This window comes from Thioalkalivibrio sp. ALE14 (genome assembly GCF_000376845.1).
In the GTDB taxonomy this organism is placed as follows: domain Bacteria; phylum Pseudomonadota; class Gammaproteobacteria; order Ectothiorhodospirales; family Ectothiorhodospiraceae; genus Thioalkalivibrio.
Window position 1 is genome coordinate 1 of sequence record NZ_AQXY01000023.1, and the last position, 55388, is coordinate 55388.

At 67.7% G+C, this 55388-nt stretch carries 53 protein-coding genes (1 of these 53 running past the window's edge); 24 read left to right on the plus strand and 29 right to left on the minus strand.

Features of this window, described 5'->3' with window-relative positions:
• The 5 genes from F572_RS0103820 to F572_RS0103840 form a co-directional block, all read right to left on the minus strand.
• Positions 1-227 (minus strand): transposase (locus F572_RS0103820; RefSeq protein ID WP_018158312.1); only part of this gene is annotated, 227 nt, incomplete at its 3' end.
• A 49-nt stretch (positions 228-276) separates the two neighbouring features.
• Positions 277-915 carry an MFS transporter gene (locus F572_RS0103825; protein ID WP_017940425.1) on the minus strand — a complete coding sequence of 213 codons (639 nt, stop codon included), beginning with the start codon at positions 913-915 and terminating at the stop codon, positions 277-279.
• A gap of 140 nt (positions 916-1055) precedes the next feature.
• Positions 1056-2774: a TrkA family potassium uptake protein gene (locus tag F572_RS0103830; RefSeq protein WP_026142865.1), complete on the minus strand. Its 1719-nt coding sequence runs from the start codon at positions 2772-2774 to the stop codon at positions 1056-1058.
• A gap of 9 nt (positions 2775-2783) precedes the next feature.
• Positions 2784-3167, minus strand: a complete 384-nt coding sequence (locus F572_RS0103835; RefSeq protein ID WP_017940427.1) for a DUF6394 family protein — start codon at positions 3165-3167, stop codon at positions 2784-2786.
• A 229-nt stretch (positions 3168-3396) separates the two neighbouring features.
• Positions 3397-4077, minus strand: a complete 681-nt coding sequence (locus F572_RS0103840) for a hypothetical protein (protein WP_017940428.1) — start codon at positions 4075-4077, stop codon at positions 3397-3399.
• A 147-nt stretch (positions 4078-4224) separates the two neighbouring features.
• Here F572_RS0103840 and F572_RS0103845 point away from each other — a divergent pair, with 147 nt between their 5' ends.
• Positions 4225-4542: a nucleotide pyrophosphohydrolase gene (locus tag F572_RS0103845; protein ID WP_017940429.1), complete on the plus strand. Its 318-nt coding sequence runs from the start codon at positions 4225-4227 to the stop codon at positions 4540-4542.
• Positions 4543-4751: 209 nt separating this feature from the next.
• Positions 4752-5120, plus strand: coding sequence for a rhodanese-like domain-containing protein (locus F572_RS0103850; RefSeq protein ID WP_017940430.1), 369 nt, complete (start codon positions 4752-4754; stop codon positions 5118-5120).
• 77 nt (positions 5121-5197) lie between these two features.
• On the opposite strand, the gene F572_RS0103855 is transcribed toward F572_RS0103850, so the two are convergent.
• The gene (locus tag F572_RS0103855) at positions 5198-5404 is read right to left on the minus strand and encodes a hypothetical protein (protein WP_017940431.1); all 207 of its coding nucleotides are present in this window, start codon (positions 5402-5404) and stop codon (positions 5198-5200) included.
• 199 nt (positions 5405-5603) lie between these two features.
• Between F572_RS0103855 and F572_RS0103860 the strand changes: the two genes are divergently transcribed.
• Together F572_RS0103860 and katG are read left to right on the plus strand one after the other, a co-directional pair.
• Positions 5604-6152 carry a glutathione peroxidase gene (locus F572_RS0103860; protein WP_017940432.1) on the plus strand — a complete coding sequence of 183 codons (549 nt, stop codon included), beginning with the start codon at positions 5604-5606 and terminating at the stop codon, positions 6150-6152.
• 234 nt (positions 6153-6386) lie between these two features.
• Positions 6387-8579, plus strand: coding sequence for a catalase/peroxidase HPI (katG, locus tag F572_RS0103865; RefSeq protein WP_196793991.1), 2193 nt, complete (start codon positions 6387-6389; stop codon positions 8577-8579).
• Positions 8580-8674: 95 nt separating this feature from the next.
• On the opposite strand, the gene F572_RS0103870 is transcribed toward katG, so the two are convergent.
• Entirely contained in the window at positions 8675-9475 is an 801-nt protein-coding gene (locus F572_RS0103870; RefSeq protein WP_017940434.1) for a PhzF family phenazine biosynthesis protein, read from the minus strand.
• Positions 9476-9493: 18 nt separating this feature from the next.
• Complete coding sequence (locus F572_RS0103875; RefSeq protein WP_017940435.1) at positions 9494-9826, minus strand: DUF3634 family protein; 333 nt, start codon at positions 9824-9826, stop codon at positions 9494-9496.
• Between the two features lie 125 nt (positions 9827-9951).
• Here F572_RS0103875 and F572_RS15635 point away from each other — a divergent pair, with 125 nt between their 5' ends.
• Both F572_RS15635 and F572_RS0103880 read left to right on the plus strand, forming a co-directional pair.
• On the plus strand, positions 9952-10410 hold the full coding sequence (locus F572_RS15635) for a hypothetical protein (protein ID WP_155983846.1): 459 nt from the start codon (positions 9952-9954) through the stop codon (positions 10408-10410).
• 35 nt (positions 10411-10445) lie between these two features.
• Positions 10446-10766 carry a hypothetical protein gene (locus F572_RS0103880; RefSeq protein WP_017940436.1) on the plus strand — a complete coding sequence of 107 codons (321 nt, stop codon included), beginning with the start codon at positions 10446-10448 and terminating at the stop codon, positions 10764-10766.
• Positions 10767-11200: 434 nt separating this feature from the next.
• Here F572_RS0103880 and F572_RS0103885 read toward each other — a convergent pair whose 3' ends face one another.
• Together F572_RS0103885 and corA are read right to left on the minus strand one after the other, a co-directional pair.
• Positions 11201-11569 carry a nucleotide pyrophosphohydrolase gene (locus F572_RS0103885; RefSeq protein ID WP_017940437.1) on the minus strand — a complete coding sequence of 123 codons (369 nt, stop codon included), beginning with the start codon at positions 11567-11569 and terminating at the stop codon, positions 11201-11203.
• A gap of 326 nt (positions 11570-11895) precedes the next feature.
• A complete protein-coding gene (gene corA / locus F572_RS0103890; RefSeq protein ID WP_017940438.1) occupies positions 11896-12978 on the minus strand; it encodes a magnesium/cobalt transporter CorA in 1083 nt (360 codons plus the stop codon).
• A gap of 141 nt (positions 12979-13119) precedes the next feature.
• On the opposite strand from corA, the gene F572_RS0103895 reads away from it, so the two are divergent.
• A complete protein-coding gene (locus F572_RS0103895; RefSeq protein WP_017940439.1) occupies positions 13120-13605 on the plus strand; it encodes a universal stress protein in 486 nt (161 codons plus the stop codon).
• A 16-nt stretch (positions 13606-13621) separates the two neighbouring features.
• The gene (locus tag F572_RS0103900; RefSeq protein ID WP_017940440.1) at positions 13622-13876 is read left to right on the plus strand and encodes a Smr/MutS family protein; all 255 of its coding nucleotides are present in this window, start codon (positions 13622-13624) and stop codon (positions 13874-13876) included.
• A 104-nt stretch (positions 13877-13980) separates the two neighbouring features.
• Here the strand turns inward: F572_RS0103900 and F572_RS0103905 are convergent, their stop codons facing one another.
• Both F572_RS0103905 and F572_RS0103910 read right to left on the minus strand, forming a co-directional pair.
• Positions 13981-15033, minus strand: coding sequence for a patatin-like phospholipase family protein (locus F572_RS0103905; RefSeq protein ID WP_018158404.1), 1053 nt, complete (start codon positions 15031-15033; stop codon positions 13981-13983).
• Between the two features lie 283 nt (positions 15034-15316).
• On the minus strand, positions 15317-15754 hold the full coding sequence (locus tag F572_RS0103910) for a hypothetical protein (protein WP_017940361.1): 438 nt from the start codon (positions 15752-15754) through the stop codon (positions 15317-15319).
• A 116-nt stretch (positions 15755-15870) separates the two neighbouring features.
• Here F572_RS0103910 and F572_RS0103915 point away from each other — a divergent pair, with 116 nt between their 5' ends.
• The 3 genes from F572_RS0103915 (at position 15871) to F572_RS0103925 (ending at position 17266) form a co-directional block, all read left to right on the plus strand.
• Entirely contained in the window at positions 15871-16347 is a 477-nt protein-coding gene (locus F572_RS0103915; protein ID WP_017940360.1) for a YbhB/YbcL family Raf kinase inhibitor-like protein, read from the plus strand.
• Positions 16348-16754: 407 nt separating this feature from the next.
• Positions 16755-17015, plus strand: coding sequence for a type II toxin-antitoxin system Phd/YefM family antitoxin (locus F572_RS0103920; protein WP_017940359.1), 261 nt, complete (start codon positions 16755-16757; stop codon positions 17013-17015).
• Entirely contained in the window at positions 17012-17266 is a 255-nt protein-coding gene (locus tag F572_RS0103925) for a type II toxin-antitoxin system mRNA interferase toxin, RelE/StbE family (protein WP_017940358.1), read from the plus strand. The genes F572_RS0103920 and F572_RS0103925 overlap by 4 nt, the downstream gene beginning before the upstream one ends.
• A gap of 199 nt (positions 17267-17465) precedes the next feature.
• On the opposite strand, the gene F572_RS0103930 is transcribed toward F572_RS0103925, so the two are convergent.
• On the minus strand, positions 17466-18398 hold the full coding sequence (locus F572_RS0103930; protein WP_017940357.1) for a carbohydrate kinase family protein: 933 nt from the start codon (positions 18396-18398) through the stop codon (positions 17466-17468).
• 585 nt (positions 18399-18983) lie between these two features.
• Here F572_RS0103930 and F572_RS15760 point away from each other — a divergent pair.
• The 6 genes from F572_RS15760 (at position 18984) to F572_RS0103960 (ending at position 27354) form a co-directional block, all read left to right on the plus strand.
• Positions 18984-19160, plus strand: a complete 177-nt coding sequence (locus tag F572_RS15760) for a hypothetical protein (protein ID WP_017940356.1) — start codon at positions 18984-18986, stop codon at positions 19158-19160.
• Positions 19157-19906 (plus strand): ABC transporter ATP-binding protein, encoded by a 750-nt coding sequence (locus F572_RS0103940; RefSeq protein ID WP_017940355.1) that lies wholly within the window; start codon positions 19157-19159, stop codon positions 19904-19906. The genes F572_RS15760 and F572_RS0103940 overlap by 4 nt, the downstream gene beginning before the upstream one ends.
• An 18-nt stretch (positions 19907-19924) precedes the next feature.
• The gene (locus F572_RS0103945; RefSeq protein WP_017940354.1) at positions 19925-22285 is read left to right on the plus strand and encodes an ABC transporter permease; all 2361 of its coding nucleotides are present in this window, start codon (positions 19925-19927) and stop codon (positions 22283-22285) included.
• A 955-nt stretch (positions 22286-23240) separates the two neighbouring features.
• Positions 23241-24434 carry an efflux RND transporter periplasmic adaptor subunit gene (locus tag F572_RS0103950; protein WP_017941920.1) on the plus strand — a complete coding sequence of 398 codons (1194 nt, stop codon included), beginning with the start codon at positions 23241-23243 and terminating at the stop codon, positions 24432-24434.
• 7 nt (positions 24435-24441) lie between these two features.
• Positions 24442-26949: an ATP-dependent helicase HrpB gene (gene hrpB / locus F572_RS0103955; RefSeq protein WP_017941919.1), complete on the plus strand. Its 2508-nt coding sequence runs from the start codon at positions 24442-24444 to the stop codon at positions 26947-26949.
• A 183-nt stretch (positions 26950-27132) separates the two neighbouring features.
• The gene (locus tag F572_RS0103960; RefSeq protein WP_017941918.1) at positions 27133-27354 is read left to right on the plus strand and encodes a hypothetical protein; all 222 of its coding nucleotides are present in this window, start codon (positions 27133-27135) and stop codon (positions 27352-27354) included.
• Positions 27355-27376: 22 nt separating this feature from the next.
• Here F572_RS0103960 and F572_RS0103965 read toward each other — a convergent pair whose 3' ends face one another.
• The 5 genes from F572_RS0103965 to glgA all read right to left on the minus strand — a co-directional run bounded on the left by F572_RS0103965 (position 27377) and on the right by glgA (position 35105).
• Positions 27377-28783 (minus strand): sigma-54 dependent transcriptional regulator, encoded by a 1407-nt coding sequence (locus tag F572_RS0103965; RefSeq protein ID WP_017941917.1) that lies wholly within the window; start codon positions 28781-28783, stop codon positions 27377-27379.
• Positions 28780-30414, minus strand: coding sequence for a PAS domain-containing sensor histidine kinase (locus F572_RS0103970; protein WP_017941916.1), 1635 nt, complete (start codon positions 30412-30414; stop codon positions 28780-28782). The genes F572_RS0103965 and F572_RS0103970 overlap by 4 nt, the downstream gene beginning before the upstream one ends.
• Complete coding sequence (locus tag F572_RS0103975; RefSeq protein ID WP_017941915.1) at positions 30414-30686, minus strand: PP0621 family protein; 273 nt, start codon at positions 30684-30686, stop codon at positions 30414-30416. The genes F572_RS0103970 and F572_RS0103975 overlap by 1 nt, the downstream gene beginning before the upstream one ends.
• A 9-nt stretch (positions 30687-30695) precedes the next feature.
• A complete protein-coding gene (gene ppc / locus F572_RS0103980; RefSeq protein WP_018158405.1) occupies positions 30696-33536 on the minus strand; it encodes a phosphoenolpyruvate carboxylase in 2841 nt (946 codons plus the stop codon).
• A gap of 81 nt (positions 33537-33617) precedes the next feature.
• Positions 33618-35105 carry a glycogen synthase GlgA gene (gene glgA, locus F572_RS0103985; RefSeq protein ID WP_017941913.1) on the minus strand — a complete coding sequence of 496 codons (1488 nt, stop codon included), beginning with the start codon at positions 35103-35105 and terminating at the stop codon, positions 33618-33620.
• Positions 35106-35233: 128 nt separating this feature from the next.
• Here glgA and pgi point away from each other — a divergent pair, with 128 nt between their 5' ends.
• Positions 35234-36877, plus strand: a complete 1644-nt coding sequence (pgi, locus tag F572_RS0103990; protein ID WP_017941912.1) for a glucose-6-phosphate isomerase — start codon at positions 35234-35236, stop codon at positions 36875-36877.
• Between the two features lie 15 nt (positions 36878-36892).
• Here pgi and F572_RS0103995 read toward each other — a convergent pair whose 3' ends face one another.
• Positions 36893-37738 (minus strand): bifunctional nuclease domain-containing protein, encoded by an 846-nt coding sequence (locus tag F572_RS0103995; protein ID WP_017941911.1) that lies wholly within the window; start codon positions 37736-37738, stop codon positions 36893-36895.
• Between the two features lie 92 nt (positions 37739-37830).
• Between F572_RS0103995 and F572_RS0104000 the strand changes: the two genes are divergently transcribed.
• Complete coding sequence (locus F572_RS0104000) at positions 37831-38430, plus strand: DUF938 domain-containing protein (RefSeq protein ID WP_017941910.1); 600 nt, start codon at positions 37831-37833, stop codon at positions 38428-38430.
• Between the two features lie 171 nt (positions 38431-38601).
• Here the strand turns inward: F572_RS0104000 and F572_RS0104005 are convergent, their stop codons facing one another.
• A complete protein-coding gene (locus F572_RS0104005) occupies positions 38602-39027 on the minus strand; it encodes a DUF3617 domain-containing protein (RefSeq protein ID WP_017941909.1) in 426 nt (141 codons plus the stop codon).
• A 122-nt stretch (positions 39028-39149) separates the two neighbouring features.
• On the opposite strand from F572_RS0104005, the gene F572_RS0104010 reads away from it, so the two are divergent.
• On the plus strand, positions 39150-40106 hold the full coding sequence (locus F572_RS0104010) for a matrixin family metalloprotease (protein ID WP_038034046.1): 957 nt from the start codon (positions 39150-39152) through the stop codon (positions 40104-40106).
• 37 nt (positions 40107-40143) lie between these two features.
• Here F572_RS0104010 and F572_RS0104015 read toward each other — a convergent pair whose 3' ends face one another.
• The 3 genes from F572_RS0104015 to F572_RS0104025 form a co-directional block, all read right to left on the minus strand.
• Complete coding sequence (locus F572_RS0104015; RefSeq protein ID WP_017941907.1) at positions 40144-41421, minus strand: OmpP1/FadL family transporter; 1278 nt, start codon at positions 41419-41421, stop codon at positions 40144-40146.
• 129 nt (positions 41422-41550) lie between these two features.
• Positions 41551-41739, minus strand: coding sequence for a DUF3185 family protein (locus F572_RS0104020; RefSeq protein WP_026143014.1), 189 nt, complete (start codon positions 41737-41739; stop codon positions 41551-41553).
• 22 nt (positions 41740-41761) lie between these two features.
• Positions 41762-42013: a GlsB/YeaQ/YmgE family stress response membrane protein gene (locus tag F572_RS0104025; RefSeq protein ID WP_017941905.1), complete on the minus strand. Its 252-nt coding sequence runs from the start codon at positions 42011-42013 to the stop codon at positions 41762-41764.
• 274 nt (positions 42014-42287) lie between these two features.
• On the opposite strand from F572_RS0104025, the gene mltF reads away from it, so the two are divergent.
• Positions 42288-43757 (plus strand): membrane-bound lytic murein transglycosylase MltF, encoded by a 1470-nt coding sequence (gene mltF, locus F572_RS0104030; RefSeq protein WP_026143013.1) that lies wholly within the window; start codon positions 42288-42290, stop codon positions 43755-43757.
• Here mltF and F572_RS0104035 read toward each other — a convergent pair.
• The 3 genes from F572_RS0104035 to F572_RS0104045 form a co-directional block, all read right to left on the minus strand.
• The gene (locus tag F572_RS0104035; RefSeq protein ID WP_017941903.1) at positions 43744-44835 is read right to left on the minus strand and encodes a DUF3524 domain-containing protein; all 1092 of its coding nucleotides are present in this window, start codon (positions 44833-44835) and stop codon (positions 43744-43746) included. The two genes, mltF and F572_RS0104035, sit on opposite strands and share 14 nt — an antisense overlap.
• 70 nt (positions 44836-44905) lie before the next feature.
• Positions 44906-45466 (minus strand): carboxymuconolactone decarboxylase family protein, encoded by a 561-nt coding sequence (locus tag F572_RS0104040; RefSeq protein ID WP_017941902.1) that lies wholly within the window; start codon positions 45464-45466, stop codon positions 44906-44908.
• On the minus strand, positions 45456-46094 hold the full coding sequence (locus F572_RS0104045; protein ID WP_017941901.1) for a TetR/AcrR family transcriptional regulator: 639 nt from the start codon (positions 46092-46094) through the stop codon (positions 45456-45458). The genes F572_RS0104040 and F572_RS0104045 overlap by 11 nt, the downstream gene beginning before the upstream one ends.
• 66 nt (positions 46095-46160) lie before the next feature.
• Between F572_RS0104045 and F572_RS0104050 the strand changes: the two genes are divergently transcribed.
• Positions 46161-46892 carry a hypothetical protein gene (locus tag F572_RS0104050; protein WP_026143012.1) on the plus strand — a complete coding sequence of 244 codons (732 nt, stop codon included), beginning with the start codon at positions 46161-46163 and terminating at the stop codon, positions 46890-46892.
• Positions 46893-46921: 29 nt separating this feature from the next.
• Here the strand turns inward: F572_RS0104050 and F572_RS0104055 are convergent, their stop codons facing one another.
• A complete protein-coding gene (locus tag F572_RS0104055) occupies positions 46922-50143 on the minus strand; it encodes an EAL domain-containing protein (protein WP_017941899.1) in 3222 nt (1073 codons plus the stop codon).
• Between the two features lie 235 nt (positions 50144-50378).
• Entirely contained in the window at positions 50379-50699 is a 321-nt protein-coding gene (locus tag F572_RS0104060; RefSeq protein ID WP_017941898.1) for a high-potential iron-sulfur protein, read from the minus strand.
• 295 nt (positions 50700-50994) lie between these two features.
• Between F572_RS0104060 and F572_RS0104065 the strand changes: the two genes are divergently transcribed.
• Together F572_RS0104065 and F572_RS0104070 are read left to right on the plus strand one after the other, a co-directional pair.
• Positions 50995-51537, plus strand: a complete 543-nt coding sequence (locus F572_RS0104065) for an outer membrane beta-barrel protein (RefSeq protein ID WP_017941897.1) — start codon at positions 50995-50997, stop codon at positions 51535-51537.
• Between the two features lie 89 nt (positions 51538-51626).
• Complete coding sequence (locus F572_RS0104070; RefSeq protein ID WP_017941896.1) at positions 51627-54386, plus strand: cation-transporting P-type ATPase; 2760 nt, start codon at positions 51627-51629, stop codon at positions 54384-54386.
• Between the two features lie 38 nt (positions 54387-54424).
• Here F572_RS0104070 and F572_RS0104075 read toward each other — a convergent pair whose 3' ends face one another.
• Positions 54425-55388, minus strand: the 3' end of a protein-coding gene (locus tag F572_RS0104075) for a bifunctional diguanylate cyclase/phosphodiesterase (RefSeq protein ID WP_017941895.1). The gene runs 1109 nt beyond the window's last position; 964 of the gene's 2073 nt are visible here — the last part of the coding sequence; the start codon falls outside the window, past its right edge; it ends in the stop codon at positions 54425-54427.

The window sequence follows — 55388 nt, forward strand, 5'->3', positions numbered from 1 at the left end:
TCCTCGCGCAGCCGCCGCAACTCCTGTTCCTGACCGTTCGAGGCCGGCTCAGTAACGGCTTCGCCGGCCGCCTTGCGCCGCGCCTCACGCTGCCAGCGGGACAGCATGCTCCGGTTGATCCCGAGCCGCCGGGCCGCCTCCGTGCAGCCATAGCCCTGGCTCTCGACCATCGCAATCGCGTTGGCCTTGAACTCCCGGCTGTATCGCGCTCGTCTCTGCTTGCTCACATTCACCTCCAGTTACCCATCTAGTGTGGCTTAACTGGGGTGTCCGCTGTCATTGGACCACTTCACGGCGTGACCAGTGGCCCTCGCCTTCGCTCGCGTCCGTGCCCTTTGGGCCCTGCGGGATCGACCGCCCCAGCAGCATCAGCACCAGTACGCTCAGCCCGACCAGGATCACCGCGATTACGCCCCAGGTCGAGCGCCAGCCGATGGCGGCAGCCCCCGCGACGACGAGCATCGGCACGATCGCCTCGGCGACCGGCAACCCGGCCACCACCAGGCTGATGGCCTTGCCCCGGTGGGTCGTAAATGCCCGCGCCACTGCCGTCTGCGCCGTGTGTGTCATCAGGCCCTGGCCGAAGAAGCGCAGCAGGAAGAACCCCAGCACCAGCCCCAGGACCCCGGGACTGTAGGCGAGCACCGCACTGCCTAACGCCGCCCCCAGCAGCACGAAGGTGACCATTACGCGCAGCGGCAGGTGGTCCACCAGTCGCCCGGCGCTGATCAGCAGCAGTGCGCTGGCCAGCGTGGCCACCGAGTACGCGAGCCCCAGCTGCCCGTGCGTCAGGTCGAACAGCTCGCGCCACTCGCCCCCGAACAGCGACAGCACGAACGTCTGCCCGACGGCCGAGAACGCCACCAGCAGAAAGCCGGCGCCGAGAAAGCGCGAATGGCGGAATAGCGGATGCAAGAGCTTACCCGGGACTGTGCGAAACAGCCGCCCATGATAACGGCACCGGTCGCTACTGGTCCGGGCTGGGCGGGGTGGTTCCGGGCCTGTCGGTCAGCGTCCCCGTGGTCTGTGCGGACCGGACGGGCCCGCCGACGTGTTCAGGCTGCCTGGCCGCGGGCGACACGCAGCGCGCGGCAGATCCAGCCTTCGGGGCTGTCCTCGCCGGTCAATAGGTAGCGCAGGGCATGCGTGTCGCGCAGGCTGTGGGAGATCGTCAGCGCGCTGGCGAAGCGGCCGCAGAACAGCATGTGGTCGCCGGGCTGCAGGGGCGTGTCGTCGTCCGGTGCGAGGATCTCCGATGCGTCCCCCTCGCGCCGCAGCAGCAAGACGATGCAGGCATGGCGCTGGCGTTCCGCGTGATCGGCGCGCAGCAGCTGGCCCAGGGTGACCGGCTCGTGCTCCAGATGTTGCAGGAGTGCCGGGGCCGATGCCTCGTCCAGTTGCTCGGTCCAGATGGCCGGCACACGGTCACCCACCACCGCCGTGATGGCGCTGACCCGCTCGTTGGCCCACTCGGTGGACTGCTCGCGACTCAGTTCCAGGAAACGCGGCAACAGCCGCGAAGTCAGGTGCGCCAGAATGGCCTCGGCAATGACCCGGTCGTGGCGCATCACCAGTGGCAGGTCCGCGGCTCCGAACAGCAGCGAATTACGCTCGTGGTTCTGCCGCCCCACCATGAACAGGTCCGGATTTAGTTCGCGCGCGGTCATCACGATGGACAGGTTGTAGTCGTCGCGCCCGGTACCGGCCACGATGCCCGAGGCGCTCTCGATGCCGGCCGCGCACAGGGTATCCGCCTCGGTGCCGCGCCCCTCGATGCAGTCCGGCGGGCAGTCTGCGCCCTCGGGATCGCTCTCGATCAGGGTCACCTCCACGCCTTCCTGTGTGAGCCCGGCGTGGACGGCCTTGCCGAAGCGGCCGAAGCCGCACAGGATCCAGCGGCCGCAGGGCGGATCGATCGGCATCGGCAGCGGGCTCCCGGGGATGCTGCCCAGCCACTCGTGCAGCAGGTGGTGCGCGGGGGAGTGCAGCGCCAGGGCGAGCCGCTGGCCGAAGATGTCGAAGGGGTTGATGATCTGGTCGGTCCCGAACGAGGCCATGTTCTTCTCGGTGTCATGGCTCTCGGCACGGCAGATCACGGGGCGGTCCGGGTTCAGGAGTTTGGCGGCAATGGCGATCCGCAGGTTCACCGAATCGTCGCTGGTGAGTGCCACCACGCCCTGGCAGTGGGGGTTGAGCAGCCCGGCCTCCAGCAGACGGTTGGCTACACTGGCATCCGCGCAAAGGCCGGGGATCTGCAGCGGATAATCCTCCAGCACCAGCTCGTTGATGCGGTCCGGATTCTGGTCGATGACCACCGCGAAGCCGTTGCGCCCGAGCAGTGAACGCACCACCAGGGCGCCGGTGTCGCCATACCCGCAGACGATATGAAACGGCCGCTGCAGCTTGCGGATGGTGCGGTCGAACGCGTGCTGACTGACCGCCAGGCGGAAGGCCGGGTCCTGAATCAGCGCGAGGATCTTGCCGATCGCGTAGAGCCAGGCCACCACCGACAGATAGACGGCGAACACCGTCCACATCCGCTGCGCCTCGGAAAAGGCATGCGGGATCTCGCCGAAGCCGATGGTCGTGGCCATGTAGGTGACGAAGTAGAACGCATGAAAGAAATCCATGCGCCAGGGCTCGCCCTGGTCGTCCACGCCGGGGATCAGCACCAGGCCGAGAACGGAGATCGAATAGGCTGCTGTCAGCGCGAGCAGGGGCGCCCGCATGCGCCGAAGGAACAGGAACAGCACCTTGTTGATCGTGGGAGCCACGGCTCGGTTCTAGCGGCGCAGGGCCACCGTATCCGCGATCAGCAGCAGAACCGAGATCAGGTTCGCGACCATGGCCCCGCCCGCCAGCGAGACGATGCTGGCCATGAACATCGCATCCATGCCGCCGGCATGCATATGAGTGGCATAGCCCCAGACCACCGCGGCCGCGACCAGCTGCAGCACCGCCACCAGCGAACTGGCCAGCAGCAGGGCCCCGGTCTGCGTCCGGTCGCCCAGCTTCAGGGCGGTGGCTACGACGTTCACCACGATGGCCGCGAACAGCTCGTACACGTTGTGATGCGCCGGATTGTCGATCTCGCCGAGAAAGAACCCGAAGTTCAGCGTGAACGCCAGGATGATGAAAAAGCCGAAGATCACCTTCTCCAGGTTCATGCCAAGCTCCTTTTCGTTCGCGGGGGCGGCTCCCGACCGGTCGCTCGGGACCAGTCACTGGAAAGTCGCAGCCTGAAGCATGGCCCAACAAAACCCGGATGGCGAGGGTGGGGCGTGAATCGCCCGGCGGTTGCAACCGCCCAGGCCGCGGGCTTGCTGAGCCCGCAGGGGAAATCCTGTCAACCGAAGAGGTGCGCCCGGGGGGCGGGCTGCGCAGCCCGTGTCCGGCCTAATTCTTCTGGGCGCTGCGGGGCAGGGCGTTTCGGATGTCCGGAATGGCCTTGAGGCGATACAGCAACACCACACAGGCCCCGTAGAAGGCGATCGCGATCCAGTCGGTCCATTGCCTGGAGAGCACCCCGTCCACCAGGGACAGCATCCCGATCGCAAGCAGATAGGCCACGGCAAAGCCGCCGTGCACGGCCCGGTCGCGCCAGGTCCCGCGCGCCACCGTGTACCAGAGCAGGACCGCCACGTGCCACAGCGCCATGAACAGGAAGAGGAACTGGATCATGTTGTCGCCCAGTGTCACCTCGGTTGCCCCCTCGCGCCCGCCCAGCGATGTCAGGTGTCCGATCAGCAGCACTGCGTATAGCCAGGCCACCAGCATTACCTGAGCCAGGTCGCACAGAAACATCAGGATGACGCGCACCGGGCTTAGCCGCGCCAGTCGGGTCGCGTTGTCCGGGGCGCAGAAATAGGCCGAGTAGGCCACGAACTTGTAGGCGGTAAACACCGTCACGAGAAGCGCCAGGATGATGCGCTTCCAGAACTCGGGGTCGACGAAGGTACCTGGGTGATCCGTCAGGAACTGCACGTATTCCACCGACACCACCAGCAAGCCAAGCGCGATCACCGCGAGGATCAGGTCGCTGATCTTCTCCGACAATCGGCTGTAAAAGACCTCCATCCGCGCCGCCTTCCCGTTTCTTGCCTGGTTCGTGTCGTCTGATGACCATACCAACAATCATCCAGGGCCGCGTGGCCGTGGTTACTGGGGCATGCGGGCCTTCGGTACGATGCAGACATGCCGAAGAGTCGATACCACGGGGAGCCGATGAAAGGGGATTCGCGCGGAGCGCAGGGGCTGGAGGAGCTGGTCGTGCGGCTGGAGGCGTTCGTCGCGGAGCGCGACCGGGTGCAGTTCAATTCACCGAAGAACCTGTCGATGGCCCTGGCGGGAGAGGTCGGCGAACTGATCGAACCCTTCCAGTGGCTCACCCAGCAACAGTCACGACACCTGTCCGCCGAGACCCACGAGGCGGTGCGGCAAGAGATCGCGGACGTGCAGATCTATCTCCTGTTGCTGGCCCGAAAGCTCGATATCGATCTGCTGCAGGCGGCCCGCGACAGGCTGCAGACCAGTCCCCGCTAATACCCGAATCGGTAGTGCTATCCCCAGCCGGGATGATGAGCTGTCCCGGGCCGCAGCCAGCTTTGGCAGGGGCTTCGCCTGCGAGCAGGCTCCTACAAAGGGGTGGGGCATGCTTTTTGTCTTTCGCGGGATGGGGCCAAGGCGTTTCGCGGGGGTGGGTGGCGCTATGCTCGGGGTGGGTACAGGCATCCGGACAGGAGGTGATCGCGATGGATTGGAGCCAGTGGCGGCCGTTCGGCCGCGTGCCGGAGATGAGCCCGGAGAATCTGGCGCAGGCGCTGGAAAACGCCGAAGTTCAGTTGCTGGATGTGCGCACCGGGGTCGAGCACCGTCGGAGCCGCATCCCGGGCGCCCGCCATCTCCCGATCACGCAGTTCTCCGAGGCGGCGCTGTCCGACCTGGAGCTGGATCGCGGACGCCCCGTGGTGGCCATCTGCCTCAGTGCACACCGCAGTATCCCGGCCGTGCGCAAGCTGCGGGCGCACGGCTACGATGCCCGTCAGCTTCGCGGTGGCATGCTGGCCTGGTGGCGGGCCGGGCTGCCGTGCGAACGGGGCCGCGCGGACGCCGGGGACTGAAAGCCGCCCGGCGTGGCCCTTCCGGTCAGGAACCGCTTTTCAGTTCCGTTCGCCGCTGGCGGCCGACCCCGGGCACTTCAGTCGGCGTCGTCATCGTCCTGCTTGCCGCCCGGGGTGACGGCGCGTCCCACCGCCCCGGCGGTCTTGCCGGTGGCCTTTACGGTGCCGGTGGTGACACTGACAGCGGCGCTCCCGGCGGTGCTGGCAACCTTCACGGCCGTGCAGCTAGTCGCCAGCGCCAGGAGGACGGCAAGCAGCAGGAGCGGGCGGGCGTAGACAATCATCGGCGGAAGCCCTTGTTGAGGGTTGCCCACAAGGGTACGCATGACATGCCCGCAAGGCCATGGCAAGCGCGGACGGGCGCTTCGGCACGGCGGCTGTGCGACTGCATCGCGATCCCGGCCTGGCCGTGACCAACCGGCCTTCCGCAGAACCCGAAGGCACGCCGGTGGTCTGAACGTGGAGCCCCCGTGGAGATCTGCCATGTCCCGTTTCGCGCCCCTGTTCGCCTCCCTGTTCCTGTTGCTGCCGATGGCCTGTGCAAGCGCCACGGAGCCGGATACCGAAGCCCTGTTCCATCACGAGCTGGGTCGCCTGCATTCGTCCGAAGTGATCAATCTGCAGGAACGCTTCCAGGGGCAGCCGCTGCTGATCATCAACACCGCCAGCCATTGCGGCTACACCGACCAGTTCGGCGGGCTGGAACAGTTACACCAGGACTACCGGGACCAGGGGCTGAAGGTGGTGGGCTTCCCTTCCCATGACTTCAACCAGGAGGCCGATGACGAGGCCGAGACCGCCCGGGTGTGCTTCGAGAACTTCGGCGTGACCTTCGACATGTTCAAGCCGATCGGCGTGCGCGGCGCGGACGCCCATCCGATCTTCCGCGAACTGGCGCGTCAGGCTGCCGCCCCGCGCTGGAATTTCTACAAGTACGTGGTCGACCGGGAGGGCCGGGTGGTCGCGCACTTTCCCAGCCAGGCCGGCCCCGAATCCGCCGATTTGCGCCGCGCGATCGCGAGCATCCTGTAGCCAGCCGCGCCGCAGGGGGTGTCGGCACAGGAATAGTGTAAAGCTATCTCGATCATGGTGAATATCAACTGGAACTAATGGCTTGCGGGGCCTAAGTTCAAGGCATGTGGACAGTGAAGCGCCTCCCTGGCCGAAGGCAGCCAGGACCCGGAACGGCTTGCGGTCCCTGAGGAAAGCCGTCGATCGCGAGTGGGTGGCGGTTTCCGCAACACGAACAAGCTGAACGCAGCGAACATGGAGAACGATATGGGTGAGCATCAGAACATGGGCAAATGCCCGGTCATGCACGGCGGCGAGACCTCCGCCGGCCACTCGGTTATGGACTGGTGGCCGGAGGCGCTGAATCTGGACATCCTCCACCAGCATGACCGTAAGACCAACCCGATGGGCGAGGACTTCGACTATCGCAAAGAGGTCCAGAAGCTCGACTTCGACGCCCTCAAGAAGGACATGCACGCCCTGCTGACCGAGAGCCAGGCGTGGTGGCCGGCCGACTGGGGCCATTACGGCGGGCTGATGATCCGCATGTCCTGGCACGCGGCGGGCACCTACCGCATCGCCGATGGCCGCGGTGGTGGCGGCACCGGCAACCAGCGCTTCGCGCCGATCAACAGCTGGCCGGACAACGCCAGCCTGGACAAGGCGCGCCGCCTGCTGTGGCCGATCAAGAAGAAGTACGGCAACAAGATCAGCTGGGCCGACCTGATCATCCTGGCCGGCAACGTGGCCTACGAGAACATGGGGCTGAAGACCTTCGGCTTTTCCTTCGGCCGCGAGGATATCTGGCATCCCGAGAAGGACACCTACTGGGGCGCGGAGAAGGAGTGGCTGGCGCCTTCCGACGAGCGCTACGGCGACGTCGAAAACCCCGACACCATGGAGAACCCCCTGGCAGCCGTCCAGATGGGCCTGATCTACGTGAACCCGGAAGGGGTCAACGGCAAGCCCGATCCGCTCAAGACCGGCGAACAGGTGCGCGAGACCTTCGCCCGCATGGCGATGAACGACGAGGAGACCGCGGCGCTGACCGCCGGCGGTCACACCGTGGGCAAGTGCCACGGCAACGGCGATGCCGGCGCGCTGGGGCCGGAACCCGAAGGCGCCGACGTCGAGGAGCAGGGCTTCGGCTGGAACAACCCCAACATGCAGGGCAAGGCCACCAACGCCATCACTTCCGGCATCGAAGGCGCCTGGACCAGGAACCCGACCCAGTTCGACATGGGTTACTTCGAGGCCCTGCTCGACCACGAGTGGGAGCTCAAGAAGAGTCCCGCCGGGGCCTGGCAGTGGGAACCGGTGGACATGAAGGAGGAGGACAAGCCGGTCGACGCCACGGACCCCTCCATCCGCCATAACCCGATCATGACCGACGCGGATATGGCGATGAAGATGGATCCCGTCTACCGCAAGTACATGGACGCGTTCCGCAAGGACCCCGAGTATTTCAAGGACTGTTTCGCCCGTGCGTGGTTCAAGCTGATCCACCGCGATATGGGCCCGAAGACCCGTTACATCGGGCCGGACGCGCCGCAGGAAGACCTGATCTGGCAGGACCCGGTGCCGGCCGGCAATACGGACTATTCCGTAGAGGCCGCCAAACAGAAGATTGCCGAGAGTGGCCTGAGTATCGCCGAGATGGTCGCGACCGCCTGGGACAGCGCCCGTACCTTCCGTGGCTCCGACATGCGCGGCGGTGCCAACGGTGCCCGCATCCGTCTGGCGCCGCAGAAGGACTGGAAAGGCAACGAGCCCGAGCGCCTGGCCCGCGTGCTCAAGGTCTACGAGCAGCTCTCCGCCGAGACCGGCGCCAGCGTGGCCGACCTGATCGTGCTGGGCGGCAGCGTGGGCATCGAGCAGGCGGCCCGGGCGGCCGGTCACGATGTTCTGGTGCCGTTCATTCCGGGCCGGGGTGACGCCAGCGCCGAGATGACCGACGCCGACTCCTTCGAACCGCTGGAGCCGCTGGCCGATGGCTTCCGCAACTGGCTGAAGAAGGACTATGTGGTCAAGCCGGAAGAGATGCTGCTCGACCGCGCCCAGCTGATGGGCCTGACCGCGCCGGAGATGACCGTGCTGATCGGCGGCATGCGCGTGCTGGGCACCAACCATGGTGGCAGCAAGCACGGTGTCTTCACCGACCGTGAAGGCCAGTTGACCAACGACTTCTTCGTCAACCTGACCGACATGGCCAACACCTGGACGCCCGCGGACAACGGCGTGTACGAGGTGCGTGACCGCCAGAGCGACCAGGTGAAGTGGACCGCGAGCCGTATCGACCTGGTGTTCGGCTCCAACTCCATCCTGCGCAGCTACGCCGAGGTGTACGCCCAGGACGACAACGAGGAGAAGTTCGTGCAGGACTTCATCAGGGCCTGGACCAAGGTGATGAACGCCGACCGCTTCGACCTGGAGCAATACCAGCAGTAAGCACGGCCCGAGCCGGGCGCTTTGCCCGGCCCGCAGACGAAGACGCCCGGGGCTCTCCCGGGCGTTTTTTTGTGTGCGGGAGACAGCCGGGCGGATCAGTCGGTGCCGCGTCGGTCCTGAAAGACGATTTCGCCTTCCATGAAGGTGACCGCACTCCCGGACAGCAGTACACGGTCGGCCGTTACCTCGCATTCGAGGCTGCCGCCCCGCTTGGACACCTGCCGGGCCGACAGGCGGTTCCTGTTCAGTCTCTTGGCCCAGTAGGGCGCCAGCCTGCAGTGGGCGGCGCCGGTGACGGGGTCTTCGGGAATGCCGATCCCGGGGGCGAAGAAGCGACTGACAAAGTCCACCTCCGTGCCGGGTGCGGTCACGATAACCCCTCGCACGTTGAGCTCGGCGAGCCGGGCGTGGTCGGGCGCCATCGCACGGACGGTGGCCTCGCTGTCGAACACCGCCAGGTAGTCTTCATCCGCGAGCAGCTCGACGGGGCGCACCCCCAGGCCTTGCTCCAGGGCTTCGGGAATTGCGCAGGGTGCCGGTGCGTACGCCGGGAAATCCAGCTGCAGGCGCTTGCCCTGCTTGCGCACGAATAACGAACCGCTGCGTGTTTCAAACTGAATGACGGGCTCGCTGAATCCAAGATGCTCGAGGATGACGTGGGCCGCCGCCAATGTGGCGTGTCCGCACAGGTCCACTTCCCGGTCGGGGGTAAACCATCGCAGGTCGAATCCGTCGCGGCCGGGTACGAAGAAAGCCGTCTCCGACAGGTTGTTTTCTTCCGCGATCGCCTGCAGCAGGTCATCGCCCAGCCAGCGTTCCAGCGGCACGACGGCTGCGGGATTGCCCTCGAACGTTCGCTCGGCGAAGGCATCGATCTGATACTGCCTGAGTTTCATATTGAACCGCTCTCGGCGTTAGCCCGTCGCGCGCATTCCGCCGCCACCCCCGCCACTCGGCGGTGGTGTCCAGGCGTTGCGAAAGGCCTGGTGCGTCTTCGTCGGCAGATGGCGCGAGAAGCGCAGCTGCACACCCCCATCGGTGCGCACCGCATCGATGCGGCCCCGCGTCAGTCTGTACTGTCGCGCCACGTCCTCGCAGCCGCGTACGAACCCGGACGGCGGCTTGCCGCGCCGCACGCAAGCCGCGCCATCGCGCAGCTCCACCGAAAACACCAGCCGGGCATGCCAGAGCATCAGCGCGAAACCCAGGCCCAGCACCGCGAACATGATCAGCAACGTGAACAGCATGATGGATTGCGTCGTTGGAAGGAGTCCGCGCCAAGTGTAGCGCACCCCAACCGGCGCCCTTCATCGCGCCCCGACCTGCGCAGGGCACCGTCATTGCGAAGCCTCGCAGAGGCCGCGGCAATCGGTTGGACTGGCCCGAGACCTTGCCCGGCGCACTGGCGTTGCCGGATCGGATCGAAAAGGTCGGTGTCCTCTTTCCCGTGTTCTCTTTGTCGCCTTGTCGGGGCGAAGTCCAGCCCCAGTGCGGCGAACATGGTCAGGAACGTAAGCAGCATGGTGGATTGTTTCGCAGTACCTCGATTTTCTTGTTCGGTGGGCTTAGCCAGGGGCAAAAGGCAGCGTCTGACCCCGATCCTCCCCGGATTAAAGACCCCGTGTTGGCCATGTGGCGTCTTGACCGGGTCGATGTAACCCATGTGTCGTTTTGCGCCATCATGGATTGCACCCTTGCCATGTTATCCGGCGGAAGCCGATCACAACTTGTCTTGAAAAGTAGACCTTCATTGGTTGATGCCAACTTGGCATTCCCTTTGCTGTATCTCGAGCACAGTCAATTGAAAGCATATTCAAAGCGGCTTGATTGACTGTGTTACTTGATTCAATACTGAAGGAGATAACCATGATGTCGACTTTCCAAAAAACTGCGATCGCGATGGCCCTGAGTTTCATGTTCGGCCTGGGTGGCCTCGGCGCCGCGCAAGCTCAAATGGGCGATGACGCAGGCGCAGATCCCGCAGCTCCGGAAGCAGGTGCTGGCGCTGAAGGCGGCGCCGGCGCGCCGGAAGCTGGTGCCGGGGCCGGCGCCGGTACCTCGCAAGGCGGTGCCGGTGGCGGGGGCACTATGGGAGGCGGCGGTGCCGAAGCCGGCGCCGGCACCATGGATGATGACAACGAAGACGACGAAGATGAAGACGAAGACGAGGGGACCCCTGACTGGTGATCCTCAAACTCTGCAAAGCCGGGCATCCTGCCCGGCTTTCTTTTTTACAGGACGCCAACAGTCAGCCGGCGAAACCCGAAGCTCGCCGAGCCAGGGTCCGGCAACCATGGGTTCAAACTTCACCATGAACAGTGCGCTCTGACCCCGTTGTTCCGGCCGACATTCCAAGGCCCAAATGAGCTGTTCAAGACCTTCAAAAAGTCCATCAGGATTGGAGAGCCTCGTTAATCCAAGCGGTTGCTGTGCTCCGCCCCCTTTTTGACTTTTTGACCTCCGTAATCGGGGGCCACCTGTAGGAGCGTGCTTGCACGCGAAGCCCCTTCCAACGTCAGACGCGGGCAGGGGCTTCGCGTGCAAGCACGCTCCTACAGCATTTGGTCCGCCAGCAGCTTTCGCACAAGTTGGTCTCGCAGATCATGGTCGGGTGGTGCGGGTTACAGGTCAGAGTATTTGCGGGCGTTGCCGCGAGCCTTTTCCACGGGATACTTCCGGGCGTTCATCTCGAGTTTGTCGCTGGCGGCTTGAACCAGGTCAATATCGAGCTTGCGTGCCAGGAGCAGGAGGTAGGTCTGCACGTCGGCAATCTCCAGGCGAACCGCCTCATGCGTCTCGCGGGGCAGATTGCGTGACTGTTCCTGGGTGAGCCACTGGAAGTGTTCGATCAGTTCGCCGACCTCGCCGGCCAGCGCCATCGCCAGGTTCTTGGGCGAATGGAACTGGGCCCAGTCGCGTTCCTCGACGAAGGCCTCTACCCGGGCGGTCAGTTCGTCCAGTGCCTGTGTGCCACTCGATTTGGCGTCCATAGGGTCCTCCGTTCGGTCGCTGCCGCTGCGTTGCCGGAATCGTAACGGAGTCTGCGGCTGGACGTAATCGCAGGTGCGTGGTGCTCGGGATGAACGTAGAGGTAGTCGCTTGGGGCGCGGCCATTCTTGGCAGGGGCGGGGGCGGGCGGAGGCTTCGCCGGCAAGCAGGCTCCTGCGAGGTTTCCTGCAGAACGAGTCAAGATCCTGTCCTGTTCCTTCCGAGCTTCGTGTCTTCCTGTGAATCGCTTTTGGCAGTTCGTGCGCTGGGGCTTCAGTCTGGAGATCGCCACGGCCGCTTTGCGGCCTCGCGATGACGGGAAGGGGGGCTATAGCCAGCCGCGGCGGCGGAAGAGGTAGAGCATGCCGACGACGACGGCCAGCATGAGGCCGAGCAGGATGGGGTAGCCGTAGTAGGTGTAGAGCTCGGGCATGGACCAGGGGCTGTCGGGGTGTTCGAAGTTCATGCCGTAGATGCCGACCAGGAAGGTGAGCGGGATGAAGATGGTGGCGATGATGGTGAGCACGCGCATCACGTCGTTGGAGCGCTGGTTGATGGCGGACATGTAGGCCTCGATCAGGGTAGCCGCCATTTCGCGGTAGGACTCCAGCAGGTCCATAATCTGGATGGTGTGGTCGTGGGCGTCGCGCAGGTACGGGAACAGCTCCGGGGTGAAGGGCTCCATGTCGTCGCGCATCAGGCGGGCGATGACGTCGCGCGTGGGCCAGAGCTGGCGGCGCATCACGAGGAGTTCGCGGCGCAGGATGTGGATCTCGTTAAGGGTGTGACGGTCGGGCTGTTCGAGGACCGTTTCCTCCAGCGTTTCCAGGCGTTCGCTGATGTGTTCGAGGACCGGGAAGGCTTGGTCGATCACGGTGTCCATCAGGGCGTAGGCGAGGTAGGGGGTGCCCAGGCGGTTGAAGTTGCGATTGGCGCTGCGCATGCGCTCGCGAACGGGGCCGAAGGGATCATTCGCACCACTGTGGACGCTGATGACCAGGCGGGTGCTCACCACGAACACGTTCACCTGGTCGAGTTCGATGCTGCCGTTTTGATGGCGCGGCTGACGCAGGATGGCGACCAGCTGTTCGTCGAAGAAATCCACCTTGGGGCGCTGGCCCTGGTGGCGCACGTCTTCCAGCGCCAGCGGATGGAGGTCGAAGGCCTCACCCAGATCGTGCAGCTGGCGCGGGCTGGGGGCGCCCTGGAGGTGCAGCCAGAGGAACCCGCCATCGAGGGCTTGCACGCCCTCGCGCAGGGCCCGCTTCGGGTCGAGCTCCACGAGCTGTTCGCGGTGGTAGTGCCAGGCGGAGAGGGAGGCATCGCCGGTGTGCGGGTGTTCGCTGGCGTGGGCGCCGTGACCGGGGGCGGCGCCGGGCTTGAGGTAGGTCTTCTCGAACAGGCGTGTCATCGCGGCTCCCGAACCAGTTGGCTGTGCCCAGTATAGGGGCCGGATTGTTCGTGCGCGCGGGGTACAAGTCTGGCAGTCTGGGCGGCGACTGAACGGCCCGGTTCCGGGCAGGTCCCACGGGTGAGGAACAAGGAGCGCGGTATGGAACTGAAGACCATGTTGGTGCCGGTGGACGGCTCCGCCAACGCCTCGCGTGCGGTGGAGGTGGCGGCGGATCTGGCGGCCAAGTATCACGCCCGTGTGGTGCTGGTCAGCGTGCTGCTGCAGGGCGAGGTGCCGCCGCACATCCGCAAGCTCTCCGACCTGCCCGACCCGGACGATCCGCCGCTGGCGATGGGCGGCGCGGCCGTCGGCTCCGCGGTGCCGCCCAAGGTGCTGCGGGATATATCGAAGAAGCTGGTCGAGCAGGCGCATGAATACTTCACCGAGCTGGGCGTGACCGATATCGAGCACCACATCGAGGATGGCTCGCCGGCCAAGGTCATCCTGCAGCAGGCCGAGTATCACGACGTGGATATGGTGGTGATGGGCTCGCGCGGGCTGGGCGGCCTGCAGGGCCTGCTCTCCGGCAGTGTGTCGCACAAGGTGCAGCAGCTGGCGCGCTGCATCGTGGTGACGGTGAACTGAGTCCGGCCTTCTCGCGATGTCGCGGCTGTCGGTCGACCTGCACGAGTGCTTTCGCAATGGCCGCCGCATCGACGCCGAGCTGAACGGCGCGATCGAGACGGCCTGCGACAAGCGCATCAAGACGGTGGAGATCATCCACGGCAAGGGCAGCGGGCAGCTAAAAAAGCGCGTGCTGCGCTTTCTGCAGCAGCCCGAGGTGAAGGCGCGCTATCACCGCGTGGAGAAGGACTCGAAGAACCACGGGCGGCTGTTCGTGCACTTCAAGCACTGATCCACCCCCCCCTCCTTGAACCCCGCCCTGTAGGAGCCTGCTTGCAGGCGAATGCCCCTGCCAGAGTCGAATGCGGGCAGGGGCATGCGCCGGCGAGCCGGCTCCTACAGGGGCGGGTGGCGCTGGCCCAGCTTGCGCTCGGCGAGCTGGTAGCCGAGGTCGATCATCTCGGCGGCGCGGTGGAAGTCGAACACGCCGCAGGCGTTGACCGGGACCTCGATCAGGTGCTCCGGGTTGTAGGCGGCGATGCGAAAGCGCGCGATCGAGCCCTGCATGGCCTCGATGGAGTGCGAGACGATGTCGATCAGCCCCAGAGCGCGGGCCTCCTGCTCGCGCGACAGCTCGGGGTCGGTCTCGCCCAGGCCCAGCTTGCCCTGCCAGTCCTGCAGCCAGCTGCCGACGCGGTCGGGGAGGGCGTCCGTCAGGCGATGATTCAGCAGACCTCCGCTGTCGGGCTTTTCCGGACCCTGACCGGCACCGCGGGTGCGCTCGGGGCGGGCGTCCGTCAGGCGATGATTCAGCAGACCTCCGCTGTCGGGCTTTTCCGGACCCTGACCGGCACCGCGGGTGCGCTCGGGGCGGATCAGTTCCTCGCCGACGCGCCCGTTCAGGCTGACCGCCAGGGTGATGTCGGTGTCGTCATTCAGGGTCGGGGCGATGGGGACCGGGTTCAGCAGGCCGCCATCCACCAGTAGCCGTCCCTTGTGGCGCACCGGGGTGAATACCGTGGGGATGGCGATGGAGGCGCGGATCGCATCGAACAGGGAGCCGGAGTTCAGCCAGACCTCGCGTTCGCGCTCGATGTCCGTGGCCACGGCGGTGAACGAGATGGGGAGCTGCTCGATATCGGTGTCGCCGAGCATGTCGCGCAGTTTCTCGATCAGGCGGTCGCCACGGATCAGCCCGGCGCCGCGGAAGGAGAAGTCCAGCAGCCGCCAGACGTCCTGGCGCCGCAGCGTCTTCACCCACGACTCGTAGGCATCCAGCCGCCCGGCGGCGTAGATGCCACCGACCGCCGCCCCCATGGAGGCCCCGGCGATGGAGCGGATGCGGTAGTCCGAGTGTTCCTCCAGCCAGCGGATCACGCCGATCTGCGCCAGGCCTCGGGCGCCGCCGCTGCCGAGAACCAGGGAGATGGACTGGGGTTTTCGCGTCATGGTGGTCGGATTGCCTCTGTGGAGTATTGGGATCCGCGACGCGTGTGCGCTGCGGTTCTCCGCTGCGCGCCGATCGATTCGCCGCGCTGCCGGATCCGGTTTGCTTTAAGGATATGTTGGGGGTGTGACCGGTTTTTTCCAGCCTGGAGGCCTGGTTCCAGCGAATGGGTCTCACGGTAGGCGCCTGCTTGCGGGCGAGGCTCCCGCCAGAGTCGGATGCGGGCAGGGGCATTCGCCTGCAAGCAGGCGCCTACCGTGGGGTGTGGGTATGCGGTGATGGGTGCTATTCGGGGGCGCGGTTCGGGTCCAGGAGGTGATCGTGCAGGGCCTGGGCGGACTCGCCAGCGGGTTCTTCCACCCGCAGCTGCCAGACGGCGGCGGGGTGATCCGGCGACCACTCGCTGAAGACCACCAGGCCGGCATACGGGCCGTGTCCACGGATGGTGCCCAGGGTCAGCCGGCCTTCCGGGTCGCCGTACAGGTGCACTTCGAACTCGGGGGCGGGCGGCGGCAGCCTCCAGTAGCCGTCACGGCCGGTCTCGCGGAAGGCCCCGTCGGAGGGCTCAGCGTCGTCGCCGAAGTGGCGCCGCAATAGCGGGACCGAGAGACGGTGCGGAAGCCCCAGCACGGTTTCGATGCCGGTGCGACCATGGTCGACCGCCTGGGCGGCGGATTCCAGCGGGTCGCGTGGGGCCAGCCATTTCTGCAGAAGTTTGCGCATGTCGGGATGATCCGCATGCCGCCGCTGGTCTGCAAGCGTAGATCGTCGCGTGATGGCTTGGAGGGGTACGGCTGTCGGCGTTACCGTGCGAGCAGGTCACTCGAAAGGAGCCAGTCATGGGTTTTGCACTGTCCGACATGCAGCTGTCGAGTTCCGCGTTCGGCCCCGGCCAGCCGATCCCCAAACGCCATAGCGGGGAGGGCGAGGACACCTCGCCGGCGCTGCAGTGGCACGGTGTGCCGCAGGGCACCCAGTCGCTGGCGGTGATCTGCCACGATCCGGATGCGCCGCTGGTTCAGCCGGGGACCTACGGCTTCGTGCACTGGGTGCTGTATAACCTGCCGCCGCATCTGGACGGCCTGCCCGAGGCGACCGATCTGGGCGTGACGGGCCAGACGGACTTTGGCCGCACCGGTTACGGCGGGCCGATGCCCCCCGAGGGTCACGGCAAGCACCACTACTTCTTCTGGCTGCTGGCGCTGGATCGCGATCTGCAGCTCCCGGCCGGTCTCACCCTGTGGCAGTTCCTGGAGCGCGCCGAGCCCCACGTGATCGGCATGAACCGCCTGGTGGGTACCTACCAGCGCGACTGAGTCTTGGGGGGCATGGGGCATTCCTTGTAGGAGCCGCCTTGGCGGCGAAGTCCCTGCCAGCGTCCGACGCTGGCAGGGGCATTCGCGTGCAAGCACGCTCCTACGGTGATGCCCCCACCGGCGGGGGCCACAAGGCTTGCGGCGGTCTGGAAGATGGTGTTATCCCGGAAACCGCGAAGCGGTTATCCGGGATCTCCGGCGTTGGGGATGGGCCTGGCGTTGGAGATCCCGGCTCTTCGCTGCGCTACGGCCGGGATGACGGGGGCAGCGGTCCGTGCGGGCGGGGGTTTCGCGTGCAAGCACGCTCCTACAGGGCCCCTATCCTGCTTCGGGCCGTTCGGTCTTGACCGGGTTGTGCGGTGGGCGCACGATATGTACCACTTTATGTACGTTTCGGGTGACTGGCGATGACGACGCTGACGGCTACCGAGGCCCGCAAGGGTCTGTTCGATCTGATCAAGGGCGTGAACGAACAGCACGCGATCTACCATATCCGGCATCGCAACGGCGATGCGGTGCTGATGTCGGAAGACGAGTACGCCAGCCTGATCGAGACCCTGGAGCTGCTCTCCGAGCCCGGCTTCCGCCAGGCATTCGAGCAGGGGCGCCGCGAGGCCGATGAGGACGATACGCTGGGATTCGAGGAGGTGTTCGGGGAGAAGCAGTGACCTGGACCATTCGGTTTACCCGTCAAGCCGAGAAGGACTTGCGGCGTCTGACGCCGAAGCTGCGCGACAAGGTGAAGCAGATCCTGCGCAACCGGGTGGCGGTCGACCCGTACTGTGGCAAGGCGCTGGTGGGTGATCTGCGCGGGTACTACTCCCTGAGGATCAGCTACAAGGACCGTCTGCTGTACACAATTCGGGACGAGCAGTTGCTGGTGATCGTGATTCGGGCGCGTACGCACTACGGCGAATAGCCCTGTAGGAGTGTCTTGTGGGAGCCGGCTTGCCGGCGAAGCCCCTGCCAGAGCCGGACGCGGGCAGGGGCATTCGCGTGCAAGCACGCTCCCACGGGGGCTGGGGAGCTGAAGTCGTCCACAAAAAAGCCCGGGCCGAGCGAACTCGGACCGGGCTTTATGCGTTCCCGGGCGGGTGCCCGGGGCGGCGTGAGGTCGCTTAGTAGCGGTAGCCGAAGGCCTTTTCGAACTGGTCGGCGAACTCGTCGGCGGTGAAGTGGTGGTTCTGGGTGCCGGAGTGGGCGATCTTGATCGAGCCGATCAGCGAGGCGATGCGGCCGGTGGTTTCCCAGTCGTAGCCCTTTTCCAGGCCGAACAGGATGCCGGCGCGGTAGGAGTCGCCGCAGCCGGTCGGGTCCTTGATCGCGGCCGGCTCGACCGACGGGATGGTGATCTTCTTGCCGCCGGTGTAGATGTCGGAGCCGTCGCCGCCACGGGTGACGATCATCGCGTCCACCATCTCCGCCAGCTGCTCCATGCTCATGCCGGTGCGATCGGCGGTCAGCTGCGCCTCGTAGTCGTTGAAGGCGGCGTAGGTGGCGTTCTCCATGAAGCGCTTCAGGTCGTCGCCGTCGAACATCGGCAGGCCCTGGCCCGGGTCGAACATGAACGGGATGCCGGCATCCGCGAACTGCTGGGCGTGCTCGATCATGCCGTCACGGCCGTCCGGGGAGACGATACCGACCTTGATGCCGTCGGCGTCGGTGACCTGCTGCTGGTGCGAGAAGCCCATCGCGCCCGGGTGGAAGGCGGTGATCTGGTTGTCGTCCTGGTCGGTGGTGATGAAGGCCTGACCGGTGTAGGTGTCCTTCAGCTCCTTGACGAACTTGCGCGAGATGCCGTGCTTGTCCATCCAGTCGGCGTAGGGGGCGAAGTCGCCGCCCACGGTCGCCATCACGGTCGGGTCCGCGCCCAGCAGCTTCATGTTGTAGGCGATGTTGCCGGCGCAGCCGCCGAACTCGCGGCGCATGTCCGGGACCAGGAAGGACACATTCAGCATGTGCACCTTGTCCGGGAGGATGTGGTTCTTGAAGCGGTCGGGGAACACCATGATGGTGTCGTAGGCCATGGACCCACAGATCAGTGCGGACATTGTTGCTCCTTAGCGTTGGCTGAAAACGTTGTCGTGCCGCCCTCTGTGGACGGCACAGGACGGCCCGGGGCGCGCGCTGGAAGCCCTGATGGCGCGCCGATCACGGGTCGTACGATGCGCATAGGGTAAGTATTTGGGCGCAAAACAACAAATCGGGGGACGACGGAAGCAGGCGTCGCGCTGGCTTTGTGCCCGATTTCAGCGATTGCCACGTCGCCTTCGGCGCCTCGCAATGACGTTGCTTTTGCCCCCGTCATTGCGAGGCGCGTAGCGCTGAAACAAGCCCTTTCCGAAACCACCCGATCCGTCTTCGGTGTCAGCTTCGGGAGGTTACTCGCTTCGCTCTCCCTTCGGGCCGGCCTGCAGCCGTTCAACGCGCTGCGCGCTTTTGTGCCACGGTCCCTGCGGAGCCTCGCGGTGACGGGACAGGACACAACGTCATCGCGAGGCGCCGGAGGCGACGTGGCGATCTCCGGACGTAACCCCGATGTTTGCCCGGCTGGAGCGGCGGCGCTGCTTTTGGCGACGTGGTGCGGGGGGCTTTGTGGCAGCATGGAGCTATTCCCGCGAGCGAGGGCGAGGCCGATGAATCCGCGCGTACTGATCCCGATCCTGATCATCCTGTTGCTGCTGCTGAGCCTGTGGTCCATGAGCCTGGACGGGGGTGGCGGCATACTGCCCGGTGCGCCGGATACCGGGGCGGCGCCCGTCGGCGAGCGACCGGCCCTGCTGGCGGGCTCGCTCGTTCCCCGGACGGGATGAGCCCGGCCGCGGCGCAGGCCCCGGATGCCGGGGCGGCCGGGCGCGAGGTGATCTTTCGCGCCTCGGGGGTGACCAAGGTCTACCGCATGGGCGAGGTGACCATCCACGCCCTGCGCGGGGTGGACCTGGAGCTCTACGCCGGTGAGCTGGTGGTGATGCTGGGGGCCTCGGGCTCGGGCAAGTCGACGCTGCTGAACATCATGGGCGGGCTGGATACCGCGTCCGAGGGCGAGGTGCGCTACCGCGACCAGGACCTGGCGCAGGCCTCCGAGCGCACGCTGACGGCCTTTCGCCGTGACCATGTTGGCTTCGTGTTTCAGTTCTACAACCTGATCGCCAGCCTGACCGCGCGCGAGAACGTGGCCATCGTCACCGAGATCTCGCGTGATCCGATGTCGCCCGAGGAGGCGCTGGCGCTGGTCGGGCTGGAGGACCGCATGGACCACTTCCCCTCCCAGCTCTCCGGCGGCGAGCAGCAGCGCGTGGCCATTGCCCGAGCGATCGCCAAGCAGCCGGCGGTGCTGTTGTGCGACGAGCCGACCGGCGCGCTGGATTCGAAGACCGGCATCCGCGTGCTGGAGGTGCTGCAGCATATCAACGAGCGCCTGGACACGACGGTGGCGATCATCACCCACAACGCGGTGATCGGGGAGATGGCCGATCGCGTGATCCACCTGAGCGACGGGCGCGTGAGCGAGATCCACGAGAACGCCACGCGCCAGCCGCCGTCCGCGCTGCACTGGTAGCGACGGCGCTCCTGCCCTGTGCGTGCCCTCAACCGCAAGATCCTGCGCGATCTCGGCCACCTGAAGGGCCAGGCGGCGGCCATCGCGCTGGTGATCGCCAGCGGGGTGATGACGCTGGTGATTGCGGTTACCAGTTTTGACGCCCTGACCATCACCAAGGAGCGCTTCTACTCTGAATACCACTTCGCCGACGTGTTCGCGGAGATCACGCGCGCGCCGGAGAGCGCGGTGGAACGCTTCCGCGACGCGCCGGGCATCAACCAGATCGAGACCCGCGTGCAGGCCCCGGTCCGCCTGGAGGTCGCCGGTTTTGACGACCCGATTCGCGGAACCGTGCTGTCCATACCGGACGGGGGCGAGCCGCTGCTGAACCGGCTCTACCTGCGCGAGGGCCGGCTGCCCGAGCCCGGGCGCGAGCGCGAGGTGGTGGTCAGCGAGGCCTTCGCCGAGGCGCATGGGCTGGGCGCCGGCGATGCCCTGCGCGCGATCATCGACGGGCGCCTGACCGACCTGCAGATCAGCGGTATCGCGCTGTCGCCCGAGTTCGTCTACCAGATCAGCCCCACCGACCTGCTGCCGGACTACGAGCGCTACGGCATCCTGTGGATGAACCGTCGCGCGCTGGCGGCCGCCTATGGCATGGAGGGGGCGTTCAACTCCGTCACCGTGAGTCTGCAAGCGGGCGCCGACCCGGAGCCCGTGATCGAGGCCATGGACCGCGCGCTGGCCCGCTACGGCGGCCTGGGTGCCTACGGGCGCGAGGACCAGTTCTCGCACCGCTTCCTGTCCGAGGAGCTGACCCAGCTGCGCGCCCAGGCGGCGATCCTGCCGACCATCTTCCTGGCGGTCGCGGCCTTCCTGCTGAACGTCGTAGTCGGGCGTATCATCCGCTCGCAACGTGAGCCGATCGCGGTGCTCAAGGCCTTCGGGTATGGCAATGGCGCGATCGCCGGACACTACGCCCTGCTGACCGGTGGCATCGTGCTGATGGGCTGTGCGCTGGGGCTGGCGTTCGGGGCCTGGGCTGCGCAGGGCCTGGCCGGTATCTATGCCGAGTACTTCCGCTTCCCGGAGATGAGCTTTCGCCTGCAGCCGTGGGTGATGGTGCTGGCGGCGGTAGTGGCGATGGGCGCGGCGATGCTCGGCACCTTCCGTGCCGTCTGGCAGGCGGTGCGCATGGCCCCGGCCGAGGTCATGCGCCCGCCGGCTCCGGAGCGCTTTCACCGCGGCTGGATGGAGCGCACGGCGGCCTGGCGCGCGATCGACCAGCCCACCCGGATCATCCTGCGCAACCTCGCGCGCCACCGGCTCAAGTCCGTGCTGTCGGTGATCGGGATCGGCCTGTCCGGCGGACTGCTGCTGATGGGTGCCTACCAGCTGAATGCCGTGGATCAGATGCTGGACACCCAGTACGGCCAGGTGTTGCAGATGGATATCGATCTGCAGTTCACCGATCCGGTGCCGGCGCGTGTGGCCGGGGAGCTGCGCCACGAGCCGGGCGTGCTGGCGGTGGAGACCTTCCGCGCGGTGCCGGTGCGGCTGGTCGGGGTGAACCGCGAGGAGCGCGTACGCCTGCTGGGACTGGATGCCGAGCCGCGCCTGCGTCAGTTGCCGATGGCGGGCGGTCGCGGCCGCCTGCCGGATGAAGGCATCCTGCTGACCGACTACCTGGCGGAGCAGCTGGGGCTGCGCGTCGGCGACCCGGTGGAGGTCGAGATCCTGGAGGGGCGCCGGCGCACGGTCTCGGTCCCGCTGGCCGGGGTGGTGGAGGAGCCGATCGGCGTCGGCGCCTACATGTACCGCCCGGCGCTGAATCGCCTGATCGGCGAGGGGCCGGCCGTCTCCGGTGCGTGGCTGCTGACCGACCGTGCACAGGAGGAGGCCCTGTTCCGCAGTCTGTCCGATCGGCCGCGCGTCGCCAGCGTCGGTCTGATCGCGGAAGCCGAGCGCAACATCCGCGAATACATCGGCGAGACGATCATCGTGTTCGCCCTGGTGTTCGTGGCGCTGGCGGTGTCCATCGCCTTCGCCGTGACCTACAACAACGCTCGCATCACCTATGCCGAACGCGCCCGTGACCTGGCGACGCTGGAGGTGCTCGGCTACTCGCGCGGCCAGGTGAGCTGGATCCTGTTGGGCGAGATCGCCGTGCTGACGCTGGCGGCGATCCCGGTCGCCTGGCTCACCGGTACGGGTTTCGCCTGGCTGCTGAACCAGGCCTTCGCGATGGACTTGCTGCGCGTGCCGTTCGTGATCACGCCGCAGGCCTACGGCTTCGCCGCGCTGGGCATCCTGGTGGCGGCCAGCCTGACCGCCTTCCTCGCCTGGCGCCGCCTGCAGAGCCTCGACCGCGTACAGGCCCTGAAGGCGGCGGAGTAGTCCTCAGCCTTTGGGGGGCTTCGCTAGCCGCCTGCCTGGTGGTGGCTGGGCCTGGTTCGGCATCCGGTGTTTGCGTGCTTTCGGTCTGTCGCCTGCCAATGATTGGCTAGGCATGGTTCGTCCTCTGGTGTTTACGGTGGTTTCGGTCCGCAACCTGCCGTGCGCTGACTCGCCAGCGCGCCCCGAGGTCCTTTCTTGCTTGCCCAAGAAAGGACCCAAAGAAGGGCACCCGGATTTCGCCCGGGAACCTTGCTCCAGGGCTCTCGGGCCGGCGGCGCTGAACTCGCTGCGCTGCGCTTCGCTCAGACATCCAGCGCCTTCTCCCGGCCCGAGAGCCCTTCCGCAAGGGGCTCCATACGGGAGGCGAAGGTCAAAACCGAACGTGTCCCCACGTTTGCGCCTAACCATAGGCAACGCCGTCCGACCCCCCCGGCGCCCGCTAGCGGGCGCGGCACGCAATGGCCGAAGGCCGAGCGTGCCCAGATGCCGGAAGACCTAGCCATCCCCCACTGGCAAGACCATCGGGACGGCCGTTGTCTTGACCTTGCCCCCGTTGTCGTCGCGCCGAGTGGAGAGGGTTTTCGCGGGATCAGAGGCGCTGGATGTCTGAGCGAAGCCGCAGGCGTAGCGAGTTCAGCGCCGCCCGCGAAAACCCTCGGAGCGAGGGAAACCCCGGCCCGCACAGCGGGCCGGGGTCGCGGCAGTCGGGCGTGTTTCTTGGGTACTTCTTTGCACGAGCAAAGAAGTACCTCGCGGCGCGCTGGCGAGTCAGCGCCAGGCAGTATGCGGACCGTAGGCACGTAAACACCTGATGCCGAACCAGGACCAGCCTTACAGCGACTGTTTGTCAGCATCGGTCAGGTGATAACCGAGGGTGGCAACTTGCAGACTCAAAGCCCAGGCGTGCCGGGCGATGAGGGGAGCGCCGGATGGCGGGATTTGCGAGACTGGCGTTATGGCGATGAAGAAGCGCATCACGGTTGGGCTCATTGTGCTGGCGGGGGTCGCCGCGCTGGTGTGGGCGCTGCGCCCGCAGCCGGTGCCGGTGTCGCTGACCACGGTCGAGGCCGGCCCGTTCGAGGAGACCGTGCGCGAGGAGGGCCGTACCCGACTGCGCGAGACTTATACCGTGTCGGCGCCGATTGCCGGCTATTTGCATCGGGTGGCGCTGGAGGAGGGCGATGCAGTCGCGCTTGGCGACACATTATTCCGCCTGGAGCCGCTGCCGACGCCGGCGCTGGATGCGCGCTCGCGCGAGCAGGCGCGGGAGAACCTGGCGGCCGCGCGTTCGCGACTGCAAAGCGCCGAGGCGAACCTCGACAATCTGCGGGCCGAGGCGCGGTTTGCCGAGTCCGAGTACCGCCGCCACCAGGAGCTGTTCGAGCGCGGCGCTGTCTCGGCGACCGAGCTGGAACGCATGGAGACGATGCGCGACCGGGCACGATCTGCGGTGCGGGCGGGCGAGTCCGCGGTGGAGGTCGCGCGCAGCGAGATCGAGAGCGCCCGCGTGGTGCTGGATATTGCCAGCGGCCAGATGCCGGAATCCGAGGCGGATACCCTGTCCGTACGTTCGCCTGCCGAGGGCGTGGTGCTGGAGCGCTACCGTTGCTGCGAGGGCACGATCGGGGCCGGCGAGCCGGTGCTGGTCGTGGGCAATCTGGATGACCTGGAGGTGCAGGTGGACCTGCTGTCCATGGACGCGGTGCGCGTGGTGCCGGGGATGCGGGTGCGTCTGACCGACTGGGGCCGCGATGCCAAGCTGGAGGCGACCGTGCGCCGGGTGCAGCCGTTTGGCTTTACCAGGGTCTCCGCATTGGGTGTTGACGAACAGCGCGTGCCGGTGATCCTCGACCTCGATGCGGTCGAGGCGCGCATGGCGGGCCTGGCTGTTGGCTATCGCGTGGAGGCCGAGTTCGTCCTGTGGGAGGGCGACGCGGTGCTGCAGGTGCCGACCAGTGCGCTGTTCCGTGACCGCGGCGACTGGTCCGTGTTCGTGGTCGAGGAGGGGCGTGCCGAGCCGCGTCGGGTCGACGTCGGTCGCCGTTCCGGGTTCACCATGCAGATCCTGGAGGGGCTGGCGGAGGGCGAGCGCGTGGTGACCCGCCCGGGAGACCGCGTGCAGGCCGGTACCCGCGTCGTCGAAAACTGACCTGCCCATGGCCGAAACCCCGAATGCCTCGCCCGAGGCGCTGGATGATCTGCTGAGTCCGCTGGATGCCGCGCTCGCCACGCGCGGTGCGGCCGTGCTGGTGGCCGAGCCGGGGGCGGGCAAGACCACGCGGGTCCCGCTGCACCTGGCGGACTCCGTATCCGGCGGGCGGGTCATCGTGCTGCAGCCGCGCCGCCTGGCCGCGCGCATGGCGGCTACGTTCATGGCTGGACAGCGCGGCGAGGCGGTCGGCCAGACGGTCGGCTATCGCGTGCGCGACGAGCAGAAGGTCTCCGATCAGACCCGCGTGGAGCTGGTGACCGATGGCCTGTTCCTGCGCCGCATCCAGGCTGACCCGCTGCTGGAGGATGTCGGCGTGGTCGTGTTCGACGAATTCCATCTGCGCCGCCCCGAGGCCGAACTGGCGCTGGCCTTCGCGCTGCAGGTACGCCGCCTGTTGCGTCCGGAACTGCGGATCGTGGTGATGTCCGCCACCCTCGATGACGAGGCCGTGGCGCGGCTGCTGGCCGGGTCGGAGGTGGAGCCCGTGCCCGTGCTGCGTGCTCGCGGTCGGCAGTTCCCGGTGGAGGTGCGCTACGCGCCGCCGGCGAAGGATGCGCCGCTGGCTGACGCCGTGGCGCAGGCAGTGCGCGAGGCGCTGGAGGCGGAGCCGGGTTCGACCCTGGTGTTTCTGCCGGGCGAACGCGAGATCCGAGAGGTGGCCGCGCGGCTGGGAGATATGCTGGACACGCCGACCGGGCTCGCGCGGGTCGCGCCGTTGTTCGGGCGGCTGTCGGCGGAGGAGCAGAACCGCGCGGTGCGTCCGGCCCCGAAAGGCGAGCGCAAGGTGGTGCTGGCCACCGATATCGCCGAGACCTCGCTGACCATCGAGGGCGTGCGCGTGGTGATCGACGCGGGGCTCTCCCGTGAGCCACGCTTTGATGCTGCCACCGGTCTCTCAAGGCTGGTCACGGTCCCCGCGTCGAAAGCTGCGGCCGAACAGCGTGCCGGCCGCGCCGGGCGCACCGAACCCGGTGTGGCGATCCGGCTGTGGTCGCGCCCCGACGAGGTACAGCGCCCGGACTATGCGACCCCCGGCCTGCAGCAGGTGGACCTGCTGCCGCTGGCACTGGAGCTGGCCGGCTGGGGCGAAGCGGTGGCGGAACTCGACTGGCTGGAACCGCCGCCCGCGCACGGGCTGGCGGCCGCCCAGGCGATCCTCGCGGAGCTGGGGGCGGTGGATGCCGAAGGGCGAATCACCGATCACGGCCGCGCCCTGCTGCGCCTGCCGACGCATCCGCGCCTGGCGCACATGCTGCTGCGGGCGCGCGAGCGGGGAATTGCGCGTCTGGGCTGCGAATTGGCGGTGGTCGTGGAAGAGCCGGGGATGGCCGGAGCGGATGCGCCGCTGGAACTGGGTGAGCGGCTGGAGCGTGCCCGGCGCACCGGCGGGCGCGCCTGGAAGGCCGGGCTGCGGCGGCTGGAGTCGGCCCTCGCGCGGCTGGACGACAGGCCCGGCGTAGCGGAATCCGTCATGGACGAAGCCACGGCGCTGGGTGTGCTGGCCGCGCTGGCCTGGCCCGAGCGCATCGCGCGGCCACGCGGCGGCCAGGCTGGGCGCTTCGTGATGGGCAATGGCCGTGGTGCGATCCTGCCGGAGCGCGAGCGCCTGGCCCATGCCGAGTACCTGGTGGCGGTGGACTGCACCGATGCCGAGCGCGAGGCCCGTATCCGCTGCGCGGTGGCGCTGGACATCGCCGCGCTGGAGCGCGAGGGCCCCGAGCTGTTCCACCGCGAGACGCGCTGCGACTGGGTGGAGGACGGCGCGCGGCTGGAGAATGCGCGCATCCGCCGCATCGGCACGCTGGTGGTCGAGCGCCAGATGGTCGCGCTGGACGATCCCGCCGCAACGATCCCGCGCTGGTGCGAGCGGCTGCGCCGCGAGGGGCTTGCGCTGTTGCCCTGGGATGACGCCGCGACGCAGCTGCGCGCGCGCATCCAGCTACTGCATCGGGCGATGCCGGAGGCGGGGTTCCCGGACATGGGGGATGCCGCGTTACTCGCCGGTCTCGAGGACTGGCTGGGGCCCTACCTGGCCGGGATCACGCGGCTGCGCGACCTCGGGCGGCTGGACCTGGTGGCGATCCTGCGTGGGCGGCTGGACTGGGCGCATCAGCAGCAACTGGAACGCGAGGCACCGGCGCGTATCGAGGTGCCCTCCGGTTCCGCCCACCGGGTCGACTATACCCAGGATCCGCCGGTGCTGGCGGTGAAGCTTCAGGAGCTGTTCGGCCTGGCCGAGACGCCGGCGGTGGCCGCCGGGCGCGTGCCGCTGGTGCTGCATCTGCTGTCGCCGGCGCGGCGCCCGGTGCAGGTCACCCAGGACCTGAAGAGCTTCTGGGAGAACGGCTACCCGGAGGTGCGCCGCGAGCTGAACGGGCGCTACCCGAAGCACCCCTGGCCGGAGGACCCTTGGAATGCGCCGGCGACGCGACATGCGAAGCGGCGTGGATAGCAGGGCCGGGTTTGGCGGGGGCTTCGCCTGCAAGCAGGCTCCCACAGGCGTTCTGCCTGCCAGGGTTGCGGGACAATGGCGCGGTCGCCATCAGACAATGCGGAGTGTGGCGTTCTCGGGTAGTGTCGCGTTCAGCGCCATTGGCCTGTGCCGCCCGAGAACCGTGCGAGGAAGCGAACCCCGATGCTGAAGTTCCTGACCGTGATCCTGATCCTGCTGTTTGTCTGGTGGCGGGTATCGCGCTGGATGGATGTGCGCCGCCGCCGCGCACGCGGGGAGGACGTGTCCTACGAGGTGGACGTGAAGGGTTTCCGGCCGATCACCATCCTCAGCGTTGTGTTCCTGATCCTGTACGGCGGTTACGTGATCTGGTTTGCCCTGACCGAGTGGGTGGAGCTGTTGTAGCCCTGGGTGGGCCGAGAGCCGGTTATTCGATCCCGAGTTTTTTCAGGCGGTAGCGCAACTGGCGGAAGCTGAGGCCGAGCAGGCGCGCGGCGGCTGTGCGGTTGCCGCCGGTCTGCTGCAGGGCGGTGGCGATGGCCTGGCGCTCCTGTGCGGCGAGCTGGTCGTCCAGCGCGCGGTCGACGTCGTTTCGTCCGTTGTTGCCGTTGTCCGCGTGGGGCTCCGGGGCCGCCTCGGTGGCGGGTGCAGTGCCCAGGCCGTTTGCCGGCAGGTCGATGTTGTCGGCGTGGATCAGCGGTCCGTCACACAGCGTGGCGGCGCGCTCCAGGATGTTCTCCAGCTCGCGGACGTTGCCGGGGAAGTCGTGGCCCTGCAGGGCCTCGAGGGCATCGGGCGCCAGCTCCAGGTCGCCGGTCTGCCACTGCTCGCTGATGCGCCGCAGGATGCGGGCGGCCAGGCGCTCGATATCGCCACGGCGGTTGCGCAGCGGCGGTACCTTCAGCTCGATCACGTTCAGGCGGTAATAGAGGTCCTGGCGGAAGCGCCCCTCGCGTACGGCTTTCTCGAGGTCATGATGCGTGGCGCTGAGGATGCGCACGTCCACCGGGATCTCGCGGGTGCCACCGACCGGCTTGATCGCGCGTTCCTGGATGGCGCGCAGCAGCTTGACCTGCATCGGCAATGGCAGGTCGGCGACTTCGTCGAGGAACAGCGTGCCGCCGTCGGCGGACTGGAACAGGCCGGTGTGGTCCTGGGTAGCGCCGGTGAACGCGCCCTTGCGGTGCCCGAAGAATTCGCTCTCCATCAGTTCGCCGGGGATCGCGCCGCAGTTCACCGGGACAAACGGGCGCTCGGCGCGCGGGCCGAGGCGATGGATCTCGCGCGCGACGAGCTCCTTGCCGGATCCGGATTCCCCGGAGATGAAGACCGGGGCCTGGCTGCGCGCCAGTTTGTGGATGGTGGCGCGCAGGCACTGCATGGGCTCGGACTGGCCCAGCAGGGGGCTGTCGTCGGGGGTGGCCGGAGTCGTGTCGTCACCGGGCTCTTCGCTGTTCTGGGCGCCCGGCTCGAGGCGCAGGGCGGCGTCGATCAGCTCCCGCAGCTGTTTCAGGTCCACCGGCTTGCTGACGAAGTCGAAGGCCCCCAGCTTCAGCGCCTGCACCGCCGTATCCACGCTGCCATGGGCGGTAATGACGGCCACCGGGAGGTCCGGGCGCTCGCACTGGATGTGGCGGACCAGGTCCAGGCCGTCGCCATCGGGCAGGCGCATGTCGGTCAGGCAGAGATCGAATTGCTGCTCGGTGATCAGGGCGCGCGCCGGTTCCAGGCGCGTGGCCGTGGTCGCCTCCAGACCCATGCGGGCCAGGGTGATCTCGAGCAGCTCGCAGATGTCGGGCTCGTCGTCCACGACCAGCACGTGCCGGATACTCATGCGCCTTTGTCCTTTGGCGACTCTTCGTCCAGTGGTGCGAACAGGATGCGGAAGCAGCCGCCGGTGGGCGTGCGGACGTACTCCAGCGAAGCCCCGTTGTTTTCGCACAGCATGCGCGAGATGTACAGGCCGAGCCCGGTGCCCCCGCTGCGGCCGGAGACGAACGGCTCGAACAGGTCCTTCTCCTGTTCCGTGGAGATGCCCGGGCCCGCATCGATCACGTCCAGGCTGACGACGCGCGCGACCTGTCCGGCGCCGCCGCGCAGGATGATCGGCGGGCTGTCCGGTTCGTCGTGGCCGCCGTGGATGCGCGCGTTGGTGCACAGGTTCCACAGGATCTGCTTGAGCTGGGAGGGGTCGAACTGGATCTCGGAGTCGGCCGGCTCGACATGGGTATGCAGTGTGTCTGGCGGGAGTTGCAGGGCGCCGCAGAACTCCTCGGCAAAGCGGTCCAGGGTCTCCTGCAGGTTCAGCCGTTCGCGCTCGCCAGTGTCGCGGCGTGACAGGCTGAGGACATTCGAGATCAGCTCGTTCACCCGCTTGCTCTGGTTGTTGATGATGTCGAGCAGCCGCTGGTCGTGCGGCTTCAGGTCGGGCGATTCGCCCAGCAACTGGGCGCTGTGGCTGATGGCCCCCAGCGGGTTGCGGATCTCGTGGGCGATGCTGGCGGTCAGGCGGCCGAGGGCCTGCAGCTTGCTGGCCTGTGCCTGACGCTGGAGTTCGCCGGCATCCTCCAGGATCAGCAGGGTGCCCTGGTCGCCGCGGTCGCCCAGAGGGGCGAGCCGGATGCGCAGGGCGGGCTGGTCGCGGTCACCGGGCAGGTGCTGGCTGGCATTGGGCATGCCGTTGCGCTGCCACTCGCGGATGCTGCGGGCCACCGACGGCGAAAGCGATGACAGGTGGCGTCCCGGACGCGGCGGCAGCAGACGCCGCGCGGCCTCGTTGATGGAGCGGATGTAGCCTTCCGGGTCGACCGCGACCACCCCAGCGCTCATGCGCGCGATGATCTGGGCGTTCAGTTCGGCCAGGTTGGCCAGGTCCACCTCCTGGCGTTCGACCTGGGCGCGGGTCTCGCCGGCGCGGCGGGCGAACTGGCGCGCCAGCAGGCCGGCCGCGAACAGGGTGGCACCCAGCAGGCCGGCCTGGGTGATGGCGCTCTCACCGTGCAGGACCAGCGCGCTGAACAGTTCGGCCAGCAGCAGTGCCAGTGTGGCGATGGCCGCCAGACTCAGGGCGAATTGCGCGCTGGAGAGCAGTACGGCGGCGACCAGGGCGGGCACCAGGAGAAGGCCGATCCCGGTGCCCACCCCGCCGGAGACGACCAGCAGTGCGATCAGGCCGATGCCGTCCCCGGCGCCGCCGATCAGGGCGATGCGGCTGAGGCTGGTGGTGTCGGGGTTGTGGGTGCAGCGCCAGGCAAAGGCTGCGGCGACCAGGGCAAAGGCGAGGTAGCCGGTGGCGATGACCGCGTAGAACTGAGGGGCCACCACGTGCAGGCCCAGCGGGGTATCCGGGAACAGGCCGAGCAGCAGCAGGACCGCCGCGACAAACACCCGGTAGAGCGCGAACAGCCAGGCGGACCGCCGGGTGTCGGTGTCGATCGGCGTGTTCCCCGTGGTTTGGTTGCCCACTAGTCCTCTTCGGAGCGGGAATCGGCGTCGGAGCGGCTGCGGTCGACCTCGGCGTGCTGGCGCGAGCAGTACAGGCGATCCCCGTCGCGGCAGGCCTCGGCCTCCGGTACGTGTACGCCGCAGAAGGCACACCGGATGACCGCGCCGCCTTCCTTCAGGCGTTCGGGGCGGTCATCCTCCGAGACCTGCTTGCGGTTGCTGCTGGAGCGCACCAGGGTGCGCACCGCGAGGAAGACGGCGACGATGGCAACGATCAGGAGCAGCAGGCGCATGACGGGATTCTAGCCGGTATTGCGCATGCCCGCGGCGATGGCGTTGATCGAGCGCAGCAGGGGCGAGAGCCACGGGTTGTCGGCGTCGTCGTCGGCCTCGGCGTCGAACTGGCGGGATTCGCGCAGCAGGTGGATCTGGATGCTGTTGAGCGGGTCCAGGTACGGATTGCGCCGCTGCAGGGAGCGCGCCAGCAGCGGGGTCTCGTCCATCAGGGCGTCCAGCTGCGCGACCCGCAGCACCTCGGTCACGGTGCGGCTGTGTTCATCGCGCACGCGGGCGTAGATGCGCTCGGCCAGTTCCGGATCGCTGCACAGGCGGGCGTATTCCGCCGCGGTGCGCATGTCGGCCTTGGTCAGGGCCATCTGGCAGTTGGACAGCAGCGAGCGGAAGAATGGCCACTCCTGGTACATGCGCTGGAGCTGGGCCAGGCGTTCGGGATCGTCGCCGCGCCAGCGTTCGAGGGCGGTGCCGATGCCGTACCACGCGGGCAGGGTGTGGCGGGCCTGGGCCCAGCCGAACACCCAGGGGATCGCGCGGATGGAGCTCTTGGAACGGTCGGTCTTGCGCCGGTGCGACGGCCGCGAGCCGATGTTCAGGAAGCCGATCTCCTGCACCGGGGTGACCTCGTAGAAGTAGTCGAGCACCCCGTCGGTGCGGTCGATCAGATCGCGATAGGCATCCTCGCCGCACTGGGCGAGGTCCTGCATGGTGGCGCGGTAATCGTCGCGGTCCTGGCGCGGTGGCCGGATCAGGCTGCGCGAGGCGAGCATGACGCCGGTCGCGCCCATGCCCAGCTCGTACACCGCGGTCTCCACGTTGGAGTACTTGTACGACAGCACCTCGCCCTGCTCGGTGAACTTGATACGGCCCTGCACGGTGGCCGGGGGCTGGGCGAGGATGGATTCGTGGGTCGGGCCGCCGCCGCGGCCAACGGTGCCGCCGCGCCCGTGGAACAGCTGGCAGCGCACGCCGAAGCGGTCGGTGATGCCGACGATCTTCTTCTGCGCCTCGTAGAGATTCCAGCTGGAGGCGAGGATGCCGCCGTCCTTGCAGGAGTCGGAGTAGCCGAGCATGACGTCCTGGATGTTGCCGGAGGCGGCCAGCAGCCGGGCGTAGACCGGGTTGGACAGCAGGCCTTCGAGGACGTCCTCGACATGCAGCAGGTCCTCGATGGTCTCGAACAGCGGCGAGATGCGCAGGTGGCAAAAGGCTTCGCCCTGATCGTCGTCGCCCGCCAGTCCGGCCAGACGGCCCAGCAGCAGGACCTCCAGCACGTGCGAGGCGGCGTGGGTCATGGAGATCACGTAGGTGCCGATGCCGTCCGGGCCGACCTCGCGGCGCATGCCCTGGATGACCTCGAACACGCGCAGGGTCTCGCGGGTGCTCTCGCCCAGGGCATCGCGGTCCGGCTGCGGGGGCTGGTCGGCGGCGATCAGGTCGCTCAGCGCCTGCTGGCGGCCGGTCTCGTCGAGTGCGGCGTAGTCGGTGTCCGGGGCGATCTGGCCAAGGATCTCTGCAACCGCGTCGGTATGGACGGTGGATTCCTGGCGCACGTCCAGGTGGTGCAGGTGAAAGCCGAAGGTCTCGACCAGACGGATCAGGTCGGTCAGCGCGCCACTGGCAATGTTGCGGTCGCCGTGGCTGATCAGGGAGTTGCGGATCAGCTTCAGGTCGCTCAGGAAGGCCTGGGCATCGGCATAGGCGCTGTTGGTCGGCAGTACCGCGGCCTCGCCATGCACCCGCCGGACCACGGTGTCCAGGGTCTCGCGCAGGCGGTAGCGCATGATGTAGAGCTTGCGCCGGTAGGGCTCGCTCTCGAAGCGGTCGGAGGCCCCCTGGAACACCGCGTTGGCGATGTTGGAATCGGACTCCAGGCTGTCGAGGAATTCCTGCGACGGCTGGCACATGAACGACGAATGGGTCAGCACGTTGCGCAGGTGATTGACCCGCTTGATGTATTCGCGCAGGACCTGTTCCATCGCCAGGCGGCAGGACAGCTCGGTCACCTCGGGGGTCACGTTCGGGTTGCCGTCGCGGTCACCGCCGATCCAGGAACCGAAGTGCAGGAAGGCGGGGATGCGCACCGGCAGGCTGCCGTCCGGGTTGACGCCGTAGATGCGGCGGATGGCCTTCTCAAGGAAGCGGTAGGACTGCGGGATGGCCTCGAACAGGCTCTCCTCGAAGTAGAACAGGCCGTACTTGATCTCGTCCTGGACCTGAGGCTTCTTCACCCGGACTTCGTTGGTGCGCCAGAGGATCTGGATCTGGGTCTCCAGCTCCTCGGTGATCAGGCGGCGTTCCTCCTCGCCCAGGCCGGGCTGGTTCAGCCGGTCGGCGGTCTCGAAAACCCGGCGCTGGTTCTCCATCGTGGTCCGGCGGCGGGCCTCGGTGGGGTGGGCCGTGAATACCGGCTGGTAATGCAGCTCGTTGAGTAGTCGTTCCAGCTCCTCGGCGGTGATGCCCTCGTCATGCAGTTCGCGCAGGGTCTGGTCGAAGGAGCCGGTCCACAGCGGTTCGCCGCTGGAGACCTGGGCGCGGCGCCAGCGGTAGAACAGGTCTTCCTCGGCGATGTTGACCAGGCTGAAGTAGATGCTGAAGGCGCGGATCACGCGTTCGGTCAGGGAGGCGTCGAAGTCCGTGATGTCGGCCATCAGCTGGCGGCGCAATTCCGGGTCCTCTTCCTTGCGCAGACTGACAAAGCCGCGGCGCAGCTTTTCCACCGCGTCGAACACGGCCTGGCCTTCCAGCTTGTGAATGACATTGCCCAGGATTTCCCCGAACAGGCGCACGCGGGCGCGCAGTTCCTTGTCCTTGGGGAGGAATCGGTCGTTGTGATCGCTTCGAGTCATATCGGGCCTGTGCGTGCAGGACGACGATTGCCGCTGCCTGGGCTTGCCGTTTGGGGTCGGGAAGTCGCGAAAAGCACGCGATTATAGCGTAGATGCTGCCTTCGCACGCCGGCTGCGGTGCGGGAGCTGTTCGCGGTACAGGGCGAGATAGGCGTCGGCGCTGGTGTTCCAGCCGAAGTCGCGGGCCATGCCGTTGCGCATCAGCTGTTCCCAGCGACCGTCTCCACGGGCGGTGTATTGCTCGAGCGCCCGCTCGAGGGTGGCGGCCAGGGCGGCCACGCTGTCCGGCGTGAAACTGAAACCGGTGGCGGTGCCGGCGTCCAGGTTCTCCGGGGTGGCGTCGACCACGGTGTCGGCCAGGCCGCCGGTCGCGTGGACGACCGGCGGGGTCCCGTAACGCAGGCTGTAGAGCTGGTTGAGCCCGCAGGGCTCGAAGCGCGACGGCATCAGGAACAGGTCGGAGCCGGCCTCGATCTGGTGCGCCAGGGGCTCGTCGTAGCCGATGTGCACGCCGACCCGTCCGGGGTAGGCACGGCTCAGGGCGCCGGTGGCGTGTTCCAGGTCCTTCTGGCCGGAACCGACCAGGGCCAGCTGGATGCGTCCGGCCTCCAGCAGCGGGGTGCAGGCTGCGTGCAGCAGGTCCACGCCCTTTTGCTCAACCATGCGGCCGACGTGCCCCAGCAGCGGGATGTCCGGGTTCGGCTCCAGCCCCAGGCGGGTCTGCAACGCCTTCTTGTTGGCGGCCTTGCCGGAAAGATCGTCGAGGCTGTATTGCGCGGCGATATGGCGGTCGCGAGCGGGGTCCCAGTCGCGGTAGTCCACCCCGTTCAGGATGCCGTGCAGGTCCTTGCTGCGGGCACGCAGCACGCCGTCCAGGCCCATGCCGGAGGCCGGCTCCTGGATCTCGCGGGCGTAGGTGGGCGAGACGGTGGTGATGGCGTCGGCGAAGACCAGCGCTGCCTTCATGAACGAGAGCTGGTCGTGAAATTCCAGGGCTTCGGGATGCCACAGGTCCGCGGGCAGGTTCAGATCCTGCAGCGTGCTGGCCGGGAACAGGCCCTGGTAGGCCAGGTTGTGGATGGTGAACACGGTCCGCGGGCGCTCGATACCGGTGCGTTCCGGGTCCAGCAGCAGCGGGACCAGACCGGTCTGCCAGTCATTCAGGTGGACCAGCTCCGGTGCCCAGTCCAGGCCGGCCTCGTCGCGCGCCAGGGCTACGATCGCGCGGGCGAAGCCGGCAAAGCGCTGGGCGTTGTCCGGCCAGTCCATGCCGTTGCTGGCACTGTAAGGGTTGCCGGCGCGCTGAAAGTATTCCGGCCAGTCGATCAGGTAGACCGGCAGCCGGGTCCCGGGCAGTCGGCCCTCCAGGAGCTGCCACGGGGCGTCCTCCGGGCCCGGGCGCGGGGTGGCGTCCACCAGGTTGCGGCAGGCCTCCGGATAGCCCGGCAGCACCAGGCGCACGTCCTGGCGTCGGCGGCGCAGGGCGGCCGGCAGGCTGGCGCTGACATCGGCGAGCCCACCGGTCTTGACCAGACCGTGGGCCTCGCTGCTGGCGAACAGGATGCGCATGAAAATTCCCCGGGTACGGAACCGGCGGTGCCGGATGGCTTTCTATCGATTGTAACGCAGGGGCCGGGGCGGCACTCTGTGGACAGGACAAGCGAGGGCATGGAATGACGGCAGGAGGGGACACGGCGATGGACAGTGCCTTGCGGGTCGAGGCCCGCCGCCTGGAAGGCGAGACGCTGCGCGATCTGTTTGCGCGCGACCCGGACCGCGTGGCGCGGGACGTGCAGGAGATCGCCGGCCTGCGTCTCGACTGGACGCGGCAGCGCCTGGACGGCCCGGCCTGGGATGCGTTGTTCGAACGCGCCGCGGCCTGCGAGGTGCCGGAGGCGCTGCGGGCGCTGTTCGCCGGCGAACAGGTCAACACCACCGAGGGCCGGGCGGCGCTGCATACGGCGCTGCGCCTGCCGCGCGAGGCGCACTGCGAGGTCGACGGCCGCGACGTCGTGCCCCAGGTCCACGAGCAGCTCGACCGGGTCGAGGCCTTCGTGCGGAAGATCCATGACGGCACGCACCGGGGCTACAGCGGGCGCCCGATCCGGCGGGTGGTGAACATCGGCATCGGGGGTTCGGACCTGGGGCCGCGCATGGTCTGCCGGGCGCTGGCGCCGCACGCGCGGGCGACGACCGAAGGCGAGCCACTGATCGTCCAGTTCGTCTCCAATGTGGACGGCGCGGCGTTGTCCGCGGTCTTGCGCGAGGCGGACCCGGAGACCACGCTGTTCATCGTTGCATCCAAGACCTTCGGGACCCAGGAGACCCTGACCAATGCCCGCGCGGCCCGTGCCTGGCTGCTGCGGCACGCGCCGGACGATTCGGCCGTCGCCCGGCATTTCGTGGCGGTGTCCACCGCGCGCGACCGGGTGACCGAGTTCGGTATCGACCCGGACAACATGTTCGGCTTCTGGGACTGGGTCGGCGGGCGTTATTCCGTGTGGTCGACCATCGGGCTGCCGGTGGCACTGCTGCTGGGGATGGAAGGGTTTCGCGCCTTCCTCGGCGGCGCGCACACCCTGGACGAGCATGTCCGGCATGCGCCGACCGCCGCCAATGCCGCGGTGCGCATGGCCCTGGTGGACCTGTGGAATCAGAACCTGCTGGGCGCACAGTCGCGCGCCGTGTTGCCCTATGACGAGCGCCTGTCGCTGCTGCCGCCCTACCTGCAGCAGGCGGAGATGGAGAGCCTGGGCAAGCGCGTGGGGCTGGACGGCCAGGTGGTGACGGACGACACCGGCGCGGTGGTCTGGGGCGCGGTGGGTACCGATGGCCAGCATGCCTTCTTCCAGCTGCTGCACCAGGGTACGCGCTTCATCCCGGCCGAGTTCATCGGTGTGGCCCGCCCGGAGCATGACCTGCCGGCGCAGCACCCGTTGCTGATGGCCAACCTGGTCGCCCAGGCGGAGGCGCTGGCGACGGGCAAGGACGAGGCCGCGGTGCGTGCGGAGATGGCAGCGGCGGGACAGTCCCAGGCAGCGATCGACGCCCTGGCACCGCATCGGAGCTTCCCCGGAAACCGGCCAAGCACGCTGATCCTGCTGGAACGCCTGGACCCGGCCACCCTGGGCACGCTGATCGCGTTGTTCGAGCACAAGATCTATGTGCTGGCCACACTGTGGGGTATCAACGCCTTTGATCAGTGGGGCGTGGAACTGGGCAAGGAGCTGGCCGGGCAGGTGCTGGCGGACCTGGAGCCAGGGGCGACGCCCGCCGAGCATGACCCCGCGACCACCGCCACGCTGGACTGGCTGCGCCCGCGGCTCCCGCCTCGCACCTGACCGGGGCGTTTCGTCTCAGACGGTCAGGGCGTCGTCGGACTCCTCGATCGCGGGGACGTCCGTGGGCAGGTGGATCGTTCGGGTCTCGCCGTCCAGCCAGAAGTGGATCTCGGCCTCCTCGCCCTCCGGTGTCACGGAGACGGCCTCGAGGAAGTCCATCGGGGTAACAGGCGCCTGACCGTTCACCTCCAGGATCAGGGCCCCGTGGCTCAGGCCGGCGCCCGCGGCACGCCCCACGGCGCGGCTGACCAGCACGCCGGGTGCGTCCGGCAACTGCAGGGCCTCGCGCAGGTCGTCGCGCGCCTCGACCACGGTGATGCCCAGTGCGGTGACGACCTCGTCGTTCCCCGGCGGCGTGTAGTCGAAGGGCACCTCGGCCTCGAGGATCTCCGGTGCGACGTGAATCGAGGCGCCGCTGCGCACGGCCAAGGCGAGCCCGTCGCTGGGGCGGGTGTCGATCATCCGGGGCTCGTCCTCGCCGGCCACACGTATCTCCAGCCAGCCGAGATAGGTGCCGTTCTCCAGGCCGTCAATGATCACCCGTTCCAGGCGTGCATCCAGCCCGTCCAGCAGATCGATCATCAGGTCGTGGGTCTGCGGACGCGACAGCGGGACCTCGTGCATCGCCAGCAGGATCGCGCGGGCCTGGTCGGTTCCGATCACGATGGGCACTACCTCGCCCGAGGCTGGGTGCCGCAGCAACGCGATGGGGGCGCTGGAGTTGGCGTCCAAGCCGACGGTGGCCAGTTCGACCGGAAGCAGGCGATCCGGGTCGGTGGCCATTTCGCGCGCCAAGGCCTCGCCGGCCATGGAAAGCAGCAGGACCAGTACGGCAGGCAGAGACAACCGGGGGGAGCGCATGAGCGGGAACCTGGGGAAGGTGTCTCCCGATCATGGCAGTGCGGTTGCAAGGCGTCCAGAATACGCCTCTGTTTCCCTGGCGGATTGCTGCGATGACCTCCGACAAGCCCTATGCCCCGGCTGCGGAACAGAACCGGGCCCCCATCCTCGCGGTGCTCCGCGAGCGCTTTCTCGCTCATGGACGCGTGCTGGAGATTGGTGCCGGGACGGGGCAGCACGCGGCGCATTTTGCTACTGCACTGCCCCACCTGGACTGGCATCCCAGCGATGTTTCCGAGAACCTGCCGGGGGTGGAGGCCTGGCGGCGCGATGCCGCCGTGCCCAACCTGCGGCCGGCACTGCCACTGGACGTGCTGCGGGATGCCTGGCCGGAGGGGCCGTTCGAGTATGTCTACAGCGCGAACACCGTGCACATCATGCACTGGCCGGCGGTCGAGGCACTGTTTGCCGGCGTGGCCCGGGTGCTGGCGCCGGGTGGGCTGTTCGCGCTGTACGGTCCGTTCGCCCACGACGGTGCCCACACCGCTGAATCCAACGCGCGTTTTGACCAGATGCTGCGCGCACAGGACCCGGGCATGGGCGTGCGCGACCGCGCCGACCTGGATGCCCTTGCCACCGCCGCCGGCCTCGAGCCCGCGGCGGTCATCGACCTGCCGGCCAACAACCAGATCCTCCTCTGGCGCAGGGCTTGAAACCCGAAAGGCGCTAACAGGAAGGCACGAAGGCTGGAAGATGGCGGGTCATGCTGCGCAAGGCTGGCAGCTACCCAGCCTTGCAGTTCTTCCTGCCTTCCAGCCTTCCTGTGAATGCTTTTTTCGGGGTTCTTCGTGTCTTCGTGTGCTTCGTGGTGAATACAGGCGGATTCAGCAGTCGCCGATGCGCTGGCCACGCATTTCCATGCGCACGTTGACCGGGCCCATCGGGGTCTCCATCTCGCTGGTCATCTCGCCTTCGGCGCGATCGCCCATGAAGCGCATGCTGCCGTCCATCTGCATGCGCCCACCCTGCGGGCCGGGGCAGCTCATGGTGTAGTCCATGCGCTCGGCGGACATGTCCATGTTATCCAGGGTACAGCCTTCCGGGGCCTCGATGATGCTCTCGCCGCGGTCGATGTCCTCCTGGGTGACGCACTCGGTGCTGGTTTCGGTCTGGTTCGGTACGCCGCTCATGCCTTCCATGATCATGGTGTTCTGGTTTTCCCACAGGCCGGGCTGGATGTTCGGGGTCTCGGCCTGGATGGACAGCGGAAAGACAACGAGCGGCAGGGCGGCGAGAAGGGTGCGCAGCATGGCAGTCTCCTGAATCGGGGTATCGAATGGGTTCAATGGTGCCTGGCCCGTCATGGCGGGGCAAACGCGGGTAGTGGCGCCCGCTGGCTGGTACCTTGGGTGCGTGCAAGGGAGGAAACGTAATGGCAATACCGTTGTGGCTGGTCGGCGGTGTCGGGGCGCTCGCGCTGGGCGGTTTCCTGTGGCAGGAGGGGCAATTGCCGGGCGGCTCCACGGGGCATGCGCACCAGGCCGCGCCGCGCTGCGAGGTGCCCATCACCCTGCATCTGGAGGCCGTGGACCCGCGCTTCCGGTTGGAGCGTGACGCGGTGCAGGCGGCCCTGGATGCGGCCGTGAGCATGTGGGACGGGCAGACGCCGGAAACACTTTTCCGTCAGCGCGAGGGCGAGGGTATGCCGGTGCGGCTGGTGTTCGACGAGCGCCAGGCGGGTGCCGAGAGCCGCGATCGGGCGCGCGCGGAGCTGGACCGGCTCAAGCGGGGGATCGCCGAGCGCGAGGAGCGCCTGGATCACCGTCACTCGGCACTGGCGGCGGATGCCGCGGGCTACCAGCGGCGCCTGGAGGATCTTCAGGCCCGTCAGCGCGAGTACGGCGAGGCGGTGGCCGCCTGGAATGCCGGGCGCATGGCGCACAGCGCGGGGAACCGCGAGCGACTGGAACGCCAGCGCCGGGCGCTGGACAGCGCGCGGGACGACCTGGAGCAGCGCCGCCGCACGCTGGAGCGTCGCCGCGACGAGCTCAACCGCGAGATCCGCGAACTGGAGGGCGAGATAGAGGGTTTCAACCAGCGGGTCGCGGAGTTGAACCGCGAGATCGGCGCGACCGGTGCCTTCGATATGGCGGTGTACGAGCAGCAGGGCGCACGGCGTTCGATCACCGTGTTCAAGGCGAGTGACGCCGATGAGTTGCGCCTGACCCTGGCGCACGAGCTGGGACATGCCCTGGGGATCGAGCATGTGGACGACCCGGCGGCGGTGATGCACGCGATGCTGGGGGAGGCCAATGCCGGACGGCGCGACCTGAGTGACGCCGACCGCCGCGCACTGGCGGCGGCCTGTGGGGTCGAACTGGAGCGGTGATGTCCGGGGCCGGGGGTGCCCGGCCCCGGCATCGGCGCTAGAAGTGGTAGCGCATGGCGGCCGACAGGATGTGTACGTGGCCCTTGGTCGTGCCCTGCATGTTGACAAACGTGTCGGCTTGGCCGTCCTGGTTGGAATCGAAGCCCCGGGTGATGTCCAGGTCCTCGCTGGCGATGTGGATGTAGCTGTAGCCGAGATCGAAGGTCAGGCGGTCGCTGCCGGCATAGCTGGCGCCGAAGGAAAACCAGGTGCGGTCGCCATCCGGGGTGCGCGTGCTGCGCCCGTCGGTCTGCGTCGGGGTCTGGTCAAACTGGATGCCGCCGCGCAGGGTCCAGCGCGGGTTCATCTCGTACTCGGCCCCGACCGCCAGGGCATAGCTGTTGCGGTAGTTCTGTTCCAGCACCTGCTCGTTGCCCTGGGGTAGCTGGATGCGGATCTCGTCGAAGTTCGACCAGTTGAACCAGGTGTACTGGGCCAGGCCGGTCCAGCGGTCATTGAAGCGATGCTGGATTCCGATTGAGGCGATATCGGGGAGTTTCAGGTCGGCCTGGCCCGGCAATACGGACGTCGGGCTGCCAGCGGACGCGGTTATCGAGGCCGTGCCGTTCAGTGTGTGGGTTATGCCGTCGCGGTAATGGATGCCGAGGCGGGTGTCGTCCGTCAGGTCGAACAGCATCCCGATGTTGAAGCCGACATCCCAGTTGTCACCCTCCAGTTCGAATTCGCCGTCATTCTGCGGCTGCAGGTCGGCGGGTATGGCGCTGCGCAGGGTGGCATCGGCGTACTGCAGGTCGAGGCCGCCGCCGATGGAGATCCGGTCGGTCAGGTCGAAGGCGATGCTGGGTTGCAGGTTCAGCACGCGCAGATCGGATTCCAGCGAGTCGTAGCGGGCAAAGAAGCCGTCGCTGTACTCGTTCTTCAGGCCGAAGGGCGCGCTGAGGCCGAACCCCAGCCAGACCCGGTCGGAGTATTGCTCCGCCCAGTAGAGGTTGGGGACCGGGGTCGGGTCATAGGGGTTGCCGCTGTCGCGTCCAGGGATCCGGGTGTTGCGCTGGTCGACTTCCGCGTTGGGGATCAGCAGATGCACCCCTGCCTGGACCTCGTTGCGTTCCAGGCGGGTCATACCGGCCGGGTTGAAGTAGATGGTGGAGGCATTCGAGGCGACGACGACATCCCCCGCGTGGGCTCGGCCAAGGCCGGACGCGCCCTGCGTCTGGATGTAGAACCCGGCCGCCATCAGGGTGGTGGGTGCGGCGAACAGGACGGTGCTGACAGTTGCGGCAAGCGCCAGACGGCGTGAAGGCTTCAAGGTCATGCGGCTCCCCCTTTTTTGTCTTGTTCTGGAGGGAGACCGCCGGTGGTCGGTCGGGCGCGCGCGATTGAGGTCTCCCCCGGCAGCGGACATTACCGATTCCGGGCGGACGACGCCAACCGCGTCACGTTTTCAGGTCATCAGGAGGAGTCCGATCAGGGCGGCCGCGCCGCCGCCGACGAGTAGCGCGAGGGTGCGCCGGGTGAAGCGGCCGAGGATCAGGCGAGCCGCCCGCTCCCGCATGCCGAAGGCATCCTGCAGGCCCACGACAGCGGCGATCAGGCCGCCGACCAGCAGGATGATGCCCAGTATCTGGAGGATGGCATGCATCTCGAGCACGGCCTCAGGCCTTGTGGATCAGGCGAAGCAGGCCCAGCAGGAGGACGGCGCCGAGCGTCGCGGCCGCCAGGCTGCCGATGAGGCCGCCGGCCTGCACCCCGAGCTGGGTGAACAGCCAGCCACCGAGGAAGGCGCCGATCACACCAACCACGATGTTGAGCAGGATGCCCTGTCCGGACCCGTGGACCAGCAGCCCGGCGAGCCAGCCGGCGATGCCGCCGATGAGCAGGAGGAGAAGAAGGGATTCCACGGCCATGTTGTCGCGCTCCTTGCAGGTAACCCGAAGGTTGGAGTGTGTCGATGCCGCAGTGTTCCGCGAGCGGCCCGGCGAGGGGAGGCTTCGACTGTACAGGGTGGGAGTCTGGCCTGCCCACCGCTGCACATCTGGCCGGTGAGACCGCAACCCCATCCGCGTGGGTATTTTTGAGAACCATTCCGCAAAACCCTAGTCTCTGTATTGGACATCCATGGATCCGTCATGGAGCCGGCCACGTCTTCGACGTGGACTGTTCGACGGGAAGGAGACCGGTATGAACGAACAAGAAAACCGCCATGCCCCGGGTGCGCGCTCGTCATGCTGTGGCCGAGTATGTCGGGCACTCGTGCCCGCCGCCGTGCTGGTGCTGCTGGCCGGTTGCGGCCCGGAGAACGGGCAATCCGAGACGATGATGTCCAACGCATCCGCGGGCGAACGCCTGGCGTCCGTGGAGGAGACCGGCACCCTGCGCGTGGTGACACGCAACGCGCCTACTACCTGGTACTTTGACCAGCATCTGGAACCCGCCGGGACGGAACACGACCTGGTCGAGGGGTTCGCCCAGGCGCATGGCTGGCAGGTGGAGTGGGTCATGGCCGAGTCGGTCTCCGGGGTGCTCGAGGCGCTTGCGTCCGGCGAGGCCCACATGGCGGCGGCGGGGTTGACCCATCTCGCCTCGCGCGACGAGCGCTTCCACCGTGGGCCCGAGTACATGGAGATCACCGAGCAGGTGGTCTGCCATCGCGATTCCGATGACAAGCCCGGTTCTGCGGACGAGCTGGAGGGGGTCGACCTGGTCGTCTCGGCCGGCAGCAGTTACGTCGAAACCCTGCAGGACGTGCTGCCGGAGTCGGCCGGGTTCGAGGCGCGCGAGATCGGGACCGAGCGCCTGATGGCCCAGGTCGCCCGGCAGGAGATCGACTGCACCGTGGCCGATTCGCACATCGTGCGCTACAACCGCCGCTCCTTCCCGCACCTCGATATCGCGTTCGATCTGTCCGAGCCGCGCGCCCTGGGCTGGTACGTCCAGCCGGCCCATCCGGCGCTGGCGGACCTGGCCAACGAGTGGATGCAGGCCGATGGTGGCCGGGAACTGCGCGAACTCGTGGACGAACGCTATTACGCCTATATCAACCAGTTCGACTTCGTCGACCTGCGGGCGCTCAACCGGCGCATCGAGGATCGCCTGCCGCAGTACCGGCCACACTTCGAAGAGGCGGCCGAGCGCACGGACCTCCCCGCGGACCTGCTGGCGGCGCTGGCCTATCAGGAGTCGCACTGGGATCCGGAGGCGCGCAGCCCCACCGGGGTGCGCGGCCTGATGATGCTGACCCGGCGCACGGCCGAGTCGCTGGGGGTGGACCGCCTCGACCCGGTGCAGAGCATCGACGGCGGGGCGCGTTACCTGCAGCGCCAGCGTGGGCTGCTGCCGGACGATATCGACGAGCCGGATCGCACCTACCTGGCCCTGGCGGCCTACAACATCGGGCGCGGCCACCTGCTGGATGCACGCCGGCTGGCGCGCCAGCTGGGGCGTGACCCCGACCGCTGGGCGGATATGCGCGAGACCCTCCCGCTACTGACCGAGGAGGAGTACTACAAGGACCTGCGCTACGGCTACGCCCGTGGCTATCAGCCGGTGTACTACGTGCAGCGCATCCGCAACTACCGCGACGTGATCCGCCCGGTTTTCGTGGCCGAGGACGAGGCCGTATCCGACCACGTTGTCGTCAGGCGCGACTGATCCCCGATCCGCGGGTACTGCCCGCGACCAGGTCGTCCAGCGCCTGGCGCCAGCGCGGCTCCAGCTGTTCCGGCATCCAGGCACTCACGTCGGGCGCTGCCGGCGCGCCTTGCTGCAGCCACGTGTACAGGCGTTGGGTCAGGGCCGCGACATCGCCGGCCGGATGGCGGCAGGTGTCCGGATACTGCTCGCGGTAGGCCAGGGCGTCCGGGACCAGCGGTGTGGCGCCGGCCGCCGTGGCCTCCAGTACCGCGAGTCCCTGGAATTCATGCAGGGCGGTGCTGACGACGATCGCCGCGCGTCCCAGCAGGTCTTCGTATTCCCCGCGCGGCAGCTTGCCATCCGCCACGATGCGTTCGGCGAATGCATCGCGCAGGCGTTGCAGGGCCTCGGGCGTTTGGGCGGGGCGCGCGCCCAGCAGGGCCAGGCGGAAGTCCAGGCCGGTCTCGAGCAGCCGCAGAAGTGCTTCGGTGAACACCTCCGGCGCCTTGTCGTACTCCCAGCGGTGATTCCAGAGGATCAGTCCCGGGTCGCGTTCCCGGTGCGAGGCCGCGTGCGGCGTCACGGGGACCGGCAGGATCTCGCTGCGCGCGCGCACGCGGGTGCTCAGCCCGTTCGGGGCATGGTCGGGCATGCGGCCGATCAGGGCCTCCATGCCGTCCAGGAACGAGTCGCGGTTGAAGGCCGAGTTGAAGGCTACGCGGTCCGCGGCGAGTGCCGCGTAGATCTGCACCATCTGGGGTTCCACCGAGCGAAACTGATCGGGCCCCACGGGGTAGACGAACTGGTTCTCGTGCACGTAGTACAGCGTGGGCAGTGCGGCCAGGCGCGGATGCAGGCCGCGCAGGGTAGCCAGGTCCACCATCGAGGTGGCGATGACCGCGTCGGCCTCCACATCCTCCAGTCGCTCCAGCCAGGAGAGCGGGTTGCCGCGGATACGCCAGCGGAAATGCCGCCCCGGCAGCTCCAGGAGCTGCCAGTCGAACGCGTCGAACGTGGTGGTCAGCCAGTCCGCCCACGCCGCGTGGCTGTCGGCGCGGTAGGCGGAGAGCAGCAGGATGCGCGGGCGTGGCGGCATGGCGAGGGGTGTAGAGCCAAACGGAGCGCCTACCTTGCCGTGCCCCGCGCCTTCCCGCAAACGACGGGGCTCAGGGCCCGGGTGCAGTCCAGCGTTCGCCGGCCATGGGCTCGTCGACCGGGGTGCCGGCGATGTGGTTGGTGTAGTTGGACAGGGTCTTCAGGCCGATCGCCAGGATCACCTCCAGCATCTGCGCGGGGGTGTGGCCGGTGTTCAGGAAGGTCTGCTGGGTGGGCTCGTCAACCCAGCCGCGCTGTTCGATCATCGCGCGGGTGAACTGGCGCAGGGCCTCCAGCTTCGGATCCTCGATCGGCCGGTCCTCGCGCAGCGCGGCTATCACGTCGTCGGGCACCCCGGTCATGCGGCCGGTCATGCTGTGCGCGGCCATGCAGTAGTCGCACTCGTGATAGCGGCTGACGGTCAGCAGCAGGACCCCCTGCTCGGTCGGGCTCAGCGACGTCTTCTGCAACAGGTCGTTGAGTGCAAGGTAGGCCTCGGCCAGAGCGGGGGCGCTGGCCATCTTGCGGATCAGGTTGGGAACCATGCCGAAGATCTGTTGGGCCTGGTCGAAGGCTCTTTGCGCCTCGGGGGCGCTGGCGGCGTCGTGCAGCGGGAAATCTTCATGACTCATGGCGGGCCTCCGGGCTGGGATTAAGGACTGCGCCGAGCGCGGGGCCCAGGCGCAGGATGGTCGCCGGGTCCTGGTCGGCCTTGGCCATCACCAGAATCCCTTCCATTAGCGCCAGCCACTGTTCGGCCAGCGCATCGGTATCGGTATGCGGCGGGAGCTCGCCGTCCTGAACGGCCTCGTCCAGCACGGAGCGGAAATGGGCGGTGACGGCGTCGAGATGGCCCCGGATCGCCTGGCGCAGGGTCGGATGGTGGGTCCCCATCTCCACCGCCAGGTTGCCGAAGGGGCAGCCGGGCAGCTGTCCGGACTCCGCCTGTATGCGCGCCTCGAAGGCGTGGATGGCCCGGACGAAGGCCTCGATCCGGGCGTGGAGCCCGTCGGCGCCCGCCAGCCCCGGGATCAGGACCTCGCGTTCGAAGTCGGCGTACAGCGCGTCCAGCATGGCCAGGGTGAGCGCCTCCTTGCCGGGGAAGAAGTGGTACAGGCTGCCCTTGCGTACACCGGCGCGGGCGCAGATCTCGGCGATGCCGACGGCCCCGTAGCTGCGTCCGACGATCAGTTCGCGGGCGGCCTTGAGCAGGTCTTCGCGGCTGTCGTGTCGGGTGTGATGGGGGGTGGTTGTCTCCATGTCTTTGCATACTAGTTGACCGGTCGGTAAAGTGCAAGGCAAGGCCGTTACAGAAGGTGTGAGCCCATGTCTCGAATCCCCGAAGCGTATGAAGTGAGCGATGGGGCCGGTGTCACTATCCCGGCGCAATATGCCGAATCCTGGGAGGACGGTTTTGGCGTTCGCGGCTGGAAGCTGGACCTGCCGGGGCGTGGCGCCGATGTGATTGCGGCTACGCCGTATACCGGCGAGCGCATTCCGACCTCGGTGTTCGTGCACGACATCGTGGATCACCACCTGTGCGGCTTCGCGCTGTCCGGCTATGTCGACGAGGCGGGAGCCCTGATCCAGCTGGCGGAACGCACCGGGTCCGATCCGGTGGCGGATTTCGTGCAGATCATCGACGAGGACCTGTTGCCCGGGCTGTTCGAGAGTGACGACTGGCGCGAGTTGTTGCCCGATTCGCTGGTTGCGGAGGTGGAGGCGGCCCCGGACGCGCGTTCGGGCATGGCGCGGCTGCGCGAGCTATGGGGCGACGGGGTGCTGCGGGCACTATGGATTGCCGGGTTCGTGGAGACGGGCTGGGGGCTCGCGGCGAGAGCGCGCGAGGCCTGGGAACGCCACGGGCTGGACTACGCCCGCCGCGCCGCGACCGCGCGGGCATTGCAGCGGCTGTTCGAACGGGTGGATGCCACGGTGCTGGATCAGGGCTGGAGCCGCGCGCGGGGCGTGTTCCGGGTCGCCCCTGCGGGGGTGGGTTTTCGCTTCGAGGAGCCTGCGGAGGGCCGCGGCGAGTATCTTCCCGTCACGGATGACTGAGGGGTTGTGCGCACCCCTTCGGGGCGCGTTCATCTATCGGCGGCGGGGAGCTCCAGTGACGGGCGGTGCAGGTGGTAGCCCTGGGCCATGTCCACGCCCAGTTCGGCCAGCATCTCGAGGGTGGCTCCGTCTTCCACACACTCGGCGACGGTTTGTTTTTCCAGGCCCCGGGCGACATCGACCATCGCGCGGATGAAGGCCTGGTTGTCGCGGTTGTTCGGCAGGTCGCGCACGAACATGCCGTCGATCTTGAGGATCTGCACGCCGAGGTATTTCAGGTAGGCGAAGGTGGAGAAGCCGGAGCCGAAGTCGTCCAGGCAGACCGTGCAGCCCGTGTGCTGCAGCGCCTCGATGAAGCGCTGGGCATCCTGCATCTCGGAGACCGCCGCGGTCTCGGTCAGCTCGATGATCAGGCGGCGCGGCTCGACGGCCTGCTGTTCCAGTTGCTGGGCGATGTAGTGCGGCAGCCCGGGTTCGTCGAAGCTGCGCCCGGAGATGTTGATGGCGATGCCGGGGATGGCCGGGTCGGCGGCCAGGCGGGCGATGCTTTCGCGGATGACCCAACGGTCGATATCGAGGATCTGGCCGGTCTTCTCCGCGATGGGGATGAACTGTCCAGGCATGGTGATCTCCTCCGGGCTGGCCGGATCGCGCATGCGCACCAGGGCCTCCATGTGGTGCAGGTGACCCCCGCCGATGGTGTAGATGCCCTGGTAGTGCAGCTCGAGATGGCCCTGTTCCAGTGCGGTGCCGATGCGCTGGCTCCAGGACATTCGCTCGAGCATGTGCTCGGCGGTGTTGCGGCTGCGGTCGAATACCGCCCAGGTGTTCTTGCCCAGATCCTTGGCCTGGTACATCGCGGTGTCGGCGTGGGCCACCAGGTCCTCGACGTTATCGCCATGTTCCGGAAAGTGAGCGATGCCGATGCTGGCGGTGAGTCGGTAGTTTTGGCCGCGGAAGCGGAACGGGATCGCCGAGATGGCGCGGCCCACGCGCTCGGCCAGCTCGACCGGTTCGTGCCCCGATTCGCGGTCGACCAGGATGGCGAACTCGTCGCCGCCCAGTCGGGCGAAGATGTCCTCGCTGCGTACCAGCGCGGCGATCTCGCCGGCGGCGCGCACCAGCACGGTATCCCCGGCCCGGTGGCCGAAGGTGTCGTTGATGGTCTTGAATTCGTCCAGATCGAAGTACAACAGGGCGAAGCGCCCGTTGCGACGGCGCTCGCTGTGGATCACGTGTTCCAGGCGCTTCTGGAAGTGGTGGCGGTTGTACAGACCGGTGAGCGCGTCGTGCTCGGCGAGGTAGACCAGCTGCTGGGCGGTCTGGCGCTCGTGGGTCACGTCCTCGTACAGCCACAGGCGTCCGATGGAACGCTCGTCGGTGTCGTGGACGGGGTAGGAGACCTGGGTGAGGATGCGCCCGTCGTACAGGTCGACCTCGAAGCGTTCGCTGATCTCGTGGGTGTCCAGCACGTGCAGGACGTGACGCGAGGCGTGGTCCGGCCGCGCGAAGCGGTGGGTGGAGTGCTCGAGCACCTCGCGCGAGGCCCGGCCGACCAGTTCCACCTCGCTGCTGATCGCCCACATCCGGCGGAAGGCCGGGTTCACGTACTCGACCCGGCCGTCGCGGTCTTCGAACAGGATGCCGATGCTCATGGCCGAGAGCAGCGCCGCCATGCGCCCCTGCTCGCGCCGAGTCAGTTCCAGCAGGCGTGACTGTTCGTCGCGCGAGGCCTCCAGTTCCGACAGAGCCTGGAACAGGGCCTCCTCGTTGCGCTTGCGCTGGGTGATGTCGTGCGAGATCGCCACGTAGCGTGCGGTCTCGCCGCGGGGTGCGACCAGCTGCAGGGAGATCTCGACCGGCACCTCGAAGCCGTCACGGTGGCGATGGCTGGTCTCGAAGCGGTACTGGTCGCGTTCGCCCCGGCGCAGGGGCTCGATCAGCTGGCGAAAACGCGGCTCGGGGTAGTCCGGTTTGATGTCATAGGGGTGGAGCTGCAGCAGCTCCTCGCGCGGGATGCCGGTCTGGTCCACCGCGCCCTGGTTGACGTAGATAAAGCGCAGGGTCTCGACGTCAAACAGGAAGACCGCATCCAGGGTCAGGTCCAGGGTCGAGCGAAAGGATTCCAGCTCGTCGGTCTTGGCTCGCAGGCGTTCGCTGGTCGTTACCAGCTCGTCGGCATCCACCACGTGGCCCTGCAGGTACTGCAGGCGTCCGCGGTCATCGTATATCGCGGCACCGCGCTCGAAGACCCAGCGTGGTGGCCCATTGCGTGGTAGCAGGCGCCACTGGATCTGGTACTGCCCGCCACGTTGCAGGCCTTCGGACACTTCGCGCCAGACCCGGTCGCGATCGTCTGGGTGGATCAAGTCGTTGAGGGTACGCCGTTCCGCGAAGAACGCCGCGCGCGTGATGCCGGCCAGTTCTTCCAGTGACCCCTCAAGGTTGATCACGTCCCAGTCTGGATTGTTGTGACAGCGATAGACGAAGCCGTCGAGGGTGTCGAGCACCCGCAGCAGGTCATCGCCCTGCTGGGTGCCCAGCGAGCGGGTCAGGGCCATCAGTCCGATGACGGCGAGGATCGCGGTGAACGTGCGCAGCAGCTGCACGGGTAGGCCGCTCGCCTCGAGGAAGTCGCCCGCGGTTGGCAGCCACTCGGGGAACGCCGCGTCAATGGTTCCTGGAAACGGCGTGAGCAGGGCGTAACCCAGAAAGGCGAGGGCCAGGACGGTCAGCGCCGGGTATTGGCCGCCGTGGTCGCCGGGCTCCGAGGTCCGCAGGCTGGGCTTCTGCAGGAGGAGCCAGAAGGCGAGGCCGGTCATCAGAGCGCCCGGAAAACCGAGCAGATAGCGAGCGCCGTTGGTCAGACCGCGTCCCGGATCCTCGGCGATGCCGATGACCAGCAGCAGCCCGAAGGCGATGGCCGGGTACAGCCACAGGGCGTCGAGGCGTACGCGCGGGTGACTCGCCAACACGGCGCGTCGTCCGAACTCCAGTAGCGGCAGGTAGGACAACAGCTGCCAGCTGGCGTTGAGCCACACATCGCGCGCGGGTGGATAGTGAAAGCCGGCGGCCTGCAGGAACTCGTAGGCGCCATGGATCAGACCAAACAGGGCCAGGAGCCAGAAGTGCCGGGCAAATGGCAGTGTCCCGTCGCCACGAGGCAGGACCAGGGCGACCGCGCCCAGCGAGAAAAAGGCCAGACCGTAGACCAGATAGAGGAGCGTGAAGCCGGCGGTCGAGAGCTCCATTAGCGGACACGCCGTAGGCCGGAGTGCGGGTTACCGGCGATGATGGCGACAAGCCGGGGCAACGGGTCGGACACGCAGCTTCCTTTCGGCCGCACTGGACTTATGCCGGGACCGGTCTACGAAATCAGGGTTCTAGCTTGCGGCGTTGTGCGGCGGGGATGCAAGCAGTGGCCGGGGCGACGGCCAGCGAAGGGGAGGGCCGGCCCGGAGGCCCGGGCCGGCTGGGTTATCGGGATCAGGCCCCGACGTATTCGTCACACCAGCCGTTGGCGTTCACCTGAACACCCTGGAAGTCGGCGTGGAAGCACTGGCCCCACTCGGCGTCGCCGCCGCCCCAGAAGGCACAGGTCTTGCACTTCTCGCCTTCCGCGTAGTCTTCATGGCCGGCGGCATCCGCCGCATCGTTCACATAATCGTGGCGATGGCCATCCTCAGCCTTGGGGACATCGGCCTTGGCCGTGGACAGCCCGGCCAGGCTGACCACCGGGATGGCCGCCATGGCCGCAGAGGCCTGGCGCAGGAAATTTCGACGCTTCTCATTCGGTTGGTCGGACATGACGTCCTCCGTTTGCTTTTGGATGGAACGGTTTTTCTTGTCGCTGCTTCAGGGCGAATGCGCACGCACGGGCCGTGCGCATTCGTTACTTTCGAGCGCGGCGACCGCCGAGGGTTCCCTCGATTTCTGCGGGTATCCGCGCAAGATGCGCCGCGGTCGTGCTTCGGCCGGGGGATGCAGTGACCCCGGGAAAAATTCCATGTCGGGTACGGGGTCCCATGCGATCGTGATGAAGATCGCGGTAGCGTGGTCTATCATTAGGGTTTGCTTATTCATGCTGATCAGGAGGTGCCCGATGCAGTGCCGCAAGTCGATGGTGATGTTTGCCCTGGGGGCGCTGGCGGCCATGCCGCTGGCTCAGGCCAGCGCGGTGGAGCGCGGCATGGAGCCCAGCGTGGCGCTGATGGGCGGGGTGGTCTCGCCGGATCTGTCGGATGCCAGCAGCGATGGCGCCTACGGCGTCGAGATCGGCGCCAACTGCCAGCTGTTCCAGCCCGCCACCGGGGTGCTGCGCCACCATCTGAGCGTGAGCCGTTACAGCGACGACCCGCTGAAGATGACCAGCGCCGAGGTGAACAGCCACTGGATGTTCGAGCCGAACGAACGGCTGTCGTTGGGTTTTGGCCCGGGTATCGGCTACGTGCGGGCCAAGCTGGATGACGACAGCAATGGCCTGTGGGCCGCCCAGCTGGGCGGTAGCCTGAAGTACCAGCTGGACCGGCAGTGGTTCCTGGGCCTGGAGGCGCGTTACCAGTTCACCGAGAGCGACCGCTTCGACGGGCGCCGGGCCGATGCCGACAACATGCGCGTGATGGGCAAGGTGGGTATGCAGTTCTGATCCTTCGGCTCGTCCGGTATCCGGGGGACTTGCCGCCCCTCGGGTACCGGGTGACGATAAGGCGACGTTGACACAGCAGGGCGTTGCCCATGGCCGAGACCTCCGAACCCACCGACTCGGGCGAGACCCGTGAAGCCCCTGCATGGCACAGCCGAAATGCGGAGGAAGCGCTCGAGCACTGGGATTCCACGCGTTCGGGTCTGACGGCCGCCACGGCCGAAGAGCGTCTGGCCCACTACGGGCCCAACCAGTTGCGCCCGCCCGAACGGGCCGGTGTGGTCCGGCGCTTCCTGCGCCATTTCCATAATGTCCTGATCTACATCCTGCTGGTGGCGGCGCTGGGTACGGCGCTGCTGGGCCACTGGGTGGATACCGGCGTGATCCTGGCCGTGGTCCTGATCAACACGCTGATCGGCTTCGTCCAGGAGGGCAAGGCGGAAAAGGCCCTGGATGCGATCCGCCGAATGCTGTCTCCGCGCGCGGTGGTCACCCGCGGCGGCGAGCGCCGCGAGATCCCGGCCGAGGAGCTGGTGCCCGGCGATGTCGTGCACCTGCAGGCCGGGGACCGGGTGCCCGCGGACCTGCGCCTGTTCGAGGTCAAGAACCTGGGCCTGGAGGAGGCGGTGCTGACCGGGGAGTCGGTGGCGGTGGAGAAGGACACCGTGGCCGTGGAAGCCGACGCGGACCTGGGAGACCGGCGGGGCATGGCGTTCTCCGGGACACTGGTCGCCTTCGGCCGCGGCACGGGTGTAGTGGTGGCCACCGGGGAGCACACCGAGATCGGGCGCATCTCCACCATGCTCGGCGAGGTCGAGGGGCTGGAGACGCCGCTGGTCCGGCAGATGGAGCAGTTCGGCCGCTGGCTGGCCGCGGTGATCGTGGTGATCGCGATGGCCACCTTCGCCTTCGGCTACTGGGTGCGCAGCTATCCGCTGGACGAGATGTTCCTGGCCGCGGTGAGTCTGGCGGTATCGACCATCCCCGAGGGGCTGCCGGCGATCATGACCATCGCGCTGGCCATCGGGGTGCAGAAGATGGCGCGGCGCAATGCCATCATCCGCCGCCTCCCGGCGGTGGAGACCCTCGGCTCGGTCTCCGCGATCTGCTCCGACAAGACCGGCACGCTCACGCGCAACGAGATGACCGCGCAGACCCTGCGCACGGCCACCCGCGAGATCCAGGTCAGCGGCGTCGGCTATGCCCCGCAGGGACATTTCTCCGAGGATGACCATGACGTCGATCCGGAGGACGACCCGTTGTTGCGGGAGGTCCTGCGGGCGGGTCTGCTGTGCAACGATGCCCAGCTCTACGAGAAGGGTGGTAACTGGGTGATGGAGGGCGACCCGACCGAGGGCGCCCTGATTACCCTGGCGCGCAAGGCCGGGCTGGATCCGCACCTGGAAGGCGAACGCCTGCCGCGCACCGACGTGATCCCGTTCGAGTCGGACCATCGCTACATGGCCACGCTGCACCATGACCACGAGGGGCATGCCCGGATCTTCCTGAAGGGGGCGCCCGAGCGTGTGCTGGAGCTTTGCAGCGAGCAGCAGGTGGATGGCGAGACGCGCGCGGCGCTGGAACCCGATCGCTGGCATGCAGCCATGGAGGACGTGGCGGCGCGGGGCCAGCGCCTGCTGGCGGTCGCGGTTCGCGAGGCCGAGCCGGATGGCGGCGAGCTGCGCTTCGATGACGTCGAGGCCGGCGGCTTCACCCTGCTGGCGTTGCTGGGGATCATCGACCCGCCACGCGAGGAGGCGATCCGCGCGGTGGCGGATTGTCGCGCGGCGGGCATCGACGTGAAGATGATCACCGGCGACCACCTGGCGACGGCGCGGGCGATCGGCGAGCAGCTGGGCCTGGGGCGCGATGCCGAGGCGCGCTCCGGTCACGAACTCGATGGGCTGGATGATGCGGCGCTGGCGGAGGTGGCGGAACGCACGGACGTCTTCGCACGGACCTCGCCGGCGCACAAGCTGCGCCTGGTGCGGGCCCTGCAGCAGGGCGGGCGCATCGTGGCGATGACCGGCGACGGGGTGAACGACGCCCCGGCGCTGAAGCGCGCGGATGTGGGCGTGGCCATGGGCGGCAAGGGCACGGAGGCCGCCAAGGAGGCCTCGGAGATGGTGCTGGCCGACGACAACTTCGCCTCCATTGCCCATGCGGTCGAGGAGGGGCGCACGGTCTACGACAACATCCGCAAGGCCATCCTGCATATGCTGCCGACCAACGCCGGGCAGTCCTTGACCATTATGATGGCGATCCTGATGGGGCTGGCCCTGCCGCTGACGCCGGTGCAGGTGCTGTGGGTCAACATGGTCACCTCGGTGACCCTGGCGATGGCGCTGGCCTTCGAGCGCACGGAGCCGGGGGTGATGCAGCGCCCGCCGCGGGCCCCGGATGCCCCGCTTTTGTCGGGCTTCCTGCTCTGGCGCATCCCGTTCGTGGCCCTGCTGCTGTGGGCCGGGACCTTCGGGCATTTCTTCTACATGGAGACGCTCGCCGGGGTGGCCGACGAGGTCGCGCGCACCGTGGCGATCAATACCCTGGTGGCCGGGCAGGCCTTCTACCTGCTGAACCTCCGGTTGATCCACCAGCCAGTGCTGTCGAGGGGCGAGCTGTTCCGCTCGCGCGCGATGTGGCTGGCGATCGGCGTCCTGGTGGTGCTGCAGCTGGCGTTTACCTACGTGCCGCTGATGCACACGCTGTTCGGTACTACGGCCATCGGCGCCGGCGACTGGGTGCGCATCCTGGCCTTTGGCATGGCCGTGTTCGTGATTGTGGAGCTGGAGAAGCTGGTGGTGCGCCGGGTGCTGGCACGCCGGCGCGGGGTGGCGCTACAGGCTGTCTGACGGGGCGGCCCGCCCCGTCGCTGCAACCTGCGGGGCCGTCAGACGCGTGGCGGCCGCGCCTCCTCCAGTAGCGTGCCGGCCTGCGCGGCGTCCACCGGCGGGGAGTAATAGTAGCCCTGTGCCAGGGAGCAGCCGAGGGCGCGCAGGGTGGCCGCGTGGGTGTGGCTCTCCACGCCCTCGGCCACGGCCTCGAGTCCGAGGTTGCGGGCCATGTGGATCACGGTCTGCACGAGGCGCTGACTGTATTCGTCGCGATCCAGCCCGGCCACGAAGCTGCGGTCGATCTTGAGGATGTCCAGGGGCAGCCGGTGCAGGTAGCTGAGCGACGAGTAGCCGGTGCCGAAGTCGTCCATCGCCAGGCTGACGCCCAGGGCCTTCAGCCGGTTCAGGGTCTCGATCAGCTCGTCGAGGTTGCCGAGGGTCGCCGTCTCGGTGATCTCCAGGCGCACTTGCGTGGCCGGGACGCCCGTGCCCTCCAGGATGGTTTGTACCTCGTCGACCAGTTCCGGTCGCGTGAGCTGGCGGGCGGACAGGTTGGTGCTGATGGTCAGCGGGGTGCCCGGGAAATCGTGGTTCCACTGCACGAGTTGCCGGCAGGCGGTGTAGAGCACCAGCATGTCGATCAGGTGGACCTGCCCGGTATCCTCGGCGATGGGAATGAAGTGGTCGGGCGGCACCAGCTCACCATTGCGCTCCCAGCGTACCAGGGCCTCGAAGCCGGTGATGCGGTCCTCGCCGAGCGACATGATCGGCTGGAAGTGGACCCGGAAGTCGCCGCGTTCCACCGCATGGCGCAGGTCCGTCTCCAGCGCCAGGCTTTGCAGGGCCAGGGTCTGCATGCTCGGGTCGCAGAACTCGCAGCGCGCCTTGCCCAGTGACTTCGCGCGGTACATCGCCATGTCGGCCTCGCGCATCAGGTCGTCCGGGGTGGCCGGGCGGGCCGGGTCGTCCGGCGCGACGGTCTCGCGGGCCGGGCAGCTGTGGCCGTAGGGCCGGGTGGCG

What these genes read in the sequence shown, in the direction of transcription:
- F572_RS0104010 (WP_038034046.1), top strand. Translation starts at nt 39,150, where the DNA reads ATGGCAATACCGTTGTGGCTGGTCGGCGGTGTCGGGGCGCTCGCGCTG.
- F572_RS0103835 (WP_017940427.1), bottom strand. Translation starts at nt 3,167, where the DNA reads ATGAACCTGGAGAAGGTGATCTTCGGCTTTTTCATCATCCTGGCGTTC.
- F572_RS0103910 (WP_017940361.1), bottom strand. Translation starts at nt 15,754, where the DNA reads ATGCGCAAACTTCTGCAGAAATGGCTGGCCCCACGCGACCCGCTGGAA.
- F572_RS0104065 (WP_017941897.1), top strand. Translation starts at nt 50,995, where the DNA reads ATGCAGTGCCGCAAGTCGATGGTGATGTTTGCCCTGGGGGCGCTGGCG.
- F572_RS0103915 (WP_017940360.1), top strand. Translation starts at nt 15,871, where the DNA reads ATGGGTTTTGCACTGTCCGACATGCAGCTGTCGAGTTCCGCGTTCGGC.
- F572_RS0104060 (WP_017941898.1), bottom strand. Translation starts at nt 50,699, where the DNA reads ATGTCCGACCAACCGAATGAGAAGCGTCGAAATTTCCTGCGCCAGGCC.
- F572_RS0103960 (WP_017941918.1), top strand. Translation starts at nt 27,133, where the DNA reads ATGCTGAAGTTCCTGACCGTGATCCTGATCCTGCTGTTTGTCTGGTGG.
- ppc (WP_018158405.1), bottom strand. Translation starts at nt 33,536, where the DNA reads ATGACTCGAAGCGATCACAACGACCGATTCCTCCCCAAGGACAAGGAA.
- F572_RS0104045 (WP_017941901.1), bottom strand. Translation starts at nt 46,094, where the DNA reads ATGGAGACAACCACCCCCCATCACACCCGACACGACAGCCGCGAAGAC.
- pgi (WP_017941912.1), top strand. Translation starts at nt 35,234, where the DNA reads ATGGACAGTGCCTTGCGGGTCGAGGCCCGCCGCCTGGAAGGCGAGACG.
- F572_RS0103875 (WP_017940435.1), bottom strand. Translation starts at nt 9,826, where the DNA reads ATGCTGTTCACGTTGCTGATCATGTTCGCGGTGCTGGGCCTGGGTTTC.
- F572_RS0104070 (WP_017941896.1), top strand. Translation starts at nt 51,627, where the DNA reads ATGGCCGAGACCTCCGAACCCACCGACTCGGGCGAGACCCGTGAAGCC.
- katG (WP_196793991.1), top strand. Translation starts at nt 6,387, where the DNA reads ATGGAGAACGATATGGGTGAGCATCAGAACATGGGCAAATGCCCGGTC.
- F572_RS0104040 (WP_017941902.1), bottom strand. Translation starts at nt 45,466, where the DNA reads ATGAGTCATGAAGATTTCCCGCTGCACGACGCCGCCAGCGCCCCCGAG.
- F572_RS0103995 (WP_017941911.1), bottom strand. Translation starts at nt 37,738, where the DNA reads ATGCGCTCCCCCCGGTTGTCTCTGCCTGCCGTACTGGTCCTGCTGCTT.
- F572_RS0104025 (WP_017941905.1), bottom strand. Translation starts at nt 42,013, where the DNA reads ATGGCCGTGGAATCCCTTCTTCTCCTCCTGCTCATCGGCGGCATCGCC.
- F572_RS0103940 (WP_017940355.1), top strand. Translation starts at nt 19,157, where the DNA reads ATGAGCCCGGCCGCGGCGCAGGCCCCGGATGCCGGGGCGGCCGGGCGC.
- F572_RS0103930 (WP_017940357.1), bottom strand. Translation starts at nt 18,398, where the DNA reads ATGTCCGCACTGATCTGTGGGTCCATGGCCTACGACACCATCATGGTG.
- F572_RS0104015 (WP_017941907.1), bottom strand. Translation starts at nt 41,421, where the DNA reads ATGACCTTGAAGCCTTCACGCCGTCTGGCGCTTGCCGCAACTGTCAGC.
- F572_RS0103950 (WP_017941920.1), top strand. Translation starts at nt 23,241, where the DNA reads ATGGCGATGAAGAAGCGCATCACGGTTGGGCTCATTGTGCTGGCGGGG.
- F572_RS0103885 (WP_017940437.1), bottom strand. Translation starts at nt 11,569, where the DNA reads ATGGACGCCAAATCGAGTGGCACACAGGCACTGGACGAACTGACCGCC.
- F572_RS0103920 (WP_017940359.1), top strand. Translation starts at nt 16,755, where the DNA reads ATGACGACGCTGACGGCTACCGAGGCCCGCAAGGGTCTGTTCGATCTG.
- F572_RS0104035 (WP_017941903.1), bottom strand. Translation starts at nt 44,835, where the DNA reads ATGCCGCCACGCCCGCGCATCCTGCTGCTCTCCGCCTACCGCGCCGAC.
- F572_RS0104050 (WP_026143012.1), top strand. Translation starts at nt 46,161, where the DNA reads ATGTCTCGAATCCCCGAAGCGTATGAAGTGAGCGATGGGGCCGGTGTC.
- F572_RS0103870 (WP_017940434.1), bottom strand. Translation starts at nt 9,475, where the DNA reads ATGAAACTCAGGCAGTATCAGATCGATGCCTTCGCCGAGCGAACGTTC.
- F572_RS0103850 (WP_017940430.1), top strand. Translation starts at nt 4,752, where the DNA reads ATGGATTGGAGCCAGTGGCGGCCGTTCGGCCGCGTGCCGGAGATGAGC.
- F572_RS0103860 (WP_017940432.1), top strand. Translation starts at nt 5,604, where the DNA reads ATGTCCCGTTTCGCGCCCCTGTTCGCCTCCCTGTTCCTGTTGCTGCCG.
- F572_RS0104005 (WP_017941909.1), bottom strand. Translation starts at nt 39,027, where the DNA reads ATGCTGCGCACCCTTCTCGCCGCCCTGCCGCTCGTTGTCTTTCCGCTG.
- F572_RS0103840 (WP_017940428.1), bottom strand. Translation starts at nt 4,077, where the DNA reads ATGGAGGTCTTTTACAGCCGATTGTCGGAGAAGATCAGCGACCTGATC.
- F572_RS0104000 (WP_017941910.1), top strand. Translation starts at nt 37,831, where the DNA reads ATGACCTCCGACAAGCCCTATGCCCCGGCTGCGGAACAGAACCGGGCC.
- F572_RS0103855 (WP_017940431.1), bottom strand. Translation starts at nt 5,404, where the DNA reads ATGATTGTCTACGCCCGCCCGCTCCTGCTGCTTGCCGTCCTCCTGGCG.
- glgA (WP_017941913.1), bottom strand. Translation starts at nt 35,105, where the DNA reads ATGCGCATCCTGTTCGCCAGCAGCGAGGCCCACGGTCTGGTCAAGACC.
- F572_RS0103965 (WP_017941917.1), bottom strand. Translation starts at nt 28,783, where the DNA reads ATGAGTATCCGGCACGTGCTGGTCGTGGACGACGAGCCCGACATCTGC.
- F572_RS0103975 (WP_017941915.1), bottom strand. Translation starts at nt 30,686, where the DNA reads ATGCGCCTGCTGCTCCTGATCGTTGCCATCGTCGCCGTCTTCCTCGCG.
- F572_RS0104055 (WP_017941899.1), bottom strand. Translation starts at nt 50,143, where the DNA reads ATGGAGCTCTCGACCGCCGGCTTCACGCTCCTCTATCTGGTCTACGGT.
- mltF (WP_026143013.1), top strand. Translation starts at nt 42,288, where the DNA reads ATGAACGAACAAGAAAACCGCCATGCCCCGGGTGCGCGCTCGTCATGC.
- F572_RS15760 (WP_017940356.1), top strand. Translation starts at nt 18,984, where the DNA reads ATGAATCCGCGCGTACTGATCCCGATCCTGATCATCCTGTTGCTGCTG.
- F572_RS0103895 (WP_017940439.1), top strand. Translation starts at nt 13,120, where the DNA reads ATGGAACTGAAGACCATGTTGGTGCCGGTGGACGGCTCCGCCAACGCC.
- F572_RS0103880 (WP_017940436.1), top strand. Translation starts at nt 10,446, where the DNA reads ATGATGTCGACTTTCCAAAAAACTGCGATCGCGATGGCCCTGAGTTTC.
- corA (WP_017940438.1), bottom strand. Translation starts at nt 12,978, where the DNA reads ATGACACGCCTGTTCGAGAAGACCTACCTCAAGCCCGGCGCCGCCCCC.
- F572_RS0103905 (WP_018158404.1), bottom strand. Translation starts at nt 15,033, where the DNA reads ATGACGCGAAAACCCCAGTCCATCTCCCTGGTTCTCGGCAGCGGCGGC.
- F572_RS0103900 (WP_017940440.1), top strand. Translation starts at nt 13,622, where the DNA reads ATGTCGCGGCTGTCGGTCGACCTGCACGAGTGCTTTCGCAATGGCCGC.
- hrpB (WP_017941919.1), top strand. Translation starts at nt 24,442, where the DNA reads ATGGCCGAAACCCCGAATGCCTCGCCCGAGGCGCTGGATGATCTGCTG.
- F572_RS0103845 (WP_017940429.1), top strand. Translation starts at nt 4,225, where the DNA reads ATGAAAGGGGATTCGCGCGGAGCGCAGGGGCTGGAGGAGCTGGTCGTG.